Raw genomic sequence first — 57,671 nt, forward strand, 5'->3', positions numbered from 1 at the left:
ATAAATTCCGGGAATCTAGGGTACAGAGTGCCTGACACATACGAATAATATAATGATAGGCGAAACATTTCATATTGACAAATTCCCAATTGAGTGTTACAATGTAACACGATCAATAAGTGAGGTGAAAAACATGGCACATATATCATTAAGAGTGACTGAACAAGAAAGAGAATGGATAAAAGGATATGCTGATTTGCATTGTATGAATGTTTCTGAAGCGGTTAAAATGGCTTTCTTTGAAAGACTAGAGGATGAGTATGATCTTATTGCTCTTAGAGATTGCGAGAAAGATACGTCTAAAGACCTTCTATCTTTAGACGATACCTTTAAAGAGTTGGGTATCCTCGATTGAGTGTCGGTTCTGGTTACAAAGTCGTTTTTACTAAAAGTGCGAGAAAAGACTTGAAAAAGATAGAAAACGTGCAGTTGCGGTTTATCAAGTCTTGGCTTGTTAAAAATTTAGAGGGGTGTGAAAATCCCCGGTTATATGGTAAGGCGCTTGTTGGTGACAAAAAGGATTTTTGGAGGTACAGAGTGGGTGCTTACAGGTTGATCGCTAATATTGATGATGGATTAATCATCATAGAAATAGTAAGTGTGGGGCACCGGAGAGAAGTTTATAAATAAAGTAGCTAAGCAGCTTAGGCACCTGACGCCAATTTATATTATCTACAGGTGAATGTTTTTATGTAATAGTGGTATATAGAAAAATATACCTTTCGAAGCAGCGTTGATTATTGATTTCTTGACAAAACGAAGCAATCCGACTAAAATAAAATTAGATATTATTTTAGTCGGATTTTTTATTGATGAGAACGAGGTGATACCGAAAAGAAGCGGTGCCTGACACCAATAAATAAAAAGGGGTTTAATAATGGACAAACTAAAAGAAGAAAAAACAATTGAGTTCAAGCAGGAGTTTACTTCCTCATTTTTAAAGACCGTTAGTGCATTTGCAAACTATGGTGATGGCGAAATTATTTTTGGGATTAGTGATGATGGTGAGGTTGTTGGCATAAAAAATATTGATCAGCTTAGGTTAGCGATTGAAAATGCGATTAATGATACAATTGAACCAAGGCCAAGCTATACATTAATAGAAACAACAATGGAAAAAAAAGCAGTCCTTATTCTAAACGTGTACAAGGGTGAGAGTCAACCTTATTTTTATAAAGGCAAAGCATACAGAAGAATGGATACAGCCAGTGTCCCAGTTGATCGAACTGCATTGCAAAAATTGGTATTGATTGGAAGTCGAATTGATTTTGATGAAATGCCCTCAAAAAACAAAGAATTGAGATTTGAGATACTATTCAAATGGTTAAAAAGTGTTCTTGGGATTGAAGTGCTTACAAATGATGTACTCATCTCACTAGGTTTGCTGGAACATGGCGTTTTTAATAACGCAGCTGAATTGCTATCAGATAACAACAAAATAAAAAGTTCCTGTGTCGATATGGTTCGTTTTGGGGACAATATTTCAATATTTTTAGATAGAAAAACCATCCAAGGCGGTTCAATTTTACTTCAATATGAGGAGGCGATTGAATTTTTCAGACAGTGGTATAAGCCATACTTAGCGATTGAAGGAATTCCACGAAAAGAAAGAATACAAATACCGGAATTAGCGTTTCTTGAAGCAATGGCGAATGCACTGATCCATCGAGATTATCTGATTAATGGTTCAATACGGATTGAGATGTATAAAGACCAATTGATTATTCACTCGCAGGGAGGTTTGCCCGATGGCGTGTCGAAGGATGATTATTTAAACAAAAATATTTCCATCCCGAGAAATTCGATTTTAGCCGATGTGTTTCATCGTTTAAAACTGATTGAACGCTTTGGTACAGGAGTCAGGAGAATAAGACAGGCTTATTCTGAGTTCAAAGAAAAACCCTTATTTGATTTTTCTGAGCAATCAATAAGTGTTATTTTGCCATGTGTTACATATGGTGATAACCTAAACCTGGATATTGAAGGCGCACATATTTCCGATGATGAAAAAGTAATGAAGCTAATTAGATCAGAAAAATTGATCACCAGAAAAACAGTTCAGGAAATAACTGGTTTAGGCGAGACACAGTCTAAGGCTCTATTAAATAGATTAATAGATTCTGGATTCATAAGACGGGTTGGCAAGGGTAGAATGACTGCTTATGAACATATTGAGTCTTGAGTCATAAAATTCAATTCTATAAGCCATAAGCCGTCTAAACCGTCGGAATTCAATAGAAAAACTATCTTTCCGTCGGATTTTCCGACGGAAAGCGACGGAAAGTCTGAATGGTGTTTTTATCCGACGGAAGGAAAGTTCGGATTAGTACATGACACCATTTTATACTATCCACAGGAGAATGTTTTTGTGTAATAGTGGTATATCGAAAAGTATACCTTTCGAAGCAGCGTTGATTATTGATTATTGATTTCTTGACAAAACGAAACAATCCGACTAAAATAAAATTAGATATTATTTTAGTCGGATTTTTTATTGATGAGAACGAGGTGATACCCATGTATATTAAACGCGCAGCAGAAGACGCAGTCAAGCGGATTATTCAGACTTTTCCGGTTCTTTTGGTAACTGGGCCCAGACAGGTGGGTAAATCAACAATGCTGGAAAATTTGGCGGAAGACAATCGTAAAATTGTTACGCTGGATGATCCCGATGTCCGTTATTTGGCCAAGAACGATCCGGCCCTGTTTATGCAGCGCTATACAGCACCGGTCCTGATTGATGAAATCCAATATGCGCCAGAGTTGCTGCCATATATAAAAATGGAAGTGGATCGCAACAAAAAAAACGGCGAATATTGGCTGACCGGTTCCCAGGCCTTTCATTTGATGAAAGATGTCAGCGAGTCCCTTGCTGGCCGGGTGGGTATTGTCAATCTTCTTGGTTTATCGAACAGCGAAATATCAGGTGTAACGTCGGAAGTTTTTTCGACTGATCCCAAGCAATTGTTAAGACGAATAGAGACCACCAAAAAGCAGGGGCTGAATGAAATATTTGAACGAATCTTCAAAGGATCGATGCCACGTTTGTATGCCGAAGAAAATGTGGACTGGGAAACCTACTATCGTTCCTACGTCGATACCTATCTCCAGCGGGATATTAGAGATCTGACCCAGGTGGCCAATGAAATGTCTTTTTACCACTTTATGACAGTTGTCGCCGCAAGAACGGGTAAACCGGTTGTTTATGAAGAAATTGCGAGCGAGTCGGGAATTTCCGCTCCGACAGCAAAGAAATGGCTTTCCATTTTGGTTTCCTCGCATATTATTGCGATGGTACAACCGTATCACAACAATGTTTTAAAGCGAGTGACAAAAATGCCCTTACTCCATTTTCTAGACACCGGTCTTTGTGCCTATCTGCTTAAGTGGGGCAATCCTCAGGCCCTGGAAAAAGGGCCGATGGCGGGGGCATTTTTTGAGAGCTATGTATTCTCTGAAATTTACAAGAGCTTTCTAAATGCCGCAAAGGAGCCGCCGATCTACTACTATCGGGATAAAGATAAAAAAGAAATTGATTTGTTGATTTTAGAAAATGGAATACTCTATCCCATCGAAATTAAAAAAGCTGCTTCACCAGGCAAAACGGCGATTAAGCACTTTGATGTCTTGAAGCCAGTAACAGAGCCGGAAAAGTTTGGTAGTCTGGCACAACTGAAAATTGAAGTGGGAACAGGCAGTGTCATTTGCATGGCGAACGATTTACTGCCAATCAACGAAAAGAATTGGTATGTACCAGTTTGGCTGATATAATAATCATGCGAGACAACTGATATTGAAGGTCTGGACAAGTTAGTGCCTGACACCAACTTATAAACTTTATATTTACAGCTTGCGAGTAGTGGTGTATACTGGTTAACAAAACTCTTTCAATCATTGCCTTAGTAGCCAAGGTGTCGTTTAAGAAAATTGTGGTCTAACAATGTTTTATGTTCCCGTTTTAGCTATCTGAGGTTACGGATTATGATTAAAATATGGTAGGGAATTAATGTTATGAAAATTGAAAAAATTAATGAAATGATCAACGGTGGTGAAGGCATAACGGTTGAGTTTAAGCAAAGCAAGACAAAGTTAAATCGAGATGTATTTAAATCAGTCTGTGCTTTTTTAAATAGAAATGGTGGTCATTTATTTCTTGGCGTTAATGATTCGGGTTGCATTGTAGGTATTGATCCGGAAGAAATCGATAAGATGAAGAAGGATTTTATTACGTCAATGAATAATCCCCTGAAAATTAGTCCAACCTTCTATTTATCTGTTGAAGAAGTCGTAATTGATGGAAAAATCATTTTTTATATCTTTGTGCCCGAGAGTTCACAGGTTCATCGCTGCAATGGGAAAATATATGATCGAAATGAAGATGGGGATATCGACATAACCGCTAACACAAATCTCGTCTCTTGGATGTATATTAGAAAACAGGGTAGTTATACAGAAAATCGCATTTTCCCATTTGCGGAATTATCGGAGTTGGAAAATGAGGTGTTTAATAAAGTCAGAAAGCTGGCGGTAAGTCAACGTCCTGATCATCCATGGAAAACGATGGACAATTTAGAGTTATTAAAAAGTGCAGGGTTGTATCTTAAAGACTTGCAAAGTGGAAAAGAAGGGATAACTTTAGGTGGGATTCTCATTTTTGGTAATGAGCAACTCATTCAAGCAGCGCTTCCTCATTATCGAACTGACGCAATTCTTCGTCGAGAAGACACAGATCGTTATGACGATCGGGATGATATCCGAACGAATCTAATTGATAGCTATGAAAGATTGATGCAATTTGTTGCGAAACATTTGAATGATAAATTTTATCTGGAGAAAGATCAGAGAATAAATATAAGGGATAAGATTTTCAGAGAAGTGGCTTCCAATATCTTGATACATCGGGAGTTTGCTAATCCATTTCCGGCAAAGTTTATCATCGAGAACGAAAGGGTTTATGCTGAAAACAGCAATAAAGCCCATGGACACGGCATTATTGATCCAAATAACTATTCGCCCTTCCCAAAGAATCCGACAATAGCTAAGGTTTTTAAAGAAATCGGGTTTGTTGATGAGTTGGGATCTGGTGTTAGAAACATTTTCAAGTACAATAGAATTTATTCAGGTGCAGAACCGGTCTTTATAGAAGGTGATGTCTTTAAGACGGTTATCCCATTGACCCCGCAAGCTACCCCGCAAGCTACCCCGCAAGCTACCCCGCAAGCTACCCCGCAAGATGATAGAATTGCCGAATTGTTAGATTTTTGTAAAACGCCCAAAAGCAGGAAAGAAATTCAAGATTTTCTTGAAATAAAAGATAGAGAATATTTCAGGAAGAAAATATTAAATCCATTAATAAATGGTGGTTTATTAAAAATGACAAAGCCTGAAGCGCCCAAAAGTCCAAATCAGAAATATTATTCTTAGAAGAGACAGAGTAATGGTCCTGAGTGGGACACAGTGCCTGACCCCAACTTATATCAGCCACTGCGGCTAACAAAATGGCGCTAAAAAGTATCTATATCTGATACTAAAACTATGAACATATCGAATTTCAAGTCCCATTTTCAGGGACTTCAAGCTCATTCACAGTGCTTTTAGGAACAGGCAGGTGAGGTTCAAGAGTCCTAATCATTCTCAGTAATCGAGATGAAATAGGAAAAACTTCGAGTTATCTCGGCAATAAAAATGACAAGGAAAAGATCAATGAATCAAAAGTATATTCCACTATCAGTGCCTAATTTAAAAGGACGGGAACTTGAATATGTATCGCATGCCATTGAAACGGAATGGGTTTCATCTGGCGGTGCGTATATTGACGCGTTTGAAAAGCAATTAGCAGCTTATGTTGGTGCAAAAGGAGCGGTGGCCTGTCAAAGCGGGACAGCCGGTTTGCATATTGCATTACTTTGTTGCGGTGTGACACAGCAGGACGAAGTGATTGTACCGGCGCTGACATTTATTGCATCCGTTAACCCTGTCAGATATGTCGGTGCTGAACCAATCTTTATGGACTGCGATGACTCACTTAACTTGGATGCTGAAAAACTCCTGAAATTTTGTGAAGAGGAGTGCAGATTGATTAATGATCAATTAATCAATAAAAAAACCCAAAAACACATCAAGGCCATCATTGTCGTTCATGTCTTTGGGAACATGGCTGATATGGAAAAAATAATGGAGATTGCCAAAATATTCCATCTTTATGTGATTGAAGATGCGGCAGAAGCCATCGGCACCTATTATCTTGAAGGCAAATACGGCGGTCAATACGCAGGTACGATTGGGGACCTTGGTGTTTATTCGTTTAATGGAAATAAAATAATCACAACTGGCGGAGGCGGTATGATCGTCTCGCACAATGATCAACTCTTGAAAAAATCAAAACACCTGACAACCCAGGCCAAGAAAAATGAATTGTATTTTGAACATGACGAAGTTGGATATAATTACAGAATGACGAATCTCCAGGCCGCACTCGGGCTGGCGCAGTTGGAGAGACTTGAAGAATTTATAGCAATCAAGAAACGGAATTTTGAGCTTTATAAAAAGAATATTGAAAAGATACCCGGCTTGGCGATGCTTGCGTTTAAAGAAAATACTCGGCCAAATTACTGGTTTTATTCACTCTACTGCAATGCGGATTATCCCCTCAATCGGGATGAAATTATTGGTCTTCCGGCATCAAATTCAATTCAGGCGAGGCCCATTTGGGCGTTAATCTGTGATCAGAAACCGTATCTTAACAATCAAGCCTATCGGATTGAAAAATCCAGAATGTATGTTAAACATATCATCAATCTTCCTTGCAGTACGAATCTGACGGAAGAAGAATTATTGCGTGTGGTAGGATGCTTGAATAGTAGCTTCTGACACCTTCCTAAGATGATGGGTGCCTGACACCCATCTAAAAACTTAATGTTGGACATTTAGCAAACAGTGGTGTATACTGAGACCAAGATAGTGTTTTTACGGCGAATGACTGAAAAGGATATGAAAATGGATTGTTTTTTGTGTAACGGGAAGCTGACAGAGTCAACAACCACCTATATGGCTGACTTAAGAAACATCATTGTGATTGTTAAAAATGTATCTTGCCATAAGTGCATCCAATGCGGCGAAGAATCATTTAGTGGTACGGTTGTTGCACAATTAGAACGCATTATCGATCAATTACGCAATACATTAACAGAAATTGTGGTCGTTAATTATGACAATCGTGCTGCCTGAATTTTTCTAATGGAGGATGAGATGGGGAGAAAACCAAGGGTTGAATTTCAGGGAGCCACTTACCATGTGATCAAGCGGGGAAACAATCGCGATTATATCTTTCAGACTAGACAAGATAAAGAAGATTTTTTAGAATGCCTGGAAACGGCCAATGAGGAAGATGTCTTTAACCTGTTAGGCTATGTGATTATGGATAATCATTACCATTTGATTATCGAGACAAAAGAAGTGCCGCTGAATAAAATCATGCAGAAAATTAATAATACCTACAGCAAAAACTACAACAAGAGACACAATCGCAGGGATCACGTTTTTGGCGGCAGATATAAAAGTATTCTGGTAAACGATGACAAATACCTTTTGTCCCTGCTCCGATATATTCATGCGAATCCGGTCAGGGCTAAGATTCTTCACAATATGGCTGACTATGGCTGGAGCAGTGATCAGTTCTATCGCAATAATATAAAAAAGCAGGTGCATATTGATAAGATTTTAAAGATGTTTTCTGAAAACCGGATAGTGGCCTTGGTCGAATATAAAAATTTTATGGAACAGCAAGAAGACAAGATTAAGCCGAAAGATTTTTATGAAGCAGGTGCGGTTATTGGTGAAGAGGAAGAGAAAAGTAATAATCATTTGGGAAGCGGCCAGTACAATGAAAGCTTGGATGAAATTTTAAGACGTGTGGTTACCAATGAAGAAGCGTTTCAATTGATTAAGTCAGGATCAAGACAAAGATGCTTAAGTGCCGATAAGATTTCTTATGTCAAAGCGGCGGTGGAACAGGGCTACACCTTTAAAGAAATTGGTAAGAATATTGCGATATCGGCTGTAGCTGCCAATAAAATGTTATTAAAACATCTAGATGCCTGACAACCATGTATCAACTTAATTATGGTCATTTAGCAAGCATTGGTGTATCGTGTAACAAGATATAGTTATCGTTGGTTATATATCTGAACACTTGGTGACGATGCATCTGGGCCAATAGAATATTCGAAGCTGTTTAAGTAGAAGGCGAAAAGAAAGACAATGGGCCTGATCCAACTTATATAATATAAAGAATACTTATAAGTGAAATGTGCAAAGGAGAGGAGCGAATAGTGAACTGGAAATTTTGGGAGCAGCAGAAGCCACTTAAGGATGACCGGCTTGACAGTATTTCAGATGGGCTGAAGCAGCTTTTGGCAGCAACAAACGGGCAGCCGTTTGAGCAGTTGGAGATGCAGATTAAAGAAAATGCGGAGATGATCAATCGATTATCCCGATTACAATATAAAATGGGCCAGGAGTTAATCAATAAGGTGACGCCGATCTATGATAATCTTGGCGATGTGACACAACTTTGCCAAAAAGGACAGGCGGCTACTGAGCTGGCGATCCGGGAAAACAGTAACCGGATGTTAGTGTCGACCCTGATCGATTCGATCGATACAATCGATGGGGTGATGCAGAATACCTGCGGGAATATTCCCGATGAATGGCGGACTTTTTTAAAGACCATCCAGATTTCGGAGCTGGATGGTCTGGCAAGGGTGGGCATTCGCGAGCTGGAGCTCCTGGGTTCAAGCTTTAACCCGATCTTTGCCGAAGCGGTTGAGGTCAGAGCAATCGATCAACTGACCGGGCAGAATAAAGCGATGCGTCCTTATGAGGTGATCGAAGTGCTGCGGCGGGGCTTTATCGATGGTGAAGGAAAAGTGGTCCGGAAAGCTCTGGTCATTACGCTCACCAGCAGCAACCAATAATAAATTAAGAAAGAGACGGTAAGTATGCATAATGAGATAGTCGGAAAACGGCCCATTGTGGGAATCGATTTGGGTACAACCAATTCATCAGTAGCCTATATCAACGCCAGCGGTGAACCGGAAATTATCCCTTCATTTAAAGGTGAGAAATTAATACCATCAGTCATTATGATTGACTTAAACAATCAGGTTGTCGTCGGACAGGAGGCTAAGGATGCGGTGATTGCCATGCCGGAGCGAACCCTGACAGCAGTCAAACGGAAGATGGGCCAAAAGGATGAACTACCGATTGCCGATCGCCGGTTGCTGCCGGAGGAAGCTTCGGCCATTATTTTAAAAGAACTGAAAAAATATGCCGATGCTGCCATGGGCGAAGGCGAAAAGGAAGCGGTTATTACCGTTCCGGCTTACTTTACCGATGAACAGCGTCGGGCCACCAAACAGGCCGGTGAAATTGCCGGATTTGTGGTGGAGCGGATCATCAATGAACCGACCGCCGCCGCTTTGGCATATGGTCTCAACAATCTTAAGAAAAAGGCCAATATCCTGGTTTATGATTTGGGTGGCGGCACTTTTGATGTTTCTGTTGTTGAAATGATGAAGGGCATTTTGGAGGTAAAGTCTTCGGCGGGCAATAATTTTCTGGGTGGCGAGGATTTTGACTGGAAGTTGGTTGATTTTCTGGCGGAATATATGATAAAGACCTATGACGTTGATCCCCGAGCCAGCATCCAGGCCAGGTATATCTTAAAAACAGAGGCTGAAAAAATAAAAATACTGCTTTCTAAAAAAGCGGTGGTTGAGATTGCCATTCCCATTGTCGTGGTCAAGGATCATAAGCCATTGGGAATCTATACCCAAATCACCCGGGAACAATTCGAGGCGATGATTGCGGAGTTTCTTGATGAAACGATGGTGCTGGTAAAAAAAGCGCTCGATGATGCTCAGCTGGACGTTTCTGAAATTCGTGATGTGCTGCTTGTCGGCGGCTCCACGGCGATTCCTAAAGTTGAGCAGTTACTGCAGGAATACTTTAACAAAAAACCCAAAAAAGAAATTCATCCCGAGGAAGCGGTGGCCTTGGGGGCGGCGGTTCAGGCCGGTATTAAGTCAGGCCAGTTGCTCAAGCAGCAGTTAATTGCCACTGACGTTGCCCCCTTTGCCATGGGCATTGCGGTGTTAAAGGTTGATGCCACTGACCGCCTGAAACCCGGCGGATTTCAGAAAATTATTGACCGAAACACCACCATTCCAGTGCGTAAGAGCGAACCATTCACCACCTGCTGTGATGGCCAGACCACGGTTTCGATTGAAGTCTATCAGGGGGAAGACGAATGGGTTGAGCACAACCATTTTCTGGGCGAGTTTCTGGTCGATGGCATTCCGCCGGCACCAGCCGGGATGGAAGGCATAAATGTCAGCTTTTTTTATAACATCAATGGCATTCTGGAAGTAACCGCCGAATTAGAGTCGACCGGAAAGAAAGTCATTGTCAACATGCAAGATGAACTGCAACGGGACTCGATGGAGGTCTTTCGGGCAAGTGTCAAGAAGATTGAAGCGCTGCTGGAAACAAAAACAGCAGAGCATCTGAGCAGTCACACTCAAATGAGTTTTATCGATGCATTTGATTTTGAGGATGAAAAGGATTTTGGCTATCCAGATCTGGAAAATCAGGATCTGAAAGTCCTGAAACAGGAGCTTGAGCAACTTCGGACCGATTTGTCAGGCAGGATAAACGTAGATGAGAATCAGATCCTGGAGCTAATTGAGGCAGCGATAACCACGCAGGAAAGAAGTGCCATGATTGAAGCCATTGAAGAAGCAACAGATTTGCTGATAAAACTGGATTTGGATTAGGGAGTGGCAGCATGTTTAGAAAAGGTATTTTTGATCAACGGAAAAACAACCGATTGGAAGATTATTACAAGATTCTGGGAACAACTGCCAAGGCCGGTCCGGAAAAAATAAAAGAGCGCTATTTTGAAAAACTAAGAGCGTTTCCGCCGGAAACCCATCCGGAAGAATTTCAACAGATCAGAAAAGCTTATGAGACGCTGAAAAATCCCGATGAACGGCGAAAATATGATATTCTGAGAAAATTCGGGCCAAAAATAGAAAAAGAAATGAACAATGCCATGATCCAAGTCATGACCGGAAATGATAAAGCGGCCCATAAGACCTTGTCTAAAATAATTGAAATGGATCCGGATAATGTTCAGGGATATTTAATTAAGGCCGAACTGTATCTGGAACAGAATAATCTGGCAGATTTCGAAATCTACTTTCAAAAAGCAATCGATAAATTAAAGACAGAAGAGGGTGCAGACCTTGCTTTTTTAAAAATAGCATTGTTGGCGGAACATGGTTACATGGAAGCGGCACAAAAGGAAATAGTCTGTTCAAAAGAACGCTATCCGGCTTCTGCGACGCAGTTTGATCAGATTTCTATCAGAGTCTATCGGGGCTTGCGGGACTATGAAAATCTATGGCAGATTACTTCTAAGTTAGTGCCGCCGATCAAGGAAAGTCAACCGGATCACATCTATCTGATGATTGACTGGTTAATTGCCGGACTGGAACTGGAAAAAAAGAAGGAAATCAGCCACATTATCAGTCGTATGAAAAAACTGCTCCGTTTGATCGAGGATCAGGAAGAACGAGACTATTTGACCAGCGTTTTTGTCGACGAATACTGTGGTTATCATGATGTCGGACGTTTTGAAGACGCAATGGCGTTTATTGAGCTGGCCTTGTTTATTGATAAAAATGACAAGGAACTGCAAGCCTTAAAAAAAGAACTGGTGCCACTGGTAGCCCTGGATGCCACAATTCGACGTCTGGATTGTGATTGCTATCTGATTCCCTATCTAAAAGTCGTGGCGCTCAAACATTTTTATGAAAGCTTTGACATCGAACCGGAAGAAGGCTTTAGTGCGGATTATTATCAAACAATTGCAGAATATAAGGATTGTAATGAAGAGATTGCCTGGGGAATTATGCAGATCAAAAAAAGATATCCTGCTGTTTATAAAGCGTTTCAAAGCGACTGGGAAGCCTTATTTGCAGAGCATACCGCCGGTTTGAATCGTGAAGCCAAGCGGCGACTGAGATAGGCATCTATGTGTGACAATCTGAGCGATCAAAATATGGGCCGCCAAGTATAAATCAGAAAATGCCTTATATTTTCAGGCGATTCAGTTGTTTTGAGGCTGATAACCAATAACTACGCTTCAAAACAACCGATCCCCCACATCGTTCCCCTCTGCTAAATTAAGCAGCGAGACATAAATATTCACCACAATCTGAAACAGCTCCGGGGGAATTTCCTGGCCCATTTGGAGCTTTGATAGAAGAGTTGCAGCAGAGTCATCGTGGTAAATGGGGATGCCGTTTTCTTCAGCGACGTTTAATATATTCTGGGCGACAAAACCCGTCCCGGCTGCAACAATCACCGGAGAATTATTTTTCTCAGGATCATAGCGCAGAGCGGTTACCTTTAGTGGTTTGTCGGGATCATTTTGATCGTTGCTGGTATTTTTTTTTATCTGGCCGTCCTGAATATGGACGGCCTTTGTTTTTTTATTTTTAGATGGTGACATCGAGTCCTACCTTTCGAAAAGCCAGTTTGGGAAATCGCTGCAGGATGGTTTGGCTTTGGGTGTATTCGCCAACCCCATAACCAGCCAGGGAATAACCCTGTTCTTCAACGATGGTTTTTAATTGTTCACGGGTGGATTTTAAGGTTTCCACCAGGGGGGCAGGTGATTTGATATTGAGGGTAATGTTTTTATCCCGGGCCAGCAACTCCACCTCAAAATTGCCATAACGGTCTGATTGAATGGTGAAAAAGATATCGGTGGCGTTTTCGGCCTTTCCTTTTTCACCTTTTTTTGCGGGGTCTTTATCCACAAAAAATTCACCGTAGGAGTTTTCGTCCAGAAAGCGCAGCGGAATTAAAAAGTGCATAATCGTCAGAATCGGGCTTTCATTCCGAACCATGGTTTCTAACAGGCTGTGGGCTGAATTGATGATTTTACTGGAGTTGTTTTCATCCAGGGCCTGTTCCAGTAGCTGAGCCAGGGCCACCTTTTCACCTTCACCAGGATTTTTAGAAGAGTATTCCAGCCGTTCGGCTAAAATTTCGGCCTCTTTGGCATGACGAAAAAGCTGGTTTTTCATTTCCACAATATCACTGTCGGTTAAATTGGAAAGTGGTTTTAAAGCCTGAGAAAACCGTAGCACGGCTGCTTCCAGCTGCTCAGGGTTGCCTTTATCATAACGGACAATATGATCGATGATGGTAGCTACCGACTGATAGGTTTTATCGCTGTAGGCCTGCGACTGTAAAATCTGCCGCAGGGCGGGGATGGTTTCGTTTTTAAGCAGTTGCTGGATTTCCTGGTAGTTGAGGTTTTTCGATTGCAACAAATCTTCAATTCGGGCCAGACGCTGTTCAAGCTGATCACCCAGTTTACCATTTTGAGCGGCCTTTAAATTGATCAGGTTTTGCAGTTCCTGATTGGGTTGTTCAAGGCCGTTTGATTTACTTAATACGGCTTCCAGTTTGATCAGTTGCTGCTCAAGCAGAGCCCGTTCTTTGGAAGGCAGGGTCATCAGCAAACGACTACTTTCCAGAAAAATCCCATTGAGGGTCTGGTTGCGATTGACATAGGCGTCATAATGACGAAGAATGGATACGATGGCATCTTTTAACTGGGGGTAACCTTCCAGTTTAGCCAGTGATCGAAGGCTGTCAAAAAAAGCCCCCTTAAAGATCGAGTCGGTTTTATCCCGCAGCAGCAGTTCGCTGAGGAGATCCTGAGAGTTAATAAAAATACCATCCAGAATGTCCTTGGGAATGGCACCGGCAGAGGATTCAAAAAGCTCGGAGATCAACACCAGTTTGCGCAGGGCATCGGCTTCGGCGGTGGTGCTGTTCATCAGCGGCTTTAAGATTTCTTTTTGCAAATTTTGAAACAGGGTCTCCCGGAAACTCTCCTTTTGGTAGTTTTCTGACACCGGTTCTATTTTTACAGCGTTATCAAGGTTATTGATGTCAAAAATAGAATCACTGGGGGTATGTTTACTGGGTATATCGGTGACTTTGGGGGTGGAAACGGTAGAGGTGATTTTGATACTATCCAACAGAGAGCTCCTTCCTGTTTAAAATTACGGTTAGTTATGACGAAGTGTCTAAAGTCTCATGTTAGTTAAGATTATACTGTATTAGCAAAAGATAATCAATCATTTCAGTAGCTATTTGCAAGTAAGATCAGAAATGATAAAGTTTTATCAGTGCTTTCTTAAAGGCTAAGGATTCAGGGACTTTTGTCGATATAGTTTATGATGAATAAATAAATTCGGGTATTTGGTCTTTTAGATAAAAATGGTTACAAATGCTGATAAAGTCAGCTAAAGTGGGGTATATCATTTAGTGATCAAAAAAATAAAGTGCATTTAGCTTAAAAACCCGATATAATAAAATAAGCCAAAAATTTCGTGTATATAAAGGATGGACAAAATGAGTAATTATGATTCTGGAAATGATTCCATTTTAGAGATGTATATTTTTGAATCGGAAACCCTGCTTGATCAATTAGAGGAAATATTACTTCAATCTGAGGACAATGCGGAACTGACACCGGATGACATTAATGAAATCTTCCGGATTATGCATACCATCAAAGGGTCTTCAGCCATGATGGAATTTGACATGCTGGCGCATTCTGCCCATAAGTTGGAGGATCTGTTTTTCGTTATCCGGGAAAACGGTATCAAGCCGGAGGACTTTGGAGATTTGATGGATCTGGTGCTTAATTTCTCCACTTTCTTAAAGGGAGAAGTTGAGAAAATCAAGAACAACGAGACCCTGCTGGATGAGAACGAAGCGCTGACCAGTGAAACAGATGCCTTTTTAAATCGAATTAAAGGATTGGTAACGGAAACACCGGAACAAGCCCAGGCGCAAGCAATGGAAAACCACTCGGAAGACGATGATGAATCAATCACGTTGGCAGCGGCCATGGAAGATGATTTATTTGGCGATATGAATTTTGATGAGACCCGGAATAATGGGGATACGGATTATGAAGCGGTCGTTACAAATGATGACAAGCCCAATGTTTACTGCATTCATACCCGCTTTAACGAAGACTCGCAAATGGAAAACATTCGGGCCTTTATGCTGGTTAACAAACTGGAATCCATTGGGAAGGTCTTAAAAACAGTTCCGGAGCAACTTAATAACAATCCTGAGGCTGCCGGCACTATTCTCAAGAATGGCTTCTTCTGCCACGTTGAGACAAAAGTCGATAAGGAAACCATTGAAAATATTGCCCTGAGCATATTATCAGTTAAAAGCATTGAATTTCTGGATTGTGCCCAGGAAGAAATTATCGAACCAGAAATTGAGACAAAATCGGAAGTGGTTGAGACCGGGAAAAAGACGCCAGAAAAGGTGATTGATGCCAATAAACAGAAGAATAACGTCCAGAACCTGATCAGTGTCGATCTGAATAAGCTGGATACCCTGATGAATCTGATCGGGGAGATTGTTATTACTGAATCGATGGTTTTTGGCAGCGTCGGTATGGAAGGCAAGCGGGATGAAAGTTTTGAAAAGGCTTCCACCCAATTGCAGAAACTCACCGATGAGCTTCAGGATATCGTTATGTCCATTCGGATGATTCCCATTTCGGGCACCTTTAAAAAAATGCAGCGGATTGTCCGGGATGTGGGCAAGAAGCTGAAAAAAGAAGTGGAATTTATTACCATGGGTGAAAGCACCGAGGTTGACAAAACCATTATCGATGGAATTGCCGACCCACTGATGCACCTGGTGCGAAATGCCATGGATCATGGCCTTGAAAGTGCGGCAGAGCGAATTGCCGTCGGTAAGAACCCAGTGGGCAAGGTTATTCTCTCAGCCCAGAATGTTGGGGGCGACATCATTATTTCAGTTAGTGATGACGGCAAGGGGCTTGATCCAGTCGGGATTCTGGAGAAAGCCAAAGAGAAAAAGCTGCTGGTTAAACCCGAAGAAGAGTATTCTGAAAAAGAAATTCTCAATCTGATCATGGCTCCCGGCTTCTCCACCAAAGAGACCGTGACGGAGTTCTCTGGTCGCGGGGTTGGGATGGATGTGGTAAAGAAGAATATTGAAAAGGTTGGGGGCTCTATTTCCATCGAAAGTGAAAAAGGCTCCGGCACCAATATCTTCCTGAAAATTCCCTTGACCTTATCAATTATTTCCGGCATGGAGGTTCTGGTAGGGGAAGATATCTATGAAATCCCCATCAGCAATATTCGGGAAACCTTTAAGATTACTGCTAACCAACTGATTAAAGACCCGGATAATAATGAAATGGTAATGATCCGGGGGGTATGCTACCCGCTGATTCGTCTCCATGATATTTTTGAGGATAAAAAATGCGAAACCCACATTGAAGATGGCATCCTGATGTTAGTGGATTCAGGCGACACCTTTGCCTGTTTGTTTATGGATGATCTGATCAAGAAACATCAGATTGTTGTTAAGCCGATCCCTAAATATTTAAACCATTATTCAATTAAAAACTCGGGGATTGCCGGCTGTACGATTCTGGGAAATGGGAGCATCAGCCTGATTGTTGATATCCCGGCGATTTTGGATCATTATTGAGAAACGTTCAATAAAAACACGAGGTAGAAAAAATGATAAAACTTAAGGAAGACGAGTTTCAGGCCATCACAACCTATGTGCATTCGAATTATGGAGTCGATTTACGCAAAAAGCGACACCTGATTGAAGGCCGTTTGAGTCATTATGTTTCCCAATTGGGTTATGACAACTATATGGATTATTTTGAGTATGTAAAGACCGATAAAAAAAATGATGAAATCAGTGTGCTCATAAATAAGCTGACTACCAATCATACCTATTTTTTACGGGAAAGTGAACATTTTGATTTCTACAAACAACAGGTGCTTCCTTGGGTGGATGAAACAACCAAAACAAAAGATCTGCGGGTCTGGAGCGCCGGTTGTTCCTCGGGACAGGAGCCGTATACCCTGGCGATGATTACCCATGATTATCTGGGGAGTAAGCTAAATACCTGGGACAGTACCATTCTGGCTTCTGACATTTCGGATCGTGTTTTAATGACAGCCAAATCCGGGGTCTATTCCAAAGAAGAGCTGTCCAAGATTCCCATGGAATGGAAACGGAAGTATTTTAAAGATTATGATGAAGAATATTTGTCCGTGACCGAGTCGATCCGCAAAGGCGTTGCCTATCGGAACTTCAATTTACTATCCCGATTCCAGTTTAAAAAACCCTTTCATGCCATCTTCTGCCGGAATGTGATGATTTATTTTGACAAACCGACCAAGAACAGTGTGGTGCAGAAATTTTATGATGCCCTGTTGCCAGGGGGCTACTTTTTTATCGGACAAAGTGAGTCGCTGGCATCGGTGGAACATAACTTTAAATATGTCAAACCGTCCATTTATCAAAAAGAAGGCTAAAGTTTTTTTAAGGCGGGCCGATATAATAGATAGTGAACAAGAAATAACCTTTACGGAAATATAAAACGAGTTTAAATTATAGTTTGGAGGGATACAAATGGCAACTTCGGTTAATTCAGCAACTAGTACAAGTACGTTATCATCGTTGTCAGCAAAAACCGGAATGGCTGGCCTGGTTTCGGGATTGGATACGGATTCTCTGGTTGAAAGCCTGACAAGTGCCAGCCGTGCCAAAATTACAAAACAACAGCAGAATCTTCAGTTACTGGAATGGAAGCAATCGTCCTATCGGGGTGTATCAAAGGTACTAAAAGAATTTCAGAGTAAATATCTGGATGTATTATCGACGAATAATTTTAGAAGTGCGGCGATGTTTAACGCAGTCAGTGCAACGGCATCTTCCACCAAGGTAGCGGTTTCAACCACCAGTGCAGCATCAGCAGGAACAATCACTGTCAATAAGATAAGCCAACTGGCAACCAATCAGAAGATTACGAGTGCTGAAGGGGTTTCCAAGCCGCTTGAAGGCACCTTGGATCAGGCTCAGTTACTAAGCGGCATTAATGAAACGACCAGTAAGTCATTTTTAATGAAACTGGATGGTAAGATAAAGACCATTACGCTGGATCAGGCGTTCAAAGATAGTTTGGGAACAAAAACGTTTGAAGAAGCACTGCAAACCAAGTTGAAAGATGCCTTTGGAACAACAGATGGAACTAATCCAATGGTTGGTGTAGATGTGACGGGTGGACAGCTATCCTTTACACCAATGGAAGGGTCAACGCTATCAATCCATGCCCTGAACGACGATACGGATACCCTGAAATACCTGGGACTGGAAGATAAGCAGTCCAATAAAATGACTACCAGTATGGCACTGGAAGATTTAACTTTTAAAAATGCCCTGACACCAGGGGCAGATGGTAAGGTGAAACTCACCATTAATTCCATTGATTTTGAATTTGATAAAACAGAAACCCTGTCTTCGGTAATGAGTAAGATTAACGCCAGTGATGCTGGTGTTACCCTGGCCTACTCGTCTATCAATGATCAGTTTACTATGACCGCCAAAAACAGTGGTGCCGGTGATAATATCGTCATCGCAGAAACTGCTGGTAATCTGATGACAGCGCTGGGCTTGACTATAGCGACTGGTGCAACAGCTTCGGACGGAGTCAATGCCAAACTGACAGTAAATGGTAAAGATATCATTCGAACTTCCAACACCGTTGATGTGGATGGTGTTAAGATTGAGCTCAAGGAATTGTCGAATGATGCCATTACCGTCACATCCAAAGCCGATGCCACCAGTCTGAAAGATACCATTAAGAGCTTTGTGGAAGATTACAACAATATGATCGAAACCATGAATAAACTGGTTAAAGAAGATTACGATACCGCCTATCCACCTTTGACAGATGATCAGAAAGCAGAAATGAGTGAAAAAGAAATTGAGTCATGGGAAGCGAAAGCCAAGGTTGGTTTACTGCGAGGTGATAAACTGATTAAGGGAATCGCCAATCAGATGCAGTCAATGATTTATGGTTCGGCGGTAAATGGCGGAATCAGTCTTTACGATTTGGGTATTAGCTCGGCTGGTTATGCTGAAAATGGCAAACTGAAGATCGATGAGGATAAACTAACCACAGCCATTGAGACCAAGAGTAACGCAATTCAGGAATTATTCACGACTGCCGACACGGGCTTGGCCGTTCAGCTCAATGATATCATAACCAGCGCTGTAAAGACTTCAGGAGTCAAAGGAACCCGAGGTTCGTTGATTGAAATGGCCGGATATGAGTCAACTTTATCAAATACTGAAAACAACATATATGATGATATTCAGAAGATTAACAAGAATGTCACAAAACTGAAGACATCTTTAAAAGATGAGGAAACCCGATATTGGAGCAAATTTACAGCACTTGAAACGGCATTGCAACAGTTAAACACGCAAAGCTCCATTCTTACACAATTCTCATCCGGAGCATGATGATATAGAAAGGAGGAATTGTGATGCAATACGCAAATGCTTATCAGGAATCCAAAAGATATGCCATTGAAAGTTTATCAAAGGGCGAGGTGGTTGTTAAGCTTTTTGAAGAAGCCACCAAACAACTTAAGATGGCAATTATTTTTACGGAGCGCGAAGAAAACGTAAAAGCCTTTAATGCCATTGGGAAATGCCAAAAGATTATTTCTTCACTTAATTTATCTTTGGATATGCAGTATCCCATTTCTATTGAATTAAATGAGATGTATGGGTTTCTTTATACAAAATTGGGCGAAGTTGCAGTCAGCCGGGATCTTCAATTGATGAAAGACATCTGGTCATTAATTAGTGACTTGAAAGACTCGTTTAAGGAAGCAGAGAAGATGAATAAGCAGACTAGTCCTCGAGGCCTTTAAAATGAATGAGCAACCATCTGGATTGTGTGAGGAAAAGATTCAAATTTTGAAAGATTATGTCAAGAAGGGCGAAGAAATTCTCAGTAATATCGAAGATTGGGAATCTCTTGCAGATATACTGACAGAACGGGATCAGCTGATTCAAAAATTACAGTCTCTTGAGCGCCAACTTCAAAATAATGAGAATGGTGACTGTTGTAGTTTAAAACAGAAAAATCAGGTTGATAGTTTGATAAAACTGATTCTTGATTTGGATGCAAATTGTATCAATTTAATTCAGGAAGAACAGAAAAAAACGATCCAGGATTTGAAGAAAAACCAGCAAAATCAGAAAGTGGCCGACTACGAAATCAGTTTGACCCCAAGCTATGGTACCTTTCTGGATGCCAAAAAATAAATTGAAGTTAACGCCTTCTAAAAAGCAACTGCGGTTGCTTTTTTTTGTGTGGCAGAATATAATAGAGATGCAGCATCAGAATGACAATATTATGATATTGATTTCTTGTGTTCCTGACAGACTTTACAAAAAATAGTGGAATAAAAAAAGCGAAGGCGTCACTAACTTAATTACAACTAAGCTAGGGGTATTTTTATTTGTCGTTTCCAGGAAATTATGGTATTATGTTACTGTACGATAGTATTGTAATTTGCGATTTAGTAGCAGCATATGCGAAAATCACTATAAATAAAACAAATAGCAAGATAATTTTATAATTACGCTGGTGATCAAACCGGCACAAAAGGAGGCCATGATGATTGGTGATTCGATAACCTCTGCCATATATCAAAAAGCTCTGGATGGCACCTGGCAACGACAAAAAGCGACCAGCAATAACATTGCCAACTCTGAAACACCGGGATATAAAGCGGTAAAAGTCAACTTTGAGGATTCATTAAAGGCTGAAATAAATAAGCTGAAGACCACTTCCACTGGAAGTTCCAGCGCTTTTCTTGACAAGATGGAAAGCATTGAGTCCATCGAAAATTCTAAAATCAGCGTCTATGAGGGCGCGACCTCCAGTCGTCTGGATGAAAACAACGTCGATCTGGAATCAGAAAATATTGATATTTCCAAGTCGGTGTTGCAATATTATTATCTGGTTCGGGGGTTCTCGGACTCCCATTCCCGGTTAAAATATGCGGTTAACGGAGGAAAATAATAATGAGTTTCTTAAGTACTTTTAATATTTCCGGCTCGGGAATGACGGCACAAAAATATCGGCTGGATATTATTTCTCAGAATATTGCCAACGCCCAGGTGACCAGAACGGAAGGTGGTGGGGCATATCGTCGAAAAATGACCGTGTTAAGCAGTGTCAGTAGCGGAACCTTTCAGGATGCCTTAAAAACAGCAACTGGCGTGGTTCAAAAAGACGGCGTCCAGGTTGAGGCTGTCATCGAAGACGAATCTGCACTGGTACCGGTTTATGATCCCACCCATCCCGATGCCAATGCCCAGGGCTACGTCATGTATCCCAATGTGAATACCGCTCAGGAAATGACTGATGCCATGGGCGCCAGTCGTGCTTATGAAGCCAATGTGACAGCGTTTAATGCGACCAAATCAATTGTTTTAAAGGCCCTGGAAATTGGCCGATAAAAGGAGAAAAATATGTTTATAGTTCCAATGACCTCAATTATGGGCACAACTGGTATTGGTTCGGTTACTGGCAATCCTGCTACCACAAAAGCGGCAGCCTCAGAAACCGGCCTAGCTGGCGATTTTCAGAATATTTTAAATGATGTCATTAACAATGTGGAAGAAACCGAAGCCGTCACCAAGGTTGATGCATATAATCTTTCCATTGGTAACATGGATGATATGCACACCATGATGATCAACACCGCAAAGGCGGATGTAGCCCTGCAAACCATGGTTCAACTCCGTAATAAGGTGTTGGAAGCATATCAGACCGTCATGAATACCGGCTTGTAAATTTGAACTTGAAGAAATACCTTTTAAACCTGATGGAGGATGCCGATCGGAGAATTTTATTTGATGTTCAGTATCCCCTCTTTGTATGCACAGATTTAATAATCGGGATTGACATAAACTATTTTGGATGGATAAAAAAAGACGATGAATGAGAAGATTAAGGGCTACTTAGAGAAAATTAAAAACCTATGGACCGGAACATCCAAAAAAGTCAAGATTTTGTTGATTGGCGGGGTTGTACTGGTCTTATTGGCGTCCATCGGACTGACTGCACTGCTGAATTACAAGGAGTACGTGCCGCTTTTTGAAGACCTGACTCAGGCCGAAACCACCGAAATTATGGCCGCCCTGACAGAGATGGAGGCGGACGTCAAGCTGGATGCCAGTGGCAATATCATGGTGCCAAAAGAAGATGAGGCGCAGGTTCGTATGGAGCTGGCCACGGCGGGCTATCCCAAGGATGGTTTAAGCTATTATGTTATTCAGGAAAACAGCAGTATGCTGTCCACCGACTACGAGCGTAAGCAATACGAAAACATGCAGCTTCAGGAGCGGATTGGCGCCAGTATTAAAACCTTGGACGGAGTCAGCGACGCCATTGTCACGATTTCGGTACCGGTGGAAAATGTTTTTTATTTACAGGAGACCGAAGCCACCACCGCATCGGTGATTATTCATTTAGAAACTGGAGCAACCCTGACAAAAGAGCAGATCGCTGGAATCCAGAACCTGGTGGCTAAATCAGTGGCTGGGTTGACAAAGGATAATATTGCCCTAACGGATGGTGAAGGCAATGATTTGACCAATAGTTTGACAGCTTCCAATGGTGGCGAGTCCAAGATGAAGCTGACCAAAGCAATTGAAAATGATCTTACCCAAAAAGTCAATAATGTTTTGGATGGCCCCTATGATCCTGCCCAGTTTAAGGTATCCGTAACGGCGACCCTTAATACCGACGCCGTTAAGCAGGAGGCGACTGTTTATACCCCCTCACCGGATGGAGATAATTCTGGGGTGATCAACCAGGAATCATCCAGTATGGCGATTGCCAACGAGGATGGGACGGTTGGCGGTGTTGCCGGAACTACCGGGAATACCGATGTCACCACCTACGCCCAGAATGCGCTGACCAACGGCGGTGTTGTTACCGGAATCAATGAAAATACCACGTATTCGGTAAGTCAGGAAATTACCCAAACCGAAAAATTGGATCCGGCCATTGAAACTGTGTCGATTGGGATTGCCATCAATGATCCGGCAATGACCCCGGTCGCCCGGGAGAATCTGGTGCAACTGGTGGCCTTTGCGGCAGGGGTAACCCCGCAAAGCGTTACCGTGCGGAACTTTGAATTTGCCCAGGCCGAAGAAGAGCCCGTAGTAGAACCGGTTCTCACTACCGAACGGTTACTGGTATTTGGTGGAATTGGCGCTGGGGTATTGTTGCTGTTACTGGTGCTGTTGTTTGTGTTGACCCGGGGCAAAAAGAAAAAGGGCGACGGCAAAGAAAAGAAAAAGAAACGGGGCAAACGAGGCAAAGAAATCGAAGAAGCCTTTGCAACCAGTGAAGATACGGAAACAGATGATTTATTTGGCGCGCTGGCAGCGGACAAAACGGAACCAATTGAGCCAATCCATCCACTTAAAGATGATAAAAAGGAAAAAATCAAAGAATTTGCCACCACAAATCCAGAAATTGCGGCGCAGTTGTTTAAATCGTGGCTGAAGAATGAAAGCGAATAGATTCATATAAATGAAGGATGTTGACAAATATGGACGTTACCCTAACACCAAGACAAAAAGCAGCCCAGGTGGTTATTTCCCTGGGAGCCGATATTGCTTCCAGCATTTATAAACACTTACAGGAAGATGAAATAGAAATCCTAACCTATGAGATTACCCGGCAGGAAAGTGTTCCGCCAGAGGTGGCTGATCAGGTTATTGACGAGTTTTATGGTCTTTGTGTCGCCCAGAAGGTCTATATTGAAGGCGGAATAACGTATGCCCGGAGTGTACTGGAGAAGGCTTTTGGCGTTCAGCAGGGGAGTGCTCTGCTGGAGCGGGTGACAAAAACCCTACGAACCAAGGCCTTTGAGTTTATCCGTAAGGCGGACTATAAAAACCTCATGAATATGATTATGAATGAGCATCCCCAAACCATTGCGTTAGTGTTATCCTATGCCCGGGCTGATCAGGCCTCGGCGATTATCTCTGAGCTGCCCAAGAGCATTCGGGTTGAGGTGGTGGAGCGGATTGCCCGGATGGATCGAACCTCACCAGAGATTATCAGACAGGTTGAAACCATTCTTGAGCGTAAATTTGAATCAGTGGTATCCTTCGATTTGCTGGAAGTTGGCGGTATCAACTATATTGCTGAAATTATGAACAATATTGATCGTGGTACAGAAAAATACATCTTTGATGAACTCAGCAAAAATGATGCTAAATTATCTGAAGAAATCAGAAAGCGGATGTTTGTATTCGAAGATATTGTCATTCTCGATTCCATGTCGATTCAACGCTTCCTGCAGGAAGTCGACACCAAGGAAATGTCCGTTGCTCTTAAGGGGGCGAATAAGGGAGTTGCCGATGTAATTTTTGCCAACATGTCCCAGCGAATGGGTGAAACCGTCAAGAGCGAAATGGAATTCCTCCATAATGTGCGGGTTCGTGATGTGGAAGAAGCCCAACAGAAGATCGTTTCGGTGATCAGAAGACTGGAAGAAGAAGGCGAAATCGTAACATCGAAGGGTGGAAAGGACGAGATCATTGTCTAGTATTGTAAAAGCGAAGTGGGTTTCAGAAACAACTGCCCCAGTGGTAATACCAATGACAGTTCAACCGGAAGCAGAAAAGAGTAGTGAAGGTCAACCGGTTTTAAACCCCGAAACCGCTGAAAGTAAAATTGACCATGATGACAGTGTCGAAGCCATGCACGCCGCTAATGAGCTGATGAAAGAAGCCATCCGGGCCAGCCAGGAGATTAAGGAAAAATCTCAGGAAAGCGGTTATCAGGAAGGGTTTTCCCAGGGCTATGCAACAGGGCATGAAGAAGGCTTTCGGGATGGTAGCCAGGAGGGTTTTCAGGCTGGCTTAAAAGAAGGGCTTCACGAAGGCATGACCCAGGCCGCCACCGAAATTGACAACAAGCTCCAGGAGATCAATGAGTTACTGGAAGTGATCAGCATTGAAAGACAGCAGGCATTAGCAAATCAGGAACAGGAGTTGCTGGATATCGCCTTTGAAATCGCCAAAAAAATTATGAAACATCAGGTTCAGGAAGACCGGGATCTGTTTTTAAAATTCTTTGATGAGGTGATTCACGGTGATGAAGAGGATCTGAAAATTTATTTATCGGAGAACCAGAAAACTCTTGATCTCCATATTAACAAAGAAATGTCAGAAAAATTAAAGAAGCTGGCTAAAAAATCCAAAGTGATTATCCTGAAGGATGAGGATAAGATCATGGTGGAAACCAATGATTCGGTCATTGATATGAGTTTGCCGGTACAATTAGAGCAATTGGAGAAAGCCATCGAACAGAGTTCGTAACTGGAGGCAAGAATGAATAAATCTGAGATTTGCAAAGCCATTCAACGGGCAGAAACCTATCATTATTTTGGTAAGATTGAAAAGGTTGTGGGAATGATGATTGAATCAGTCGGCCCGGAGTGTAGCATTGGTGATTTGTGTAAAATCTTCGATCAGAATGCCGACCGCTATATTTTAGCGGAGGTGGTCGGGTTTCGTGGCAATAAAGTATTGCTGATGCCCTATGAAGAACCAGAAGGAATCAGTTTTGGAAATATTGTGGAACCGACCGGATCGTCCCTGAAGATTGGTGTGTCAGACAGTATGATTGGTCGGGTTGTCAATGCCATGGGGGAACCCATCGATGGGGGTGGCCCCATTGACGATACGATGCCCTATGATATTAACAGCACTGGTGCAAATCCCTTTTCACGACCATGTATCGACGATATCCTGGAATTTGGGGTGAAGGCGATCGATGGTCTATTAACGATTGGTAAGGGACAGAGAATGGGAATTTTTGCCGGTAGTGGCGTCGGTAAAAGTACCCTGATGGGAATGATTGCCCGTAACGTTAAAGCCCAGGTCAATGTCATCGCCCTGGTAGGTGAGCGAGGCCGGGAGGTTCGGCAGTTTCTGGAAAATGATCTGGGTCAGGCCGGTCTGGAACGGTCAGTGATCGTGGTGGCGACCTCGGATCAGCCACCGATGCAGCGAATGAAATGTGCCCTGACAGCCACGACCATTGCCGAGTACTTTAAGGATCAGGGTAATGATGTTTTGCTGATGATGGATTCGCTGACCCGTTTTGCGATGGCGCAGCGGGAAATCGGTCTGGCCACCGGAGAACCGCCGGTAGCCCGGGGTTATACGCCGTCCATCTATGCGATGATGCCAAAACTTTTGGAACGCAGCGGAAATTTTGAAACCGGCTCAATCACCGGTATTTATACCGTATTGGTTGAAGGTGATGATATGAACGAACCGGTAGCTGATACTGTCCGGGGGATTATAGATGGGCACATCGTCCTCTCCCGTAAGATTGCCGCCAGAAATCACTATCCGGCCATCGACGTGCTCAACAGCGTCAGCCGGTTGATGTCCAACATCGTTAGTAAAGATCAGATGGAAGCAGCGTCTTCCATGCGGAATATGATGTCGGTGTATGATACCAACTACGATCTGGTCAGCATTGGTGCCTATAAAAGTGGAACCAATCCGTCGCTTGACATTGCCATTAAGAAAATTGGTGGCATTAATAAGTTTCTACAACAAAAAGTTGATGAAAAGTGTTTCTATGATGACAGCATTGAAGCCATGAAGAAGGCCGTCTTATGAAAAAATTTCAATTCCATTTAGGAAAGTTGCTTTCCTACAAAGATCAAAATCTAGAAAACGAAATGATGATATTGGGTGGGTTGACCAGACAATTAAGTGAAGAGATGGATAAACAACTGGATCTGGAAGATCAGTTGGAGAAAAGCAGAAAAAATTATGAACGGGATATGGCCGCATCGATTACCGCCACAGCTTGTCAGGTTTATCTTCACTACATGTCCTTCCTCAAAGAACAGATTCAAATTGTTGAGAAAAGAATTGATGAAATTACCGAAAAAATTGATGTTCAGATTGAAGTGGTAAAGAACTTGAAACTGGAAACCCGATCACTAGAGATCGTTAAAGAAAATCGATATGATGAGTATAAAAAAGAAATCGTCAAAGAGAACGAAAAACAGATGGAAGAATTTATCACCACCAGTAAAATTATGAATGAAGAACCCTGATTATCGGGGCAAAATAAAGATGAAGAGGTGTAAAGATGCAATATGATACAATCATCGTGGGCGCCGGACCAGCCGGTTTAGCAGCTGGGATCTACGCTGCCCGGGGGGCACTAAAGGTTCTGATTATTGAAAAGGGTGGCATTGGCGGACAGATTGCCACCAGCTGGGAAATTGAAAATTATCCGGGCTCTCCCCCGGACAGTACCGGCCCCGGTCTGACTGAGCGGATGCGCCAGCAGTGTGAAGAATTCGGGGTGGAGTTTGCCACCCGAACCTATCTCCGCTTTGAGCAAACAGTCTCGGGGTTTATTGTAAAAACCGATGCCGGTAATCTGGAAACCCAGACCATCATCATGGCAACCGGAGCAGAACCCAAGCTGATTGGCTGCAAAGGAGAACGGGAACTCCGCGGGATGGGGGTCTCCTATTGTGCCACCTGTGATGCTAACTTTTTCAAAGGATTAAAGGTCGCAGTCATCGGTGGCGGTGATACAGCTCTGGAAGAAGCCCTATACCTGACAAAATTTGCCAGTGAAGTTATTATTATTCATCGCCGGGATGAGCTTCGGGGTGCTAAAATTTTGCAGCAGCGGATTAGAGAGAATGAAAAAATATCGATGATGCTCAACTGCGTCGTGGAGGAAATCAAAGGCAACGGACAGGTTGAAAGCATTATCGTTAAAAATGTGGTCTCCGGTGAGTGCACTGACGTACCCATTGACGGCGTTTTCGTTTTTGTTGGTCAAAAGCCAAATTCAGAGGCGTTTGTAGGCCAGCTGGAACGGGATGCCCGGGACTACCTGATTACTGATGATGAAATGCATACCAACATTCCGGGCATCTTTGCCGCCGGTGACATTCGCCGAAAATCGCTGCGACAAGTGGTTACCGCTACGGCTGATGGGGCCATTGCCGCTGTAAATGTGATCAAATACATTGAAGAACGCAAGTAAACTGTGATATGATTAGGACTAACGAAAGTTAGTTTGAGACTGTCAAAAAGCTAACCTAGTACCGACAATTGTTAGATCATGTTGTACGCATCGGAGCGGACACGGCGAATGCCTGTCCGATTCCGCAGCGAACAACAGATTAACAATTGGTCGGTACGGGAGTTTATTGACAACCTTGGACTAACGAAAGTTAGTCTTTTTTTGTTGAAGAAATAAAATAACAATCAGGTGTAGAGATGAATATCAAATTTGATTTAAATATTACCCAAACCCAAAAACTGATTATGACCCAGGAGATGCGTCAGTCCATTGAGATTTTGCAGCTGACAGCGATGGAACTCAATGGTTTGATCGAAACCGAAATCATGGAGAACCCGGTATTGGAATTTAATGAAGTGTCCATTAAAGAAGTGGTACCAATTAACGAGGATGGCGGACCACTAAAAGGCGATTTGGTTAAAGAAGAACCAAATCCAGAGCCGTCGCCCAAGGAGGAAATCCAGTGGGATGAGTATTTTCATAGTATGGAAAATGCTGATTACCGGGGTCAGCTTCAGCCGATTGCTGACAATGATGATGAGTATGGGTTTGAAAAATTTACGTCCCAGGAAAAAACCCTTAACGAATATCTACATTTTCAATTTACCATGCAGGAAAAGGACTTTAGTGAAGAAGAAAAACGGGTCGCTGAATATTTGATTGATTGTATTGATGATAACGGTTACCTGCTGATTGATATGGACTATGTAAAAAATATTCTGGAAGCTGATGAAGATAGTGTCCAGAAAATGATTGCCGTTATACAAGGATTTGATCCCAGTGGGGTGGGATGTCGGGACATAAAAGAGTGTTTGCTGATTCAATTGCGTCAAATGGGGTATGATGATGATGAAGTGTTCATGGACATTGTCAAAAAACATTTAATTGATCTGGCTGATAACCAATTTAAGCGAATTGCTCAGGAGACCGGCTTAACAATTGAAGATGTCTATGAATTCAAAGAAGTGATCAAAACCCTGGAACCAAAGCCCGGCCGGGAGTTCTCCTGTTCGGAGCGGGTCTCGTACGTCATTCCCGATGGGAGCATCGAAATTGTCAATGATGAGTTGGTGGTGAAGGTCAATGATGTGTCGGCGCCTCGACTTCGAATCAATAATTATTATAAAGGACTCCTTAAAAATTCGGATAAAAATGATGAAACCAAGCTTTATCTGGAAAAAAAGCTCGATAGTGCGGCTTTTTTAATTAAAAGCATTGAACAGCGGCGGGATACGATAAAAAAAGTGATTACCGCCATCGCTGAATCCCAGCGGGGATTTTTCTTTGAAGGGGTGGGTGATTTAAGGCCACTGACCCTTAAGACAATCGCTGAAACCATTGAAGTTCATGAGTCGACAGTCAGTCGGGCAATTCGCGGAAAGTATATTCAAACACCGAAAGGCACCTATGCGCTTAAGTTTTTCTTTAAACGGGGATACTCACAGGGTGAGGAAGACCGATCCTCCGATGCAATCAAACGATTGATTCAAGAGCTGATTGATCAGGAAGATAAGAAAAAACCCCTGAGTGATCAGCGAATATCAGAATTACTACAGGCTAAAAACCTGGATGTGGCCAGGCGAACCGTTGCCAAATATCGGGAAGCGCTTTTGATCCAACCATCCTCCAAACGAAAAGAATACCGGTAGATTGATGACCAAAAACTAATTACCGATAAATCACTAACAAATGCCTGCAGTTTTCGTAAAATTGGGTTTGGGATTATCTTTTTAGTTTTTGGTTTTTTTTAACTTGTTTTTAAATTTAAAATGGGGTATAATGATTTTGTCCCAGTGGGACAAAAGTGAGCATGTATCCGAAAGAAGGGTGATTCTGTGTCAAATCAATTAAAAATCAGTAAGGAAGTCATTGAACTTCAACAGTTGGTCGCTCCGGAAGTGAATCGTCTCATTGAAATGCGTTACAATATTTTGTCAACCATTAGCAGTGAGCAGCCCATCGGACGGAGAAATCTTGCATTTGTTCTGGATATGAGTGAGCGTCAGGTTCGCAATGAGATCGATTTTTTTCAAACCCAGAAGCTGGTTTCGGTGGAACGACAGGGGGTTGTGATTACTGATGCTGGCAATGAAGCCTTGATCCAGCTGAAGTGTCTGCTTTATACCTATAATGGTCTGGAACAGCTGGAAAAGGAACTAATGGATCGACTCCATCTCAAACGGGTGATTATTTGTCCCGGCGATATGGATATGAACTATGAAGTGTTGCGATTTATGGGACGGTCCGGGGCAAAATATGTGTTATCGGTGATGAAGTACAAAGACACCCTGGCATTAACTGGCGGCAGCTGTACAGCGGCGGTAGCTGATGAAATGCGGGAAGCCTTTTATCCTGATGTATATGTCATCCCAGCTCGGGGTGGGATCGGAAAAAGCCACTCCACCCAGGCAAATAATGTGGTGGCTGAAATGGGCCTCAAATTACATTCCAATTACGAGCTGCTTCATTTGCCGGATAACATCGACCAGCGATTACTGGAAGCATTAAAAGATTATCCGGAAATAAAAAGGGTATTTAATAAGATGGATAACATTGATATTTTCATCTTTGGTTTGGGACGGGCAGATGTTCTGGCTGACTGGCGAAATTTGTCAACAGCAGAAAAACGAAAAATTCTGGAACAGGGCGCTGTAGCTGAAGCTTTTGGTCACTACTTTGACATTAACGGTCAGGTTATTTCGCCATCCAGCACCATTGGCATTGGCACCGATAATTTTAAAAAAATACCCCATGCCATTGCGGTAGCCGGTGGGGTCACCAAGGCCGAGGCGATTATTGCAGTCAGTCGGATTCGGGAAAACATGGTTCTGATCACGGATGAAAGCGCAGCCAGAGAGATTTTAAGAAAACTGCAAACCATGTCAGACACAAAATAGCGGGTGTCTGACTGAGTATATATTCAGTAAACATTATTTTAAGGAGGCAGATAAAATGTCTGTAAAAGTAGCAATTAATGGTTTTGGAAGAATTGGTCGTTTAGCATTCCGATTAATGGCAGATAACCCGGCGTTTGATGTTGTGGCTATCAATGATTTAACCGACGCAAAAACCTTAGCGTACCTATTAAAATATGATAGCGCCCAGGGAAAATTCAAGCAGGATGCCATCGAAGTAAAAGATGATACCATGGTGGTTGATGGAAAAGCCATCAAAATCTTTGCTGAAAGAGATCCTGAAAACTTACCATGGGGCACCATTGGTGTCGATGTTGTCATCGAATCAACTGGCTTCTTCACCGATAAAGATGGAGCTGGCAAACACATCAAAGCTGGCGCTAAAAAAGTCATTATTTCTGCACCAGCCAAAGGCGATGTTAAAACCATTGTTTTCAATGTTAATGAAAATATTCTCGATGGTACCGAAACAGTAATCAGTGGGGCTTCCTGTACCACCAACTGTTTAGCACCGGTAGCCAAGGTATTAAATGACAGTTTTGGTTTAGTTAGCGGTTTAATGACCACTGTTCATGCCTATACCAATGACCAGGCAACCCTGGATGCACCACATAAAGATTTACGACGTGGCCGTACCGCCGCGCAAAATATCGTTCCAACTTCCACTGGAGCTGCAGCCGCAGTTGGCAAGGTATTACCAGCCTTAAACGGCAAACTGGATGGATTTGCATTACGGGTACCAGTCATCACTGGCTCGCTGGTTGACCTGACCTGTGTGCTGGAAAAAGACGTGACCGCCGATGAAATTAACGCGGCAGTCAAGGCAGCCGCCAATGAAACCATGGGTTATAACGAAGAACAAGTGGTTTCTACTGACATTATCGGAATGTCATATGGTTCTCTTTTTGATGCAACCTTAACCCGGGTAATGAATGTAGAAGGTGGAAAACAACAGGTTAAGATCATTGCCTGGTACGATAATGAAATGTCCTATACTGCCCAGTTAATCCGTTTGGCAGAATATGTTGCCACAAAATTCTAATCAGCTGAACTGAGTATAAAAAATATCATTCGAAAAACTTTTCAGAAGCTTTTGCAAAACCATTGCAACTGCTTCTGAAATTGTTTATAAAGCAAATGAAAAACCGAGAGGATAAAAAGATGAGTAAAAAAACCGTATCTGATATCGATTTAAAAGGAAAAAAAGTATTAATGCGGGCGGACTTCAATGTGCCATTGGATGAAAACGGCATCATCACTGATGAAACCCGGATCACTGCCGCCTTACCTACGATTAATTATATTTTGGAACAGGGTGCTTCATTGATTTTAATGTCTCACATGGGTCGCCCCAAAAATCAGCCAAATCCCAAATATTCGTTGGAACCGGTTGCTAAGAAACTGTCGGAATTACTAAAAAAACCGGTTATCTTCAATGATGACGGCGCAGTAACCGGTTCGGTAACGGTTGCCGCCGCAGCGGGACTGAAACCCGGTGAGGTGCTGTTGCTTCAAAACACCCGTTTCCGGGCAGAAGAAGAGAAGAATGATCAGGGCTTTTCTAAAGAACTGGCCGATCTGGGGGATGTCTTTGTCAATGACGCCTTTGGAACGGCTCATCGGGCGCATGCTTCAACAGTTGGGATCGCAGAGTTTTTACCGGGCGTTTCGGGTTTTCTGATTCAGAAAGAACTGGATTTTATGGGAAAAGCTCTGGAAAACCCGGAACGGCCCTTTGTGGCGATTCTTGGTGGATCAAAGGTTTCTGACAAAATCGGAGTCATTAACAATCTGCTGGAAAAGGTTGATACCCTGATTATTGGTGGCGGCATGGCCTTTACCTTCCTGAAAGCTCAAGGCTATGAAATTGGCAAGTCGCTGCTGGAAGAAGATAAGTTGGAGCTGGCAAACGAGTTGGTGGCAAAAGCCAAAGCCAAAGGCGTCAACCTGTTACTGCCGGTGGATGTGGTCGCAGCTGAAGCTTTTGCGGCTGATGCGCCTTTTGTGGTAGTGGATATCAATGCCATCCCGGCCGGTTCGATGGGACTGGATATTGGCCCGGTAACGGCGGCTAGCTTTACAAAAGCAATTCTGGGCGCTAAAACTGTGATCTGGAACGGCCCCATGGGGGTATTTGAAATGGCGGCCTTTGCCAAAGGAACCGAAGCTGTTGCCAAAGCGATGTCTGATTCTGATGCGATTACCATTATCGGCGGTGGTGATTCCGCAGCAGCAGTAAAAATCCTTGGCTATGAAGAGGGCATGAGCCATATTTCTACCGGGGGTGGTGCTTCACTGGAATTCCTGGAAGGTAAAAAATTGCCCGGAATTGAAATCTTACAGGATAAATAATCAAATAGGTAATTAATAAACTGTCGTGAGCTTCGCTGCCGGTTTGCGCCAAACAATTTCTACACTGTACGGCGTACAGTCTATCGCCTGTTCGCCTACACGTTACTAAATAGTTTTCACGAAGGCAATGAGCCAATCACAAGCTGGCTTGTAGTTGGCGACTGCCCGTGAACCAGAAGAAATTCGCATAGCGATTTCTTCTGGTTGCGGAAACCGACATCAAAGCAATATTTGTTCGATTCTTTAAATTACAGCTTAAATAATCAAATCTAAGGAGAAAACGATGCGAAAACCAATTATTGCCGGAAACTGGAAAATGAATAATGATATTTTCGAAACCGAGAAATTGATGAACACCCTGTTGCCATTGGTGGCCGGGGCCGAAGCGGAAGTGGTTTTTTGTCCCACCTATCTGGGTCTGCAAAAAGCCGTGGAAATGGCTAAGGATTCCAACGTTGGCATTGGCGCACAAAACATGCACTTTGAAAAAAGTGGTGCTTATACGGGGGAAGTTTCTGGTGAAATGCTTCAGGCGATCGGCGTTAAATATGTTTTAATTGGCCACTCAGAACGGCGGGAGTATTTTAACGAAACCGACGAAACCGTTAATAAAAAAGCCATTAAAGCTCTGAGCCTGGGGATTACCCCAATCGTCTGCTGTGGTGAAACTCTGGAAGAACGGGAGAGCGGCAAAGCAGAAGCCAAGGTGGTCGGTCAGATGGAAGCCGGACTAAAAGGCATTGATGACATCACTAAGGTGGTGGTTGCCTACGAACCAATCTGGGCCATCGGCACTGGTAAAACAGCCAGTAAGGAAGAAGCCAATGAAGCCTGCGGTTGGGTCCGCCAAACCATTGCCAAAATGTTTGGCGAAGAAGCGGCCGAAAAAGTCCGGATTCAATACGGCGGTTCCGTTAATCCTGAAAACATCAAAGACCTGATGGCCATGGATAACATTGACGGCGCCCTGGTCGGCGGCGCCTCGCTTAAACCGACTTTCTCGGAGATTGTGAAGTTTTAGTTCTTAAATCGATTGCGTAGTGCGGGCGATTACTGATCGCCTCGACTAACTAAAAATTTATTGCGATGTCTAACTGATACTTAAACGTCATGCATTATTTCGTAGGGGCGATCATTGATCGCCCGAAACGTCGATGAAATTTCAAACGAACGGAAGTGAACAATGATCGCTTTGATGTCAGTTTTTTATGGAGATAAAATATTTCAACCGAAAGGTGTGATCATATGAATAAGAATTTAACCGCCCTGATTATTCTGGATGGCTACGGCTTTACCAGATGTACCGAGGGTAATGCCGTTGAACAGGCCCAAACTCCGTTTCTTGACTCCATCTCCCAGGACTATCCGCATACCCTCATCACCGCCAGCGGCCTTGGCGTTGGTCTGCCCGAAGGTCAGATGGGTAATTCCGAGGTCGGCCATTTAAACCTGGGAGCAGGCCGGATCGTTTATCAGGAACTGACCCGGATTACCAAGTCAATCGAAGATGGCGACTTTTTTACCAATGAAGCCTTCCTGGCCGGGATCAAATCGGCCAAACAAAAGGGTGGAGCCCTGCACCTGATGGGGCTGTTGTCTGATGGTGGGGTACACAGCCATGAGTGCCATCTCTACGCTTTATTAAACCTGGCCAAAAAACAGGGCTTAGACCGGGTTTATGTTCACTGTCTGATGGATGGCCGGGATACGGCGCCTGACAGCGGACTGGGCCATGTCAAGTCATTGGAAGCCAAGATGGCTGAATTGGGTGTCGGCAAAATTGCCACCATCATGGGTCGTTACTATGCCATGGATCGGGACAATCGCTGGGATCGGGTCGAAAAAGCCTATGATGCCATGACCGTGGGTGCTGGCAACCATGCTGTCTCAGCCATTCAAGTCATGGAAGAAACCTACGCTGCCAAGATAACTGACGAGTTTGTGCTGCCGACGATTATTGACACGGCCGAAGATAAAACCATTAAGGCCAATGATACCATCATCTTCTTTAATTTCCGTCCCGACCGGGCCAGAGAACTTACCCGGGCTTTTATCGATCCGGAGTTTAAGGAATTTGAACGTAAAACCGGCTATCTGGGGCTTTATTATGTGACTATGACCCAATACGATAAGTCTTTTGAAAATGTCGCAATTGCTTATAAACCGGTGACGATTGACAATACCCTCGGCGAATATCTCAGTAATCTGGGTATTTCCCAACTGCGTATTGCCGAAACCGAAAAGTACGCCCATGTCACCTATTTCTTCAATGGCGGTCTGGAAAAACAATATCCGCTGGAAGACCGGATTCTGGTACCGTCCCCTCACGTAGCTACCTATGACCTGCAGCCGGAAATGAGTGCCTATGAAGTGGCCGATAAAGCTGTAGCGGCCGTTGAAAGCGAGAAGTATCAGTTGATGATTCTTAACTTTGCCAATGCCGACATGGTCGGACATACTGGCATTTTCGAAGCGGCCGAAAAGGCAGTGGAAGTGGTGGATGCCTGTGCCAAAAAAGTCATCGATGCGATTCTGGCAAAAGGGGGGAAGGTGATCGTCACTGCCGATCACGGCAATGCCGAAAAAATGATCGACTACGAAACCCACATGCCGTTTACGGCCCATACCTCCAACCAGGTTAAGTGTATTCTGCTGGGTGATGGCGATGTTGCCTTGCGAGACGACGGTCGTCTGGCAGATGTGGCCCCGACGCTACTGGATCTGATGGGGCTGGCTAAACCGGCCCAAATGACCGGAGAAACCCTGATTAAGGAAAAATAAAGCAAAAATGCAAAAACTGTGACCGTTTACATAGGAAAAGTCTCGATTGGGACTTTTTTTATGATTGAAAATGTTTTTTGGTTATGATATTATAACGTGCACGATTATTTACGGAGGTGATACTAATGAAAGAAGCTTTACTGGTCGTTTTACTGATTTCCAGCTTGGTTCTGATTGCAGCAATACTGTTGTCGCCAGGAAAAACAGCCGGGATGTCAGGAGCCATCGCAGGTGGTGCTGAGACCTTATTTGGAAAGAAAAAAGCCAAAGGATTTGAAGGTGTTTTAGAAAAAGCAACAAAAATCTCAGGTGTTTTATTCATGTTGTCGGCATTCGTTTATTCAATCGTATCATAACAGGCATCTGAATTAGAGAGATGCAAAAACTTACAGGGGGAAATTGAGAATGGAATTATTGTTTCTGGCTCCAGCCATTGGAGTCGTGGCGTTGCTTGTTGCGCTTATTTTTGCAAAACGCGTAACTGCAGTTGACGCCGGTACAGACAGAATGAAAGAGATCGCTGGATATATCCACGAAGGTGCCATGGCATTTTTAAAACGTGAATATAAAATGATCGCAATTTTTATCGCTGTCTTGTTTGTTATTTTAACCGTTACACCCGGCTTGGGTATTATGACTGCGGTCTGTTTCCTGGTTGGAGCTATTTTTTCTATCCTGGCCGGATTCTTCGGAATGCAGGTCGCCACGAAAGCCAATGTCAGAACTGCCAATGCTGCTAAAACCAGCGGGATGAATAAAGCGCTTTCAGTAGCTTTTTCCGGCGGTGCGGTAATGGGTATGTGTGTGGTTGGTCTGGGTTTACTGGGCGTCAGTGCGCTGTACTTATTATTTGGTGATGTCACCATTGTAACCGGTTTTGGTCTGGGTGCCTCTTCAATTGCATTATTCGGTCGTGTTGGTGGTGGTATCTATACCAAAGCTGCCGATGTCGGTGCTGACCTGGTTGGTAAGGTTGAAGCCGGTATTCCGGAAGATGACCCGCGAAACCCGGCAGTTATCGCTGATAATGTTGGCGATAACGTTGGTGACGTGGCCGGGATGGGATCGGATTTATTTGAATCGTATGTCGGTTCAATTATCTCGGCCATCACTTTAGGTGCGTTAGCACTTGATGGTTATGATGGGATCTTATTCCCAATGCTGTTAGCAGCCGTTGGTATTTTTGCTTCAATTATCGGATCGTTCTTTGTTCGCGGTAAGGAAGGTTCGAATCCGCAACGAGCCCTGGACATGGGAACCTATGTCAGTGGGATTCTGGTGGTGATTGCGTCTTACTTCCTGTCGAATTATTTTACACAAGGAACTGAGTATGACAAATCATTTATTGCGATTGTTGCTGGCTTAGTGGTCGGGATTGTTATAGGTAAATTAACTGAGTATTATACTTCGGATCATTACAAACCGGTACAACACATTGCTCAGCAATCAGAAACCGGTCCAGCTACTACCATTATCAGTGGTCTGTCAGTGGGGATGAAATCCACCATGTTCCCAATCTTAGCAATGGCCGTTGGTATTTTCGTTGCTTATACTGCTGCAGGTCTGTTTGGGATTGCGTTAGCAGCAGTCGGAATGCTTTCTACTTGCGGCATGACCATTGCCGTCGATGCGTATGGCCCCATTGCTGATAATGCCGGTGGGATTGCCGAAATGGCCGAAATGCCTAAAGAAGTGCGACAGATCACCGACAAACTTGATGCCGTTGGTAACACGACTGCCGCCATCGGTAAAGGTTTTGCCATTGGTTCAGCTGCTCTGACAGCCTTGGCGCTGTTTGCATCCTATGCTCAAACCGTTGGTTTAGAGAGCATTGATATCTTAAACCCCAATGTTATCATCGGGATGTTTATCGGTGGGATGCTGCCATTCCTGTTCTCAGCCTTAACCATGGAAGCGGTTGGTTCTGCTGCCAACGAAATGATCGAAGAAGTGCGTCGTCAGTTCCGGGAATTCCCGGGCATTATGGCTGGTACCGAAAAACCGGATTATGCCAGATGCGTTGATATTTCAACTGCTGCAGCCTTAAAACAAATGATCGTACCAGGTTTAATGGCCGTGGCTGCTCCTTTGGCCATGGGTCTGATCCTGGGTGCGGACGCTTTAGGCGGTTTATTAGCCGGTGCATTGGTTACCGGGGTATTAATGGCTATCTTTATGGCGAATGCCGGTGGTGCCTGGGATAACGCCAAGAAATTCATTGAAGGCGGCGCTCATGGTGGAAAAGGCAGTGATGCCCATAAAGCCGCTGTTGTTGGCGATACCGTAGGTGATCCGTTTAAAGATACTTCTGGACCATCGATCAATATCTTAATCAAATTGATGACCATCGTATCATTAGTATTTGCTCCATTATTCTTAATCTAATAAAAAAATAATCTTTCCGTAAAAAAAAGAACCTGAATGCCAGACGGCATTCAGGTTCTTTTTGGGTTGGGGCTGAGGTTAAGGGTAAAATAATTGGGTATGCAGTAATAGAAATAAACTTAAATAAAGCTGAGCAAAACAAAAAATGTAATTTAAAATACATAAATAGATTGACGAATTAAATTTATAATACTATAATTTATTTAAAAGGAGTGATGATATGATAAAAAGTGTATACAGTTTAATGCTATTCGATGAAATAGTTGAGAAGATAGATCAAATTGCCTATGAAAATAATACCAACCGCTCCCAACTGATCAATGATATCCTGGCCGAAAAAATCGGACTGGTGACCCCGGAACAAAAAATTCAGAAAATCCTGGAACAGCTGGATGAAAACTTCAGTGATACCCTGTCAGTGAGCCAAATTAATAAAAACTCCAGTATCCAATTCGGCAAAAGTCTGAAATATAAGTATCGCCCCAAGGTTCGTTACAGCTATGAATTTATCAGCAGTAAGCGGGGCAAGTATGCAGTACTGAAAATCAGCTCCCGAACCAAATCTGAAAATTTAAATGATCATTTTGACGAGTTTTTCAAGCTGATTGCTGACATTGAAAAAGCGCAGCAGGGAGATCATCGGGATTCAGTAGAAAATTTGACAAATCATAAGTTTATTCGGGCGTTTGAGGATGAGGCGGAGTTGACCCAGGATATTGAAACGGTCACTGATAACCTGACCCGTTATCTAAAAATGATTGACCGGGCCATGAACGTCTATTTTTCGAAGGTTGATGAAGCCGGGGTTAAGGATCTCACCAATCTTCTGGAGAACATATATCGTGAAGATTATAAAAAAAATAACCAATAAAAAAGAGGTACAATTATGGATATGAATTTATTCACCCAAAAATCATTAGAAGCAATCAAAACGGCAGAACTGATCGCCGGAGAATACAACCACATGGAAATCGAGCCGGAACATATGCTGATGGGGTTGATCACTCAGGAAAACGGAGTGGTCGGACGGATCTTTGACCGGCTGGGTAAGAATTCCCACACCATTGCCGAAGGACTGCGTCGGGAAATCGGCAAAATGCCCAGTGTTTCCGGCCCCGGTCGGGAACAGGGAAAGGTCTACATCAGCAGTGACACCGATAAGGTTTTAAACGAATCCTATAAAGAAGCAAAAAAACTGGACGACCAGTATATTTCGGTGGAGTGTATCCTACTGGCGCTATACAGTCTCGGTAAAAAGTCCAAGGCTGTGGAAATACTGGAACGTTACGGCATTACCAAAAAAGAAGTCGAAAATATTCTAAAAGAAGTGCGAGGCGGTCAGCGGGTGGTTAACGACCATCCTGAGGTTACTTATGAAGCCCTCAGCCAATATGGTCACGATCTGGTACAGGATGCCATTGATAACAAACTTGATCCGGTTATTGGTCGGGACGCTGAAATCCGTCATGCGATTCGGATCTTAAGCCGCAAAACCAAGAACAATCCGGTCTTGATTGGGGAACCGGGGGTCGGTAAAACGGCTATCGTCGAAGGTCTGGCAATGCGAATTGTAGCCGGTGATGTACCGGAAGGTCTCAAAGACAAACGAATTATTGCCCTGGATCTGGGGGCCCTGGTAGCTGGCGCCAAATACCGCGGTGAATTTGAAGAACGGCTTAAAGCGGTTTTAAAAGAGGTGGTCGACAGCAACGGCGAAATCGTCCTGTTTATTGACGAGCTTCATAATATTGTTGGTGCCGGTAAAACTGAAGGCGCCATGGATGCTGGCAATATGCTAAAACCAATGCTGGCAAGAGGGGAACTCCATTGTATTGGGGCCACCACCCTGGATGAATACCGTCAGTATATTGAGAAAGACCCGGCGCTGGAACGCCGCTTCCAACCGGTGCTGGTGGACGAGCCGACTGTGGAAGACACCATTTCAATTCTTAGAGGCTTAAAAGATACCTATGAACGTTACCATGGCGTCCAGATTCTGGACACCGCTTTAGTGGCAGCAGCTACCTTGTCCAACCGCTATATCTCGGACCGATTTTTGCCGGATAAAGCCATCGATCTGATTGATGAAGCCTGTGCCAAGATCCGCACCGAAATGGACTCCATGCCGGAGGAAATGGATGAGGTGCGCCGTAAGATGATGCAGTTGGAAATTGAAGAAGTGGCCCTGAAAAAAGAAAAAGATACCCTCAGCAAAGAACGGCTGGAACGGCTTCAGAAAGAACTGGTGGAATATAAAGAACGCTTTAACACCATGAGTATGCAATGGGAAAATGAAAAACAGTCTGCCGATACCCTGAAAACTCTGCAGGAAGAGCTGAATCAGCTCACCTATGAGCGGGAAAAAGCGATTCGGGAAGGGGATTACCGCAAAGCATCGGAACTGGAATATGGCTTAATTCCCGAAAAGACCGCCAAAATTGATGAGATCAAGCGCAAAGCTGATGAAAAAAGTGATGATAATAGTCTCAAACGGGAAAAGGTCACCGAGGAAGAAATTGCCGAAATCATTTCCGATTGGACTAATATCCCATTAAGTAAGTTGGTCTCAGGCGAACGGGAAAAACTGCTGGCGCTGGAAGACACCTTAAAACAACGGGTTGTAGGTCAGGAAGAGCCGATCCTCAAAGTGGTTGATGCCATTATCCGTTCCCGGGCCGGGATCAAGAATCCCAACAGTCCGATTGGCAGTTTCCTGTTCCTGGGACCCACCGGGGTCGGGAAAACCGAGCTGGCCAAGGCGGTCGCTGCCACCCTCTTTGATAGTGAAGAAAATATGATTCGCATTGATATGAGCGAGTATATGGAGAAATTTTCGGTCTCCCGGTTAATCGGGGCACCTCCGGGATATGTTGGTTATGAAGAAGGTGGACAGCTCACCGAAGCAGTTCGTCGTAAACCCTATAGTGTAATTCTGTTGGACGAGATTGAAAAAGCCCATAAAGATGTCTTTAATATCCTTCTGCAAATCCTCGACGATGGCCGAATTACTGATTCCCAGGGACGAACCGTCGATTTTAAAAACACGATCATCATCATGACCTCTAACATCGGTTCCGAATATTTACTGGAAGGGATTAATACTTCTGGCGAAATTACGGAAGAAACAGAGGCGGCTGTGATGGAATTGTTAAAGAGTTATTTCCGACCAGAGTTTTTAAATCGGATTGATGAAATTGTCCTCTACAAACCGCTCAATAAGGAAGCGATTGGCCAGATCGTCACCCTGCTCTTAAAAGATTTGCAGAAACGACTGGAAGAACGACGCATCACGGTTACGCTGACCCAGGAGGCTATTGATGCCGTTATTGATATGGGCTTTGACCCGGCTTATGGGGCCCGACCGCTGAAACGCTACCTGCAAAAACACATCGAAACCATGGTCGGTAAAGAAATCATAAAGGGCAATGTCCATGAGGGTCAGACCGTAACCATCGATGTCGATCCTAACGGCGAATTCTATATGGCCTAAAGTAAATGGCCTAAAGTAAAAGAGATCAACCTACCCGCTTCGGGTCGGTTGGTCTCTTTTCATGCAGATGCTTGATTGAAATCGTTATAGCAGAAAACAAAAAATTACCAATTGTATTAAGAACCGGTGAAAAAAATAAAATCAGACCAGAAATAGTATCAGCGCTGGCCTGATTTTTTTCGATAATAACGAATGCATCCCGGGAATTATTTGATATAATAATAACGAAAAAATATTTTCGGAGGTAGAAAATGCAAAAGATTATTATGTCTCCCAGTCGTTATGTTCAAGGGGCCGGAGAAGTTGGTAAATTACCGGAACATGTTGGAAAATTTGGAACATCTGCGCTTGTTTTAATGAGCGGAACCATGATGCGAACCAAAGCGGAGGAATTGAAAGCCAGTTTCGAAGCGGCGGGAATTAAATTCACACCCGAAAAGTTTAACGGTGAATGTTCAAAGGTTGAAATTGCCCGTCTCCAGGAAATCGTTAAAGCTGAAGGCTGTGACGTGGTTGTTGGAATTGGTGGCGGAAAAACTTTGGATACAGCCAAAGCGACGGCACACTATGAAAAACTGCCGGTCGTGATTGCACCATCCATTGCATCTACCGATGCGCCCTGTTCGGCTTTATCCGTTATTTATACCGAAGACGGCGTGTTTGATGAATACCTGGTTCTACCTAAAAACCCTGAGATTGTCGTGATGGATACCGACATCATCAAAGCGGCTCCAGCCCGACTTTTTGTCGCTGGGATGGGAGACGCATTGGCTACTTATTTTGAAGCTCAGGCCACCGTGGATTCCAACGGAACCACCATGTCAGGAGCACATCCGACCAAATCGGCATTGGCTTTGGCAAAACTATGCTATGATATTTTAATTGAAGACGGCTTGAAAGCGAAGCTGGCGGTTGAAGCGGCAAGCTGTACCCCGGCGGTGGAAAATGTTATTGAAGCTAATACTTACCTCAGTGGGGTTGGTTTTGAAAGTGGCGGGCTGGCTGCTTGTCACGCCATACATAACGGCTTAACCGTATTACCGGAATGTCACCATATGTATCACGGTGAAAAAGTTGCTTTCGGAACGCTGGTTCAACTGGTGATGGAAAACCGCTCCTTGGAAGATATTGAAGAAGTCATTGATTTCTGTTTATCTGTTGGTCTGCCAATTACGTTGGGTGAATTGGGTTGTATCGATCCAACTCCAGAAAAAATCATGGCGGTGGCAGTAGCAGCGGCTGATCCCGGCGAAACCATTCATAATATGCCTTTTGATGTCGATGCTGACACCGTTTATGCAGCGATTATGGCGGCAGATGCCCTGGGTCGCTTATACTTGTGTGACTAATTAAGCAGTTTTATTGAAAAAAAGGTCACAATCTCACCTGTTGTGGGATTGTGACCTTTTTATCTGTGTTGATGGATTGAGCTCCTATACCAGCGGGTCAAACAGTTCCCGGGTCTTTTTCAGCATGTCACGGATCGGTAGATTATAGGGGCAACGGGGTTCGCATTCTCCGCACTGAACACAGTCGGAAGCATTGGCGACAAAGCTGCGATAACGGTCCAGAGCCCATTCTTCAAGATCGTAGCGACGGTAATAGCCCTCGACAATAAACTGCATCGGGATATCAATGCCCTGAGGACAGGGGGCGCAATAACCGCAGCGGCGACAGAAGGTTTTACCCAGCGCTTTGGCATCCGCTTCAAGGGTTTGTCGTTCGTCATCGGACAGCGGCACAAAATCGTTACCGACCCGGGTATTTTTAAGGACCTGCTTGACTGAATCCATGCCAGGGATCAATACTGAAATATTGGGATTCTCAGCCACCCAGCGCAGGGCGTAATTAGCGTGGATAAAGGCGCCGCCAGCCAGCGGTTTCATGATAATGACCCCGACATTTTTTTGCTTGGCTTTTTCAAAGAGCGGTGCGCCACGGTTTTCGACAATATTATAAGGAAACTGGATGGTCTCAAATTTATCTTCATCCAGAGCCCGATCGAGCACTTCGTAAGAGTGGGAGGTAATGCCGATATGTTTAATCAGCCCCTGTTTTTTACAGTCGACCAGCGCATCATATCCACCCCCGGGGCTCATAATGGTTTCGTAGTCGGTCATCGTTTTGGCATTATGGAACTGATATAAATCGATGGCATCGGTTTGTAACTCAGCCAGACTGGTGTTCACATCAGCTAGCACCTCATCATAGCTGAGTTTTGGTGTTTTTGTAGCCAGGTAAAAATGTTCCCGGCCCCATTGCTTCAACGCTTCCCCGATCATTTCTTCACTGTTGGTGTAAGCTCTGGCAGTATCAATAAAATTAACACCTTCTTCAATAAGGTTTTCAACAATTTCGTCAACTTCCCATTGGTTACAGCGTTGGATTGGAATGCCACCAAAGCCAATAAGGGATACTTCTAATCCGGTTTGTCCCAGTACTCGCGTTTCCATTTTACACCTCTTCTTTTCTTGGTTTTGCCCATTTTATCATATCAAATCAGAAAAGTCACCTGTTATGCGGTCATTGGCTCAAAGATCCGTTGCATTTCAACTTTCTTTCAGATTGGTGAATGAACATTAATTGACACTCCAATCACTGATAGTGTAAAATGAAAATATGTTAATATTTAAGAAAGAAGGTAAGAATTATGAGTATTCGTTTCGATCTCTCTTATGCAAATATAGATTCCAGTGAGTTTGAAAGTCGCTATCAACAGTTGGCTCAAGCCAATGATGAGTTGATGAATAAAACCGGGATGGGTAATGATTTTCTGGGCTGGGTAGACTATCCGGTTCAATTTGATCAGGATGAATTTACCCGGATTAAAGAGGCGGCAAAAAAAATCCAGGATCGCTGTGATGCGTTGGTGGTGATTGGTATTGGTGGCTCCTATCTGGGTGCGAAAGCGGTGATCACAGCCTTGACCAGTCCTTTTTACAATGATGAACCCCGAGCGGTGCGAAAAGCCCCTAAAATATATTTTGCCGGTCAGAATATCAGCGGAAAATATCTGGAGAACCTGCTGGCCTTGTTGAAGGATCAGGAAGTCTGTGTTAATGTCATTTCGAAATCCGGGACTACCACTGAACCGGCCATCGCCTTTCGGTTTTTTAAACAGTTTCTGGAAGAAAAGTATGGCAAAGCGGGGGCACAGGAGCGGATCTTTGTGACAACGGATGCTACCCGAGGAGCCTTAAAGTTTATGGCTGATGAAGAAGGTTATGAAACCTTTGTTATTCCCGATGATATTGGAGGTCGTTACTCCGTTTATACCGCCGTCGGTTTGCTGCCGATCGCTGCAGCAGGGATTGATATCGATGGGTTGATGGATGGTGGAAAATCCGGATATCAGGAGTATAACAAACCAGAGTTTGAAAAAAACCCATGTTTTCAATACGCATTGTATCGAAATGTCCTTTACAGCCGCGGTAAAAATATTGAAATTTTAGTGGATTATGATCCCTCCCTGGAGTATTTGGCGGAGTGGTGGAAACAATTGTTTGGCGAAAGTGACGGCAAAGACGGTAAGGGACTTTTTCCGGCTTCGGTGCATTTCTCAACCGATCTCCATTCGCTGGGACAGATGATTCAGGACGGCCCCAAAAACCATTTTGAAACCGTGATCGTCATCGAAGAAGACCAGTCCAACCTGAAGGTATTCCGGGACGAAAAGAATCTGGAAGGACTCAACTACCTTGCTGGCTGGGAAATTGATGCGGTTAATGAAAAAGCCTTTATGGGCACCCTGTTGGCTCATGTTGATGGCGGAGTCCCTAATGGGATTATTAAGCTTAAGAAATTGGATGCCTTCCATATTGGCAAACTGATCTATTTTTTCGAAAAAGCCTGCGGACTAAACGGCTATTTACTGGGGGTTAATCCCTTTGATCAGCCGGGGGTGGAAGCCTATAAGAAGAACATGTTTGCGTTGCTGCATAAACCGGGTTATGAAGATCTGACGGTGGAATTGGAAGAACGTCTCTAGCAGACCCCAGTGCGCCCCAAATTTGTATCTTTGTTTTATGGTCAAATGACCGGCTTTGTGGCAAATAAAGAATAAAAAATTGAATAATCAGCACAAGACATATCGTTACAATTATGATACAATATCAAAAAAACAATACGAATTGTCTTTTTACATTCCTTAAAAGATCTGTGTACCGAGATAAAAAAGAATACTAAATTACAGGGCAAAACTGTTGTGAAATAGTGACGCAAAGCTAAAGGGACTTTTTTAAGTCAGCCAGTTACTCAAATAGATTTAACGATTTAGGAGGTAATGGTGAAGAAGTATGACGAAAAAAGGTTTATAGTCCTCAGCTTTGCGTTGTTTTTTTTGGTCATGTTGATGGGATTCGTTAATTTTGTGTCTTTTTCCCAGGAGAACCAAGGAGTGATTCAGGAAATACTTCTCTATGGTCTGGCATTTATGGGTCTCTTTATGATCAGTTTGAACAGCAATCTTACCATCGGCACCTTTAAAAAAGAAATCCAGCGACTTAAGCAACTTCAGGATTTTGATTTTTTAACCGGTTGCTCCAACTGGATTAAGTTTAAAAAAGATTGTGAAATAATCATGGACTCTAATCAGACCCAGGATTATGCGATGGTAATTTTTGATATCGATAAGTTTAAGGCCATTAATGACTTATACGGGCACCAGACGGGTAACGAAATTCTCACCGCCATTGCGAAAATTTTAGAAAATTATCTCTGCGAAGAGGAATTGTTTGCCCGAATGGCAACCGACAATTTCTGTATTTTAATGAAGTATGAGGGCTACGGAGAGTTTTCTCAGCGGCTGGAAAATTTGATTTGCAAAATCAATGGCTATTCTCAGAAATACATCGTTAGTATCTCCATGGGGGTTTATTTGATTGGCGAAACGGAGTTGGATATTAATACCCTTAGTGATCGTGCCAATATGGCTAAACGGTCGATCAAAGATAATTCCCAGATTAGCTATGCATTTTACGAAGAATCGATGCGAGCCGCCCTGATTCTAGAAAATGAAATTGAAAACAGAATGGAGCGAGCGTTAGCAAGTGGCGAGTTTGAAGTTTATCTCCAGCCCAAATATCTGTTTTCGGATGAACAAATTATTGGTGCCGAGGCGCTGGTGCGCTGGAATGATCCCGAACGGGGGATGCTGCCACCCAATGAATTTATTCCCTTGTTTGAAAAAAATGGCTTTGTTAAAAAAATCGATACTTATATGTTTGAAGAAGTGTGCAAGCTGCTGGCGAAATGGGAAAAGGAGATGGATCAACTGACCAATATGATTATTTCAGTTAATTTTTCCCGGCTTCATCTGGAAAATATGCTGTTACCGGAAGAATTGTTGACGATTACTAATCGTTATCAGGTAGATCCTAAAATGATCGAAATTGAGCTGACTGAGAGCACTATTTTTAATAATGATGTCCAGATGGTTGAGATTATGAATCATTTAAAAGATTTTGGCTTTCATATTTCCATCGACGATTTTGGTCGCGCCTATTCATCTCTCAATACTCTGAAAAACCTGCCCGCAGATATTTTAAAATTGGACAAGGCCTTTTTCAGCGAATCGACGGATAATGCCCGGGGGGAAAAGATCATTACCAGTATGCTGAATATGGCCAAGGATCTCGATCTGATTACTGTTGCCGAAGGGGTGGAAACCCGGGAACAGGTAGATTTTCTTAAAGAGAAGGGGTGTGATATCGCCCAGGGCTTTTTTTATGCCAAGCCGATGAATATCCCTGAATTTGAAGCATTTGTCAATAAAAAACTGAAATCAGTTTAGCCTGGATTTCAGTTTTTTTGTTGGGGAGTAAGTGTTTTATTCCGGGGCATTTTCAAAATTCAGCCCGCCGCAGGTGACGTCGGCAAAAACCGAAAGGGCCACTGAATTATCTGGATCTAGACAAACGGTATGATCGGCAATACCGCCAAATTTACAGGTGTCGACTATTTTCAGTCTAAAGTTGTTGGGAACGATGATGTTCAAACCACCATTAATGATGCTGATATCCATGCGATAAGCAGCTTTATCGGTGATCACCTCCGAAAAATCAAGCTGCATGCCCCCAAAGAAGGCGCCGATTTTGGTATCCTGCATCGTTTGGTTCTGGTAGTCTTTCATTTTACCGCCATATAGGACTGCTTCATCCAGCGATTCGGGACTCTTATCCAGACTGGCGGCAAAGGTTTTGCCCTTCTTTATCACACAGGTGTGATAAAGCGCCAGACTGGTGGCGAAAACAACACCGGTTCCGATGAGTATGTTTTTTATCTTCATGATTGATCCTTCCTGTTCTTTTTAATCAGTTTAACATGGTTTTCAGAAGATTCGAATCTTTTTTTGTTTTTTTTCAGAACATCTCCGATAATTTTAACTAAAAATAAAGGTATTATGCTATAATATTCGAAGCATCTGTTCAGCATTGCTGAATAAATAAGAGCAAATGAAAGGTCTCAATGGAAACAAAAAAGTATTATGATGAGTTTGAAACCATTGTTGGCGATATTATAACACACAGTGAATTCCAAAAATTAAGAGAAATTGATCACCATGGCAATGGTTTGTATGAACATTCAGTCGCAGTTGGATATTACTCCTATCGCGTAGCCAGATTTTTAGGTATGGATTATGCCTCCATTGCCCGGGGCGCAACCCTCCATGATTTTTTTCTGGAGTCCTGGCAGGGAAAGGTGAAAACCGGAAAGGGCTTGGATCGAATCAAAGAGATGCATGGCTTTTCGCATCCTAAAACAGCCCTGGAAAATGCCGAAAAATATTTTGATATTGATGAACGTCAGGCCGACATGATCGTCAAGCACATGTTTCCACTGACGCCTGTTCCACCAGCAAATTTAGGCAGCTGGGTTGTGACGGCAGTGGATAAATTTGTGGCTACGCATGAACTGGTTTTTAAAAACACCCAGCCCATCAAACGGCTTAAAAGTATGATGTCCAAAGCTTAAGGCAATAGATAGTGCCTTAAGAATGATATATGACCCTAATAAATTGATTTGACGGAGGATAGAACTTGATCGAAGAACAAATTGAACGAGCAAAAGCCCATTTTGGAGAGCTGATTAAAGAACAACTGACCCGCATCGAAAAAATGGCGATTCAAAAGGATTTTACTGATTTTACAACAAAAGAACAGATTATCATCGGTGTTGTCGGTGGTGATGGCATTGGGCCATTTATTACAGCTGAAGCCCAACGGGTATTGGAATTTTTATTGGCCGATGACGTTAAAACGGGCAGAATTGTCTTTAAAATCATCGACGGTTTGACCATTGAAAATCGGGCCGCCTGCGGCAAAGCGATTCCGGATGAGGTTTTAGCAGAACTCAAAACCTGTGATGTAATCTTAAAAGGACCAACAACTACCCCCCGGGAGGGTGACCCCTGGCCAAATATCGAAAGTGCCAACGTGGCGATGCGTCGAGAATTGGATTTATTTGCCAACGTTCGACCCGTATCGGTACCGGAAAAGAATATTGACTGGACCTTCTATCGGGAAAACACTGAAGGAGCTTATGCTGTTGGCAGCAAGGGCATCCATGTCAATGATGATCTTGCCATTGATTTCACCGTCACGACCCAGGAAGGTTCAGAGCGAATCATCAAGGCCGCCTTTGATTTTGCGGAAAAATCCGGTAAAAATAAAGTGACCGTAGTGACGAAAGCCAACGTTATCAAAACCACTGATGGTAAATTTTTAGATACGGCCAAAGCGATTGCCAAAAACTATCCCACTGTTGAAATGGATGACTGGTACATCGATATCATGACCGCCAAACTGGTGGATGAAAAACGACGTAGTCAGTTTAAGGTGATGGTTTTACCAAACCTCTATGGTGATATCTTAACTGATGAAGCGGCTGAGTTTCAGGGTGGTGTCGGTACGGCTGGATCAGCCAATATCGGCAAACAATATGCCATGTTCGAAGCGATTCATGGATCAGCGCCACGAATGGTGGAAGAGGGTCGGGGGCAATATGCCGATCCCTGTAGCATTATTCGGGCCGCCGGGATGTTGCTGGTGCATATTGGTTACAATGAAAAAGCTGAGCAGCTTCAAAAAGCTTTGGACATTTGCGGACTGTACGAGAAAAAACTGGTGCTCACCGGACGGGAAACAGGCGCCACGGGTTCAGAGTATGCCGACTATGTCATGGAAACTTTGTCCAATCCCAACCTGGACGCAATTTATGAAAAATTTATATAACTGATGAGGGCGTCTTTTGAGACGCCCTTTTTTTGCGGCAACGATCAGTTGGATCAACAGCGCTGCGAGCACTTAAAAAACACTCCAGAAAAACTGATACCATTGTCTGCTACTTCCATAAGCGCCTGTCACGGGGCGCTTGTGTTTGAAATGTTATCTCATACAAAATCATATTTATTTAGGAGGCTATCATGCTGGAAAAAATTGATTTAGGTGTAACAATCGACAAAGAAACCTACCGCCAGGAAAAAGAACGACTGACGGTACGGTTAGGTGAACTGCAGCGAACCCTGCACGATATGGGTATTCCTGTCTTAATTCTGTTTGAAGGCTGGGATGCAGCTGGCAAGGGAACCCTGATCAACGAATTGCTGATGCCCATGGATCCACGGTCTTTTCGGGTCCATAATTTCAAAAAGCAGGAGAGTGAGGACGAGATTTTTCGTCCGTTTTTATGGCGTTACTGGACCAAAACGCCGGAGAAAGGTCAGATCGCTATTTTTAACCGCAGTTATTACAGCGACCTGGTCTACCGCAAATCAATTGATGCCTTAAATATGCAGGGGCTGATGAAACAGGCCAATGAATTCGAGCAGGCGCTTTCGGATGATGGGATGATTATTTTTAAGTTCTTTGTTCACATCAGCAAAAAGGAACAAAAAAGACGCTTTAACAAGTTGCTGGGAAATGATGCCACAGCCTGGCGGGTAACCCCTCGGGATAAAAAAGAAAACAAGCATTATGATAAGCTCTATGAAAAGGTCAACCGGGGACTGGAGCTGACCGACAACGACTGTGCTCCCTGGGTGATTATCGAAGGCGAACAAAAAGACTATGCTCTGATCAAGGTTTTCAGTGTCCTGGAAAAACGGCTGGAAAAAGCCATCGAAACGGTCAATAAGGCCCCGGCAATTGAACTTAAACCGTTGATTCATGAAGGTGATATGCCGTTTCAGTCAAAGATTCTCGATGGCATTGTTCTTGATCAGGTCATCAGCGAAGAAGAATATCAGCGCCAGATTAAAGAAGCTCAGAAAAAAATCCGCTTGCTTCAATTCGAGCTCTATCGGCGGCGGATTCCGCTGATTGTCGGGTTTGAAGGCTGGGATGCCGGTGGCAAAGGCGGTTGCATTAAACGACTGACCAGGAACCTTGATCCCCGGGGGTATACGGTGTATCCCACTGCCAGCCCCAGTGATCTGGAACGAAAGCATCATTATCTCTGGCGTTTCTGGCGGGATATCCCCAAAAACGGTCATTTGGGGGTATGGGATCGAACCTGGTATGGCCGGGTGATGGTGGAGCCAATTGAAGGATTTTGTACCCAGGAGGAATTTGACCGGAGTTATCGGGAAATCAATGAATTTGAAAAACAGCTCTCCGATTGGGGAGCGATTGTCATTAAATTCTGGTTGCAGATTGATCAGGATGAGCAATTAAGGCGTTTCACTGGCCGGGAAGAAAACCCTGATAAAGAGTGGAAAATAACAGATGAGGATTGGCGCAACCGTGATAAATGGGAGGTGTATAAAATAGCGGTGGATGAAATGCTGCTAAAAACATCAACGGTCAATGCACCCTGGATTATCGTCGAAGCCCAGAATAAGTATTACGCCCGGATTAAGGTGCTCAATGAAACCATTGCCGCCATCGAAAATCGCTTGAATGATTAGCAGGATACCTGGTATAGCAAGAGCATAACCATAAAAATGATAAAACCTCAACCCCGTCACGCCTCTCCATAGTGATCGCTGGACAGGCGTGACAAAAAATTGTAACATGAAATAAAGAATATGATGAGCAATACAATTATTTATACAGCTATTTGGATATTCATACTAAAACTATCAGGGCTTGGAAAATAGTTTTTTAAGTTTTTTTAAATTTTACCTCAGTTTTTCAATGGGATAATTAAAATAATTAAAAAGTTTAAGTGCGGGAACGCTTTGTAACCAGTTTTTATTAAGCATTTAAAGTGATTTATTCTTCTGACAAAAAGATCTATTGTTATTCATTGAAAACGTTTAATTTGCTTGAAAATTCGGATATAATGAGCTCAATAATTTTAGTGGAAAGGAGTTTTAGATGGATTCAATTGATATTGAAATCCTCAAGCTACTGCAAAAAAATGCCAGAGTAACGGCTTCAGAAATAGCGAATGAAGTCAGCCTGTCCGTTCCGGCAGTTAGCGAACGCATCAAAAAATTAGATTCTTCCGGCATCATTCAACAGTACACCATCATTATTTCAACGCAGCGAATGAACAAAAACCTGGTTGCCTATATGTTCATATCGCTTAAGCATCCCAACTATATTGAGGGATTTATCGAATTGGTGAAAAAGGAACATGAAATTATCGAATGTGATTATCTGGCCGGAGATTATGATTATTTAATTAAAATTATTACCAAAGATACCCAAAGTCTGGAAGCGGTGCTCAATCGCATTAAAACAGTTCCCGGGGTACAAAAAACAAAAACGATTGTAACCCTATCAACTGTTAAGAATACATACTCCATTCTTCCGACTGAAGATGCGGATGTGTAACGATTTAAAAACTCAGATCACAAATTTATATTAAAAAAACAGGAGGTTTTTATCATGATTGTAGGTATTCCAAAAGAAATTAAGAACAATGAGTCTCGTGTATCCGTCACACCGGCAGGTGTTCATGCCCTGGTTAAAAGTGGCCATAAGGTGCTTGTTGAAACCAATGCTGGCTTTGAAAGCGGTATCGCCGATAGCGAATATGCAGCTGAAGGGGCCGTCATTCTGCAACAGGCCAAAGAAGTATTTGATCAATCCGATATCATTGTAAAAGTAAAAGAACCGATCGAGTCTGAATATGAACTGATGAAAGAAGGACAGACCCTATTTACCTATCTACATCTTGCTCCAAACCTGCCTTTAACCGATATACTAATGAAGAAAAAAATCACCGGGATTGCCTATGAAACCGTTCAATTACCGGATCGCTCCCTGCCATTACTGATTCCCATGAGTGAAGTGGCCGGTAGAATGTCAGTTCAAGTTGGCGCAACTATGCTGCAGCGCTATCACGGTGGCGTAGGGATGTTGTTAGGTGGTGTTACTGGCGTATTACCCGCCGAAGTCATGATTATTGGAGCCGGTACTGTCGGGATGAATGCAGCCAAAATGGCCGTTGGTCTGGGCGCTCATGTGACCGTTATTGATATCAGCAAACCCAGATTAACCTATGTGGATGATGTTTTTAATGGTCGTGTTTCCACATTAATCAGCAATCCTTACAACATGGCGGAACTGACCAAAAAATCAGATTTACTGATCAGTGGGGTTCTGGTTGCTGGAGAAAAAGCACCTAAACTGGTTACTGAAGAGATGGTAAAAAACATGAAAAAGGGCTCGGTAATTGTTGATGTCGCCATTGATCAGGGCGGATCAGTCGAAACCATTGACCACAGCACCACCCATGATAATCCTTGTTTTGAAAAACATGGCGTGATCCATTACTCCGTTGCTAACATGCCTGGCGCTGTTCCCCGAACATCGACTTATGCTCTGACCGGTTCGACGCTACCTTATTTACTGGATATTGTCAACAAAGGACCAGAAGCGGCCATGAAAGAAGACCAGGCCTTGTTGTTAGGCTTAAACACCTACAAGGGACACGTTACCTGTAAGGGTGTCGCCGAAGGTTTAAATAAAGAATACGTACCAGCCGAAGATTTACTGTAGAACGGGATAGCCGCTTTAGACTTAAATAACGGCAATATCAATTTTGGCATCAGAAATAAAACGAAAAAACATGACATAAAATTTAGCTCATTGGAACAGACAATAAGGGTGACACTGTTACTGGTAATGGTGAAGCCCTTATTTAAGAAAATTCCAGATACGATGTAATCGATAACAAGCTTATAAATTTTAAGGGGGCAATATGAGTTTTTCGGATATCATTTCAGCTGTAAATAATTTTGTGTGGGGACCCGTTATGCTGGCACTGCTAATGGGAACCGGTATTTTTTTAACGGTGCGTTTAAAGTTTAAGCCATGGCTCAACCTGGGTTATGCACTAAAATCGGTTTTTGCCAAACAGGACAAGACCCATAGTGATGACTCGGGCGATATTTCACCGTTTCAATCGCTGATGACGGCGCTGGCAGCCACTATCGGTACCGGGAATATTGTTGGGGTGGCTACGGCAATGGTACTGGGGGGGCCAGGCGCTCTGGTGTGGATGTGGATTTCAGCGTTGTTTGGATTATCGACTAAATATGCTGAAAGTGTTCTGGCGGTTAAGTACCGGGAAACCAATGCCAAAGGTGAAATGGCTGGCGGTCCGATGTACGCCATGAAAAATGGTTTTAAGAACAAAAAAATTGGTTTAACCCTGGCCTTTTTGTTTTCCTTGTTTGCCACGGTGGCATCCTTTGGAATCGGTAATATGACTCAGGCCAATTCCATTGCCGGAGCCGTCAATGGAACCTTTGGGGTACCAACCTGGATCACCGGCCTGATTTTGATGGCATTGGCATTTATGGTTATCCTTGGTGGGATTAAGAGCATCGGTCGGGTATCCGGGGTCATTGTCCCATTTATGGCCGTTTTTTATGTACTGGCTGCCATTCTTGTCATTATCATTAATTATCAAAATGTCCCAGCAGGTATTGCTGAAATCTTTACCATGGCCTTTTCACCGACAGCAATGGCTGGTGGTGTTGGCGGTACCATTATTGCAACGATGCTGACAGCCATGCGTTGGGGAGTTGCCCGGGGTGTCTTCTCCAATGAAGCTGGTTTAGGGTCGGCACCAATCGCTGCGGCTGCCGCCAAAACCGATCATCCCTCACGACAAGGTTATATCAATATGACCGGAACCTTTTTTGATACCATCGTGGTTTGTACCATTACCGGTCTGGTAATTGCTTCATCCGGGGCGCTCGGGACATTGGATGCCAGTGGTGAAATTTTAATGGGCGCCAATCTGACCATTGCTGCCTTCCAATCAGCACTGGGGCCAGTTGGCGGCTATATTGTTACCGTTGGAATTACCCTGTTTGCCTTTTCAACCATATTGGGTTGGGAATATTATGGCGAAAAGTCCTTGGAGTATTTAATCAAAGCACCAATTGCGGTAACGATTTATCGGGTTCTCTATTGCCTGGTCGTTTTTGTTGGAGCCACGACGGCCTTGGAAATCGTCTGGAATTTATCGGATGCGATGAACGGCATGATGGCCATTCCCAATTTAATCAGTCTGCTCGTCTTAAGCAGTGTGGTTGCCAAGGAATGTTTTGAGTTTCAGACTGATTTTTTAATACCAGAGAAATTGGCCTTTAAAGAAGCTAAAAAGAAATAGTGAGTCAAGAGCAATTAAAAATTTAGAAAAAGTTATCAATTCACAAAAATTACTGTTGATGAACTGTTAATAAAGATTTTAACAGTTCATCCGCAGCCAATTATTGCGAAGAATTAATTTGTGAGGATAAAAGTTTTCGAATACACAATACTATCCACTTAAAAGAGATACAAACGATAAAAAGGTTAACATTAATCGTTTTCGGGCTAATAAACAAAAAAACGCTGCAAAATTCCGGCAAAAAATTACCTGTATTAAAGTGTATACACTCAAAAACTAATATGATATAATTTCATAGATAAAATTTTGCTATTTAAACCATCAATAAAAACACTTTGTTTTAATTTCAAGGAGGAAAATCATGCCTAAAAAAATGATGACAATGGATGGAAATACAGCAGCTGCTCATGTTGCCTATGCGTTTACTGAGGTTGCAGCTATTTTTCCAATTACCCCTTCATCCCCAATGGCCGAATATGCGGACGTTTGGGCTTCTCAGGGACGAAAAAATATTTTTGGTGAAACTGTCAAAGTTTCAGAAATGCAATCAGAAGGTGGTGCCGCTGGTGCGGTTCACGGTTCGCTGGCAGCTGGTGCCTTAACCACCACCTTTACTGCATCCCAGGGACTTTTACTGATGATCCCGAATATGTATAAAATTGCTGGCGAATTGTTGCCTGGCGTTTTTCATGTTACCGCCCGTACGTTGGCAGCCCAAGCTTTGTCTATTTTTGGTGATCATGGCGATGTTATGGCTTGTCGTCAAACTGGTTTTGCCTTGTTGGCATCCGGTGGTGTCCAGGAAGTAATGGATCTGGCTGCGATTGCTCATCTGGCTGCCATTAAAAGCCGGGTGCCATTTATGCACTTCTTTGATGGTTTCAGAACGTCACATGAGATTCAAAAGATTGAAGTGATCGATTATGATGTCTTTAAAAAGCTGGCCGATTTTGAAGCGATTCAAGAATTCAGAAACCGGGCCTTAAATCCCGAACACCCAGTAACTCGAGGAACCGCTCAGAATCCGGATATTTTCTTCCAGGCGAGAGAGGCTTGTAATCCGTTCTATGATAAGGTTCCAGAAATTGTTGCTGATTATATGGAAAAAATATCGGCTGAAACCGGTCGGGAATACCACTTATTTGATTATTATGGTGCTGACGATGCCGAAAATATCATCGTTGCAATGGGTTCGGTAACCGATACGATTGAAGAAACGATCGATTATTTATTGAAACAGGGCGAAAAAATCGGCTTGATCAAGGTTCGTTTATTCAGACCGTTTGCGCCGGAATATTTACTAAAAGTATTGCCAAAAACCGTTAAGAAAATTGCCGTACTGGATCGTACCAAAGAACCAGGTTCATTAGGCGAGCCTTTATACCAAGATATCTGCACCGTCTTCTATGGCAAAGAATTCCAACCACTGATTGTTGGTGGTCGCTATGGACTCAGCTCAAAAGATACCACTCCTGCGCAAATTAAAGCCGTTTATGATAATTTAAAACTGGCACAGCCAAAAGATAAATTTACCATCGGGATTGTTGATGATGTCACCCACACCAATCTGGAACTGGGTGAAAATCTCCATACTGTTCCCGAAGGCACCAAAGGCTGTAAATTCTGGGGTCTGGGATCTGACGGAACCGTTGGGGCTAATAAATCAGCCATTAAAATTATTGGGGATCATACCGATTTATATGCTCAAGGTTACTTCTCCTATGATAGTAAAAAATCTGGTGGGGTTACCGTTTCTCACCTGCGGTTTGGAAAAAAACCGATTAAGTCAACTTACTTAATTGTAAATTCTGACTTTGTTTCCTGCTCGACCCAAGCCTATGTTCACCAATATGACCTGTTAAAAGGATTGAAAAAAGGCGGAACCTTCCTGCTTAATACAGTCTGGGATGTTGCCGAATTGGATGAAAAATTACCAGCGTCATTAAAAAAATACATCGCTGATAATGACATTAATTTCTATATTATCAATGCGACTAAAATTGCGGAAGAAATTGGGCTGGGCCGTCGTACCAACATGATTATG

Annotated in this window: 49 protein-coding genes and 1 riboswitch (1 of these 50 running past the window's edge); of the genes, 45 read left to right on the top strand and 4 right to left on the bottom strand. The window is 43.1% G+C overall.

Translation table 11 applies throughout. The annotated features are described in order from the left end of the window. Positions 1-133: 133 nt before the first annotated feature. From relB to B3F51_RS11105, 11 genes are all read left to right on the top strand, one after another. Entirely contained in the window at positions 134-355 is a 222-nt protein-coding gene (relB, locus tag B3F51_RS11055) for a type II toxin-antitoxin system RelB family antitoxin (RefSeq protein WP_286947100.1), read from the top strand. Further along, positions 352-630, top strand: coding sequence for a type II toxin-antitoxin system RelE family toxin (locus tag B3F51_RS11060; RefSeq protein WP_286947102.1), 279 nt, complete (start codon positions 352-354; stop codon positions 628-630). The genes relB and B3F51_RS11060 overlap by 4 nt, the downstream gene beginning before the upstream one ends. Before the next feature lie 247 nt (positions 631-877). Then, complete coding sequence (locus tag B3F51_RS11065; protein WP_286947104.1) at positions 878-2,182, top strand: RNA-binding domain-containing protein; 1,305 nt, start codon at positions 878-880, stop codon at positions 2,180-2,182. A gap of 335 nt (positions 2,183-2,517) precedes the next feature. Beyond that, positions 2,518-3,771, top strand: coding sequence for an ATP-binding protein (locus tag B3F51_RS11070; RefSeq protein WP_286947105.1), 1,254 nt, complete (start codon positions 2,518-2,520; stop codon positions 3,769-3,771). 240 nt (positions 3,772-4,011) lie between these two features. Further along, positions 4,012-5,424 (top strand): RNA-binding domain-containing protein, encoded by a 1,413-nt coding sequence (locus tag B3F51_RS11075; protein WP_286947107.1) that lies wholly within the window; start codon positions 4,012-4,014, stop codon positions 5,422-5,424. Between the two features lie 279 nt (positions 5,425-5,703). Next, positions 5,704-6,870 (top strand): LegC family aminotransferase, encoded by a 1,167-nt coding sequence (locus B3F51_RS11080; RefSeq protein WP_286947110.1) that lies wholly within the window; start codon positions 5,704-5,706, stop codon positions 6,868-6,870. 126 nt (positions 6,871-6,996) lie between these two features. After that, entirely contained in the window at positions 6,997-7,227 is a 231-nt protein-coding gene (locus tag B3F51_RS11085; RefSeq protein WP_148637576.1) for a YgiT-type zinc finger protein, read from the top strand. A gap of 21 nt (positions 7,228-7,248) precedes the next feature. Next, positions 7,249-8,100 carry a transposase gene (locus B3F51_RS11090; RefSeq protein WP_228882268.1) on the top strand — a complete coding sequence of 284 codons (852 nt, stop codon included), beginning with the start codon at positions 7,249-7,251 and terminating at the stop codon, positions 8,098-8,100. Positions 8,101-8,330: 230 nt separating this feature from the next. Next, a complete protein-coding gene (gene grpE, locus B3F51_RS11095; protein ID WP_286947112.1) occupies positions 8,331-8,975 on the top strand; it encodes a nucleotide exchange factor GrpE in 645 nt (214 codons plus the stop codon). A 24-nt stretch (positions 8,976-8,999) separates the two neighbouring features. Next, on the top strand, positions 9,000-10,835 hold the full coding sequence (locus B3F51_RS11100; RefSeq protein WP_286947113.1) for an Hsp70 family protein: 1,836 nt from the start codon (positions 9,000-9,002) through the stop codon (positions 10,833-10,835). A gap of 11 nt (positions 10,836-10,846) precedes the next feature. Continuing rightward, positions 10,847-12,091, top strand: a complete 1,245-nt coding sequence (locus B3F51_RS11105) for a J domain-containing protein (protein WP_286808282.1) — start codon at positions 10,847-10,849, stop codon at positions 12,089-12,091. 117 nt (positions 12,092-12,208) lie between these two features. On the opposite strand, the gene B3F51_RS11110 is transcribed toward B3F51_RS11105, so the two are convergent. Beyond that, positions 12,209-12,577, bottom strand: a complete 369-nt coding sequence (locus B3F51_RS11110) for an EscU/YscU/HrcU family type III secretion system export apparatus switch protein (protein ID WP_148637515.1) — start codon at positions 12,575-12,577, stop codon at positions 12,209-12,211. Then, entirely contained in the window at positions 12,564-14,123 is a 1,560-nt protein-coding gene (locus tag B3F51_RS11115) for a hypothetical protein (RefSeq protein ID WP_286947114.1), read from the bottom strand. The genes B3F51_RS11110 and B3F51_RS11115 overlap by 14 nt, the downstream gene beginning before the upstream one ends. A gap of 376 nt (positions 14,124-14,499) precedes the next feature. Between B3F51_RS11115 and B3F51_RS11120 the strand changes: the two genes are divergently transcribed. The 25 genes from B3F51_RS11120 to B3F51_RS11240 all read left to right on the top strand — a co-directional run bounded on the left by B3F51_RS11120 (position 14,500) and on the right by B3F51_RS11240 (position 43,404). Beyond that, entirely contained in the window at positions 14,500-16,638 is a 2,139-nt protein-coding gene (locus B3F51_RS11120) for a chemotaxis protein CheA (protein ID WP_286947116.1), read from the top strand. Between the two features lie 32 nt (positions 16,639-16,670). Next, a complete protein-coding gene (locus B3F51_RS11125; RefSeq protein WP_286947118.1) occupies positions 16,671-17,483 on the top strand; it encodes a CheR family methyltransferase in 813 nt (270 codons plus the stop codon). 97 nt (positions 17,484-17,580) lie between these two features. Further along, positions 17,581-19,476, top strand: coding sequence for a flagellar filament capping protein FliD (fliD, locus tag B3F51_RS11130; RefSeq protein ID WP_286947119.1), 1,896 nt, complete (start codon positions 17,581-17,583; stop codon positions 19,474-19,476). A gap of 23 nt (positions 19,477-19,499) precedes the next feature. Further along, a complete protein-coding gene (fliS, locus tag B3F51_RS11135) occupies positions 19,500-19,892 on the top strand; it encodes a flagellar export chaperone FliS (RefSeq protein WP_286947121.1) in 393 nt (130 codons plus the stop codon). Between the two features lies 1 nt (position 19,893). Next, positions 19,894-20,289 carry a flagellar protein FliT gene (locus B3F51_RS11140; protein ID WP_286947122.1) on the top strand — a complete coding sequence of 132 codons (396 nt, stop codon included), beginning with the start codon at positions 19,894-19,896 and terminating at the stop codon, positions 20,287-20,289. A gap of 352 nt (positions 20,290-20,641) precedes the next feature. After that, on the top strand, positions 20,642-21,052 hold the full coding sequence (gene flgB / locus B3F51_RS11145) for a flagellar basal body rod protein FlgB (RefSeq protein WP_286947124.1): 411 nt from the start codon (positions 20,642-20,644) through the stop codon (positions 21,050-21,052). Positions 21,053-21,054: 2 nt separating this feature from the next. Continuing rightward, positions 21,055-21,492 (top strand): flagellar basal body rod protein FlgC, encoded by a 438-nt coding sequence (gene flgC, locus B3F51_RS11150; RefSeq protein WP_286947127.1) that lies wholly within the window; start codon positions 21,055-21,057, stop codon positions 21,490-21,492. Between the two features lie 12 nt (positions 21,493-21,504). Continuing rightward, on the top strand, positions 21,505-21,828 hold the full coding sequence (gene fliE, locus B3F51_RS11155; RefSeq protein ID WP_286947129.1) for a flagellar hook-basal body complex protein FliE: 324 nt from the start codon (positions 21,505-21,507) through the stop codon (positions 21,826-21,828). Positions 21,829-21,972: 144 nt separating this feature from the next. Then, positions 21,973-23,568, top strand: coding sequence for a flagellar basal-body MS-ring/collar protein FliF (gene fliF / locus B3F51_RS11160; RefSeq protein WP_286947131.1), 1,596 nt, complete (start codon positions 21,973-21,975; stop codon positions 23,566-23,568). 29 nt (positions 23,569-23,597) lie between these two features. Then, on the top strand, positions 23,598-24,602 hold the full coding sequence (gene fliG / locus B3F51_RS11165) for a flagellar motor switch protein FliG (protein WP_070370149.1): 1,005 nt from the start codon (positions 23,598-23,600) through the stop codon (positions 24,600-24,602). Continuing rightward, positions 24,595-25,377, top strand: coding sequence for a FliH/SctL family protein (locus B3F51_RS11170; protein WP_286947133.1), 783 nt, complete (start codon positions 24,595-24,597; stop codon positions 25,375-25,377). The genes fliG and B3F51_RS11170 overlap by 8 nt, the downstream gene beginning before the upstream one ends. Before the next feature lie 12 nt (positions 25,378-25,389). After that, positions 25,390-26,694, top strand: a complete 1,305-nt coding sequence (gene fliI / locus B3F51_RS11175; RefSeq protein WP_070370151.1) for a flagellar protein export ATPase FliI — start codon at positions 25,390-25,392, stop codon at positions 26,692-26,694. After that, positions 26,691-27,140: a flagellar FliJ family protein gene (locus tag B3F51_RS11180; protein ID WP_070370152.1), complete on the top strand. Its 450-nt coding sequence runs from the start codon at positions 26,691-26,693 to the stop codon at positions 27,138-27,140. Before fliI ends, B3F51_RS11180 begins: the two co-directional genes overlap by 4 nt. A gap of 35 nt (positions 27,141-27,175) precedes the next feature. After that, positions 27,176-28,093, top strand: coding sequence for a thioredoxin-disulfide reductase (trxB, locus tag B3F51_RS11185; protein ID WP_286947136.1), 918 nt, complete (start codon positions 27,176-27,178; stop codon positions 28,091-28,093). A gap of 236 nt (positions 28,094-28,329) precedes the next feature. After that, positions 28,330-29,781 carry an RNA polymerase factor sigma-54 gene (gene rpoN, locus B3F51_RS11190; protein WP_286947138.1) on the top strand — a complete coding sequence of 484 codons (1,452 nt, stop codon included), beginning with the start codon at positions 28,330-28,332 and terminating at the stop codon, positions 29,779-29,781. A 186-nt stretch (positions 29,782-29,967) separates the two neighbouring features. After that, complete coding sequence (locus tag B3F51_RS11195; RefSeq protein ID WP_084633486.1) at positions 29,968-31,029, top strand: sugar-binding transcriptional regulator; 1,062 nt, start codon at positions 29,968-29,970, stop codon at positions 31,027-31,029. A gap of 55 nt (positions 31,030-31,084) precedes the next feature. Continuing rightward, positions 31,085-32,089 carry a type I glyceraldehyde-3-phosphate dehydrogenase gene (gap, locus tag B3F51_RS11200; RefSeq protein WP_148637529.1) on the top strand — a complete coding sequence of 335 codons (1,005 nt, stop codon included), beginning with the start codon at positions 31,085-31,087 and terminating at the stop codon, positions 32,087-32,089. A gap of 119 nt (positions 32,090-32,208) precedes the next feature. Then, positions 32,209-33,399, top strand: a complete 1,191-nt coding sequence (locus B3F51_RS11205; protein ID WP_070370156.1) for a phosphoglycerate kinase — start codon at positions 32,209-32,211, stop codon at positions 33,397-33,399. 283 nt (positions 33,400-33,682) lie between these two features. Continuing rightward, positions 33,683-34,420 carry a triose-phosphate isomerase gene (gene tpiA, locus B3F51_RS11210; protein WP_286947141.1) on the top strand — a complete coding sequence of 246 codons (738 nt, stop codon included), beginning with the start codon at positions 33,683-33,685 and terminating at the stop codon, positions 34,418-34,420. A 224-nt stretch (positions 34,421-34,644) separates the two neighbouring features. Then, positions 34,645-36,180, top strand: a complete 1,536-nt coding sequence (gpmI, locus tag B3F51_RS11215; protein ID WP_286947142.1) for a 2,3-bisphosphoglycerate-independent phosphoglycerate mutase — start codon at positions 34,645-34,647, stop codon at positions 36,178-36,180. Between the two features lie 125 nt (positions 36,181-36,305). Then, positions 36,306-36,536 (top strand): preprotein translocase subunit SecG, encoded by a 231-nt coding sequence (secG, locus tag B3F51_RS11220; RefSeq protein WP_070370159.1) that lies wholly within the window; start codon positions 36,306-36,308, stop codon positions 36,534-36,536. Between the two features lie 49 nt (positions 36,537-36,585). After that, a complete protein-coding gene (locus B3F51_RS11225; protein WP_286947143.1) occupies positions 36,586-38,565 on the top strand; it encodes a sodium-translocating pyrophosphatase in 1,980 nt (659 codons plus the stop codon). A 220-nt stretch (positions 38,566-38,785) separates the two neighbouring features. Continuing rightward, on the top strand, positions 38,786-39,436 hold the full coding sequence (locus B3F51_RS11230; protein WP_148637533.1) for a hypothetical protein: 651 nt from the start codon (positions 38,786-38,788) through the stop codon (positions 39,434-39,436). 15 nt (positions 39,437-39,451) lie between these two features. Continuing rightward, on the top strand, positions 39,452-42,055 hold the full coding sequence (gene clpB, locus B3F51_RS11235) for an ATP-dependent chaperone ClpB (RefSeq protein WP_286947145.1): 2,604 nt from the start codon (positions 39,452-39,454) through the stop codon (positions 42,053-42,055). A gap of 251 nt (positions 42,056-42,306) precedes the next feature. After that, the gene (locus B3F51_RS11240) at positions 42,307-43,404 is read left to right on the top strand and encodes a glycerol dehydrogenase (RefSeq protein WP_286947147.1); all 1,098 of its coding nucleotides are present in this window, start codon (positions 42,307-42,309) and stop codon (positions 43,402-43,404) included. 84 nt (positions 43,405-43,488) lie between these two features. Here the strand turns inward: B3F51_RS11240 and B3F51_RS11245 are convergent, their stop codons facing one another. Then, a complete protein-coding gene (locus B3F51_RS11245; protein ID WP_286947149.1) occupies positions 43,489-44,508 on the bottom strand; it encodes an aldo/keto reductase in 1,020 nt (339 codons plus the stop codon). 197 nt (positions 44,509-44,705) lie between these two features. On the opposite strand from B3F51_RS11245, the gene B3F51_RS11250 reads away from it, so the two are divergent. Together B3F51_RS11250 and B3F51_RS11255 are read left to right on the top strand one after the other, a co-directional pair. Next, the gene (locus B3F51_RS11250; RefSeq protein ID WP_286947152.1) at positions 44,706-46,043 is read left to right on the top strand and encodes a glucose-6-phosphate isomerase; all 1,338 of its coding nucleotides are present in this window, start codon (positions 44,706-44,708) and stop codon (positions 46,041-46,043) included. Positions 46,044-46,237: 194 nt separating this feature from the next. Beyond that, a riboswitch (cyclic di-GMP riboswitch) is annotated at positions 46,238-46,313 on the top strand. Between the two features lie 138 nt (positions 46,314-46,451). After that, positions 46,452-47,846 (top strand): putative bifunctional diguanylate cyclase/phosphodiesterase, encoded by a 1,395-nt coding sequence (locus B3F51_RS11255; RefSeq protein ID WP_286947154.1) that lies wholly within the window; start codon positions 46,452-46,454, stop codon positions 47,844-47,846. A gap of 36 nt (positions 47,847-47,882) precedes the next feature. On the opposite strand, the gene B3F51_RS11260 is transcribed toward B3F51_RS11255, so the two are convergent. Further along, positions 47,883-48,341 carry a LiaF domain-containing protein gene (locus B3F51_RS11260; RefSeq protein WP_286947156.1) on the bottom strand — a complete coding sequence of 153 codons (459 nt, stop codon included), beginning with the start codon at positions 48,339-48,341 and terminating at the stop codon, positions 47,883-47,885. A gap of 179 nt (positions 48,342-48,520) precedes the next feature. Here B3F51_RS11260 and B3F51_RS11265 point away from each other — a divergent pair, with 179 nt between their 5' ends. The 7 genes from B3F51_RS11265 to nifJ all read left to right on the top strand — a co-directional run. Beyond that, the gene (locus B3F51_RS11265) at positions 48,521-49,027 is read left to right on the top strand and encodes a phosphohydrolase (protein WP_070370168.1); all 507 of its coding nucleotides are present in this window, start codon (positions 48,521-48,523) and stop codon (positions 49,025-49,027) included. A gap of 65 nt (positions 49,028-49,092) precedes the next feature. Continuing rightward, positions 49,093-50,286, top strand: a complete 1,194-nt coding sequence (locus B3F51_RS11270; protein WP_148637540.1) for an isocitrate/isopropylmalate family dehydrogenase — start codon at positions 49,093-49,095, stop codon at positions 50,284-50,286. Positions 50,287-50,477: 191 nt separating this feature from the next. After that, on the top strand, positions 50,478-51,959 hold the full coding sequence (gene pap / locus B3F51_RS11275) for a polyphosphate:AMP phosphotransferase (protein ID WP_148637541.1): 1,482 nt from the start codon (positions 50,478-50,480) through the stop codon (positions 51,957-51,959). 412 nt (positions 51,960-52,371) lie between these two features. Next, positions 52,372-52,833 (top strand): Lrp/AsnC family transcriptional regulator, encoded by a 462-nt coding sequence (locus B3F51_RS11280; protein WP_286947160.1) that lies wholly within the window; start codon positions 52,372-52,374, stop codon positions 52,831-52,833. Positions 52,834-52,887: 54 nt separating this feature from the next. Then, the gene (ald, locus tag B3F51_RS11285) at positions 52,888-54,003 is read left to right on the top strand and encodes an alanine dehydrogenase (protein WP_286804976.1); all 1,116 of its coding nucleotides are present in this window, start codon (positions 52,888-52,890) and stop codon (positions 54,001-54,003) included. A 202-nt stretch (positions 54,004-54,205) separates the two neighbouring features. Next, complete coding sequence (locus B3F51_RS11290; protein WP_286804977.1) at positions 54,206-55,627, top strand: alanine/glycine:cation symporter family protein; 1,422 nt, start codon at positions 54,206-54,208, stop codon at positions 55,625-55,627. A 361-nt stretch (positions 55,628-55,988) separates the two neighbouring features. Next, on the top strand, positions 55,989-57,671 hold the beginning of the coding sequence (gene nifJ, locus B3F51_RS11295) for a pyruvate:ferredoxin (flavodoxin) oxidoreductase (RefSeq protein WP_286947164.1). The gene runs 1,842 nt beyond the window's last position; 1,683 of the gene's 3,525 nt are visible here — the first part of the coding sequence; it begins with the start codon at positions 55,989-55,991; its stop codon lies off the right edge, out of view.

Origin of the sequence: Acetobacterium sp. UBA5834 (assembly GCF_002435675.1) — a bacterium.
GTDB classification, from domain to species: Bacteria; Bacillota; Clostridia; order Eubacteriales; family Eubacteriaceae; genus Acetobacterium; species Acetobacterium wieringae.

What these genes read in the sequence shown, in the direction of transcription:
- B3F51_RS11105 (WP_286808282.1), top strand. Translation starts at nt 10,847, where the DNA reads ATGTTTAGAAAAGGTATTTTTGATCAACGGAAAAACAACCGATTGGAA.
- relB (WP_286947100.1), top strand. Translation starts at nt 134, where the DNA reads ATGGCACATATATCATTAAGAGTGACTGAACAAGAAAGAGAATGGATA.
- B3F51_RS11240 (WP_286947147.1), top strand. Translation starts at nt 42,307, where the DNA reads ATGCAAAAGATTATTATGTCTCCCAGTCGTTATGTTCAAGGGGCCGGA.
- secG (WP_070370159.1), top strand. Translation starts at nt 36,306, where the DNA reads ATGAAAGAAGCTTTACTGGTCGTTTTACTGATTTCCAGCTTGGTTCTG.
- B3F51_RS11085 (WP_148637576.1), top strand. Translation starts at nt 6,997, where the DNA reads ATGGATTGTTTTTTGTGTAACGGGAAGCTGACAGAGTCAACAACCACC.
- flgB (WP_286947124.1), top strand. Translation starts at nt 20,642, where the DNA reads ATGATGATTGGTGATTCGATAACCTCTGCCATATATCAAAAAGCTCTG.
- B3F51_RS11245 (WP_286947149.1), bottom strand. Translation starts at nt 44,508, where the DNA reads ATGGAAACGCGAGTACTGGGACAAACCGGATTAGAAGTATCCCTTATT.
- B3F51_RS11205 (WP_070370156.1), top strand. Translation starts at nt 32,209, where the DNA reads ATGAGTAAAAAAACCGTATCTGATATCGATTTAAAAGGAAAAAAAGTA.
- B3F51_RS11140 (WP_286947122.1), top strand. Translation starts at nt 19,894, where the DNA reads ATGAATGAGCAACCATCTGGATTGTGTGAGGAAAAGATTCAAATTTTG.
- B3F51_RS11065 (WP_286947104.1), top strand. Translation starts at nt 878, where the DNA reads ATGGACAAACTAAAAGAAGAAAAAACAATTGAGTTCAAGCAGGAGTTT.
- fliD (WP_286947119.1), top strand. Translation starts at nt 17,581, where the DNA reads ATGGCAACTTCGGTTAATTCAGCAACTAGTACAAGTACGTTATCATCG.
- ald (WP_286804976.1), top strand. Translation starts at nt 52,888, where the DNA reads ATGATTGTAGGTATTCCAAAAGAAATTAAGAACAATGAGTCTCGTGTA.
- flgC (WP_286947127.1), top strand. Translation starts at nt 21,055, where the DNA reads ATGAGTTTCTTAAGTACTTTTAATATTTCCGGCTCGGGAATGACGGCA.
- B3F51_RS11075 (WP_286947107.1), top strand. Translation starts at nt 4,012, where the DNA reads ATGAAAATTGAAAAAATTAATGAAATGATCAACGGTGGTGAAGGCATA.
- B3F51_RS11250 (WP_286947152.1), top strand. Translation starts at nt 44,706, where the DNA reads ATGAGTATTCGTTTCGATCTCTCTTATGCAAATATAGATTCCAGTGAG.
- B3F51_RS11180 (WP_070370152.1), top strand. Translation starts at nt 26,691, where the DNA reads ATGAAAAAATTTCAATTCCATTTAGGAAAGTTGCTTTCCTACAAAGAT.
- B3F51_RS11110 (WP_148637515.1), bottom strand. Translation starts at nt 12,577, where the DNA reads ATGTCACCATCTAAAAATAAAAAAACAAAGGCCGTCCATATTCAGGAC.
- fliS (WP_286947121.1), top strand. Translation starts at nt 19,500, where the DNA reads ATGCAATACGCAAATGCTTATCAGGAATCCAAAAGATATGCCATTGAA.
- B3F51_RS11070 (WP_286947105.1), top strand. Translation starts at nt 2,518, where the DNA reads ATGTATATTAAACGCGCAGCAGAAGACGCAGTCAAGCGGATTATTCAG.
- B3F51_RS11100 (WP_286947113.1), top strand. Translation starts at nt 9,000, where the DNA reads ATGCATAATGAGATAGTCGGAAAACGGCCCATTGTGGGAATCGATTTG.
- B3F51_RS11280 (WP_286947160.1), top strand. Translation starts at nt 52,372, where the DNA reads ATGGATTCAATTGATATTGAAATCCTCAAGCTACTGCAAAAAAATGCC.
- B3F51_RS11290 (WP_286804977.1), top strand. Translation starts at nt 54,206, where the DNA reads ATGAGTTTTTCGGATATCATTTCAGCTGTAAATAATTTTGTGTGGGGA.
- gpmI (WP_286947142.1), top strand. Translation starts at nt 34,645, where the DNA reads ATGAATAAGAATTTAACCGCCCTGATTATTCTGGATGGCTACGGCTTT.
- B3F51_RS11125 (WP_286947118.1), top strand. Translation starts at nt 16,671, where the DNA reads ATGATAAAACTTAAGGAAGACGAGTTTCAGGCCATCACAACCTATGTG.
- fliG (WP_070370149.1), top strand. Translation starts at nt 23,598, where the DNA reads ATGGACGTTACCCTAACACCAAGACAAAAAGCAGCCCAGGTGGTTATT.
- B3F51_RS11080 (WP_286947110.1), top strand. Translation starts at nt 5,704, where the DNA reads ATGAATCAAAAGTATATTCCACTATCAGTGCCTAATTTAAAAGGACGG.
- B3F51_RS11120 (WP_286947116.1), top strand. Translation starts at nt 14,500, where the DNA reads ATGAGTAATTATGATTCTGGAAATGATTCCATTTTAGAGATGTATATT.
- fliI (WP_070370151.1), top strand. Translation starts at nt 25,390, where the DNA reads ATGAATAAATCTGAGATTTGCAAAGCCATTCAACGGGCAGAAACCTAT.
- trxB (WP_286947136.1), top strand. Translation starts at nt 27,176, where the DNA reads ATGCAATATGATACAATCATCGTGGGCGCCGGACCAGCCGGTTTAGCA.
- clpB (WP_286947145.1), top strand. Translation starts at nt 39,452, where the DNA reads ATGGATATGAATTTATTCACCCAAAAATCATTAGAAGCAATCAAAACG.
- B3F51_RS11225 (WP_286947143.1), top strand. Translation starts at nt 36,586, where the DNA reads ATGGAATTATTGTTTCTGGCTCCAGCCATTGGAGTCGTGGCGTTGCTT.
- gap (WP_148637529.1), top strand. Translation starts at nt 31,085, where the DNA reads ATGTCTGTAAAAGTAGCAATTAATGGTTTTGGAAGAATTGGTCGTTTA.
- rpoN (WP_286947138.1), top strand. Translation starts at nt 28,330, where the DNA reads ATGAATATCAAATTTGATTTAAATATTACCCAAACCCAAAAACTGATT.
- B3F51_RS11230 (WP_148637533.1), top strand. Translation starts at nt 38,786, where the DNA reads ATGATAAAAAGTGTATACAGTTTAATGCTATTCGATGAAATAGTTGAG.
- B3F51_RS11260 (WP_286947156.1), bottom strand. Translation starts at nt 48,341, where the DNA reads ATGAAGATAAAAAACATACTCATCGGAACCGGTGTTGTTTTCGCCACC.
- tpiA (WP_286947141.1), top strand. Translation starts at nt 33,683, where the DNA reads ATGCGAAAACCAATTATTGCCGGAAACTGGAAAATGAATAATGATATT.
- fliE (WP_286947129.1), top strand. Translation starts at nt 21,505, where the DNA reads ATGTTTATAGTTCCAATGACCTCAATTATGGGCACAACTGGTATTGGT.
- B3F51_RS11090 (WP_228882268.1), top strand. Translation starts at nt 7,249, where the DNA reads ATGGGGAGAAAACCAAGGGTTGAATTTCAGGGAGCCACTTACCATGTG.
- pap (WP_148637541.1), top strand. Translation starts at nt 50,478, where the DNA reads ATGCTGGAAAAAATTGATTTAGGTGTAACAATCGACAAAGAAACCTAC.
- fliF (WP_286947131.1), top strand. Translation starts at nt 21,973, where the DNA reads ATGAATGAGAAGATTAAGGGCTACTTAGAGAAAATTAAAAACCTATGG.
- B3F51_RS11265 (WP_070370168.1), top strand. Translation starts at nt 48,521, where the DNA reads ATGGAAACAAAAAAGTATTATGATGAGTTTGAAACCATTGTTGGCGAT.